The sequence below is a fragment of the Streptomyces sp. NPDC053542 genome, from assembly GCF_044544685.1.
Classification (GTDB): Bacteria; Actinomycetota; Actinomycetes; order Streptomycetales; family Streptomycetaceae; genus Streptomyces.
Genome location: NZ_JBITXL010000004.1, coordinates 158,961 through 206,208 on the forward strand (window position 1 = coordinate 158,961; position 47,248 = coordinate 206,208).

40 protein-coding genes and 1 riboswitch are annotated in these 47,248 nt (G+C 73.8%); of the genes, 20 read left to right on the plus strand and 20 right to left on the minus strand.

The window, feature by feature from the left end:
* Positions 1-205: 205 nt before the first annotated feature.
* From ACIGXO_RS12415 to ACIGXO_RS12425, 3 genes are read right to left on the minus strand one after another with little or no spacing between them, the layout of a single operon-like run.
* Complete coding sequence (locus tag ACIGXO_RS12415) at positions 206-1,156, minus strand: 3-oxoacyl-ACP reductase (protein ID WP_399784283.1); 951 nt, start codon at positions 1,154-1,156, stop codon at positions 206-208.
* A 16-nt stretch (positions 1,157-1,172) separates the two neighbouring features.
* Positions 1,173-2,249 (minus strand): Zn-dependent alcohol dehydrogenase, encoded by a 1,077-nt coding sequence (locus ACIGXO_RS12420; protein ID WP_399784286.1) that lies wholly within the window; start codon positions 2,247-2,249, stop codon positions 1,173-1,175.
* 14 nt (positions 2,250-2,263) lie between these two features.
* Complete coding sequence (locus tag ACIGXO_RS12425; protein ID WP_399784288.1) at positions 2,264-3,154, minus strand: MaoC/PaaZ C-terminal domain-containing protein; 891 nt, start codon at positions 3,152-3,154, stop codon at positions 2,264-2,266.
* A gap of 372 nt (positions 3,155-3,526) precedes the next feature.
* Here ACIGXO_RS12425 and ACIGXO_RS12430 point away from each other — a divergent pair, with 372 nt between their 5' ends.
* The 4 genes from ACIGXO_RS12430 (at position 3,527) to ACIGXO_RS12445 (ending at position 7,239) form a co-directional block, all read left to right on the plus strand.
* On the plus strand, positions 3,527-4,525 hold the full coding sequence (locus ACIGXO_RS12430; protein WP_399784290.1) for an ABC transporter ATP-binding protein: 999 nt from the start codon (positions 3,527-3,529) through the stop codon (positions 4,523-4,525).
* Positions 4,525-5,253: an ABC transporter permease gene (locus ACIGXO_RS12435; protein WP_399784293.1), complete on the plus strand. Its 729-nt coding sequence runs from the start codon at positions 4,525-4,527 to the stop codon at positions 5,251-5,253. Before ACIGXO_RS12430 ends, ACIGXO_RS12435 begins: the two co-directional genes overlap by 1 nt.
* A gap of 118 nt (positions 5,254-5,371) precedes the next feature.
* Entirely contained in the window at positions 5,372-6,637 is a 1,266-nt protein-coding gene (locus tag ACIGXO_RS12440; RefSeq protein WP_399784296.1) for a sensor histidine kinase, read from the plus strand.
* Positions 6,634-7,239 carry a response regulator gene (locus ACIGXO_RS12445; RefSeq protein WP_399784299.1) on the plus strand — a complete coding sequence of 202 codons (606 nt, stop codon included), beginning with the start codon at positions 6,634-6,636 and terminating at the stop codon, positions 7,237-7,239. Before ACIGXO_RS12440 ends, ACIGXO_RS12445 begins: the two co-directional genes overlap by 4 nt.
* 94 nt (positions 7,240-7,333) lie before the next feature.
* Here the strand turns inward: ACIGXO_RS12445 and gcvH are convergent, their stop codons facing one another.
* From gcvH to ACIGXO_RS12470, 5 genes are all read right to left on the minus strand, one after another.
* Positions 7,334-7,723, minus strand: coding sequence for a glycine cleavage system protein GcvH (gene gcvH, locus ACIGXO_RS12450; RefSeq protein ID WP_399784302.1), 390 nt, complete (start codon positions 7,721-7,723; stop codon positions 7,334-7,336).
* Positions 7,724-7,796: 73 nt separating this feature from the next.
* Complete coding sequence (locus ACIGXO_RS12455; RefSeq protein WP_399784306.1) at positions 7,797-8,594, minus strand: SDR family NAD(P)-dependent oxidoreductase; 798 nt, start codon at positions 8,592-8,594, stop codon at positions 7,797-7,799.
* Between the two features lie 123 nt (positions 8,595-8,717).
* Positions 8,718-10,172, minus strand: coding sequence for an MFS transporter (locus ACIGXO_RS12460; protein WP_399784310.1), 1,455 nt, complete (start codon positions 10,170-10,172; stop codon positions 8,718-8,720).
* Positions 10,173-10,297: 125 nt separating this feature from the next.
* Positions 10,298-11,518, minus strand: coding sequence for a lipid-transfer protein (locus ACIGXO_RS12465; RefSeq protein ID WP_399784312.1), 1,221 nt, complete (start codon positions 11,516-11,518; stop codon positions 10,298-10,300).
* Between the two features lie 17 nt (positions 11,519-11,535).
* Positions 11,536-13,809, minus strand: coding sequence for an acyl-CoA dehydrogenase (locus ACIGXO_RS12470; protein ID WP_399784315.1), 2,274 nt, complete (start codon positions 13,807-13,809; stop codon positions 11,536-11,538).
* Positions 13,810-13,927: 118 nt separating this feature from the next.
* Between ACIGXO_RS12470 and ACIGXO_RS12475 the strand changes: the two genes are divergently transcribed.
* The 5 genes from ACIGXO_RS12475 (at position 13,928) to ACIGXO_RS12495 (ending at position 18,831) form a co-directional block, all read left to right on the plus strand.
* Positions 13,928-14,623: a hypothetical protein gene (locus ACIGXO_RS12475; RefSeq protein WP_399784318.1), complete on the plus strand. Its 696-nt coding sequence runs from the start codon at positions 13,928-13,930 to the stop codon at positions 14,621-14,623.
* 237 nt (positions 14,624-14,860) lie between these two features.
* Entirely contained in the window at positions 14,861-15,523 is a 663-nt protein-coding gene (locus ACIGXO_RS12480) for a class I SAM-dependent methyltransferase (protein WP_399784321.1), read from the plus strand.
* A 138-nt stretch (positions 15,524-15,661) separates the two neighbouring features.
* On the plus strand, positions 15,662-16,657 hold the full coding sequence (locus ACIGXO_RS12485) for an N-acetylmuramoyl-L-alanine amidase (RefSeq protein ID WP_399784323.1): 996 nt from the start codon (positions 15,662-15,664) through the stop codon (positions 16,655-16,657).
* 185 nt (positions 16,658-16,842) lie between these two features.
* Entirely contained in the window at positions 16,843-17,670 is an 828-nt protein-coding gene (locus ACIGXO_RS12490) for a hypothetical protein (protein ID WP_399784325.1), read from the plus strand.
* A gap of 150 nt (positions 17,671-17,820) precedes the next feature.
* On the plus strand, positions 17,821-18,831 hold the full coding sequence (locus ACIGXO_RS12495) for an LLM class F420-dependent oxidoreductase (RefSeq protein WP_399784328.1): 1,011 nt from the start codon (positions 17,821-17,823) through the stop codon (positions 18,829-18,831).
* A 10-nt stretch (positions 18,832-18,841) separates the two neighbouring features.
* On the opposite strand, the gene ACIGXO_RS12500 is transcribed toward ACIGXO_RS12495, so the two are convergent.
* The 4 genes from ACIGXO_RS12500 to ACIGXO_RS12515 all read right to left on the minus strand — a co-directional run bounded on the left by ACIGXO_RS12500 (position 18,842) and on the right by ACIGXO_RS12515 (position 22,949).
* Complete coding sequence (locus ACIGXO_RS12500; RefSeq protein WP_399784331.1) at positions 18,842-19,636, minus strand: maleylpyruvate isomerase family mycothiol-dependent enzyme; 795 nt, start codon at positions 19,634-19,636, stop codon at positions 18,842-18,844.
* Between the two features lie 55 nt (positions 19,637-19,691).
* Positions 19,692-20,762 (minus strand): prenyltransferase, encoded by a 1,071-nt coding sequence (locus ACIGXO_RS12505; RefSeq protein WP_399784333.1) that lies wholly within the window; start codon positions 20,760-20,762, stop codon positions 19,692-19,694.
* Positions 20,759-21,526, minus strand: a complete 768-nt coding sequence (locus tag ACIGXO_RS12510) for a class I SAM-dependent methyltransferase (protein WP_399784336.1) — start codon at positions 21,524-21,526, stop codon at positions 20,759-20,761. Before ACIGXO_RS12510 ends, ACIGXO_RS12505 begins: the two co-directional genes overlap by 4 nt.
* 67 nt (positions 21,527-21,593) lie before the next feature.
* On the minus strand, positions 21,594-22,949 hold the full coding sequence (locus ACIGXO_RS12515) for a glycosyltransferase family 4 protein (RefSeq protein WP_399784339.1): 1,356 nt from the start codon (positions 22,947-22,949) through the stop codon (positions 21,594-21,596).
* A gap of 237 nt (positions 22,950-23,186) precedes the next feature.
* Here ACIGXO_RS12515 and ACIGXO_RS12520 point away from each other — a divergent pair, with 237 nt between their 5' ends.
* The gene (locus tag ACIGXO_RS12520; RefSeq protein WP_399784341.1) at positions 23,187-23,810 is read left to right on the plus strand and encodes a TetR family transcriptional regulator; all 624 of its coding nucleotides are present in this window, start codon (positions 23,187-23,189) and stop codon (positions 23,808-23,810) included.
* A gap of 571 nt (positions 23,811-24,381) precedes the next feature.
* Entirely contained in the window at positions 24,382-25,017 is a 636-nt protein-coding gene (locus ACIGXO_RS12525) for a DNA-binding response regulator (RefSeq protein ID WP_399784344.1), read from the plus strand.
* Between the two features lie 42 nt (positions 25,018-25,059).
* Here the strand turns inward: ACIGXO_RS12525 and ACIGXO_RS12530 are convergent, their stop codons facing one another.
* The 6 genes from ACIGXO_RS12530 to ACIGXO_RS12555 all read right to left on the minus strand — a co-directional run bounded on the left by ACIGXO_RS12530 (position 25,060) and on the right by ACIGXO_RS12555 (position 34,737).
* Positions 25,060-27,297, minus strand: a complete 2,238-nt coding sequence (locus ACIGXO_RS12530) for an ATP-binding cassette domain-containing protein (RefSeq protein WP_399784346.1) — start codon at positions 27,295-27,297, stop codon at positions 25,060-25,062.
* A 92-nt stretch (positions 27,298-27,389) separates the two neighbouring features.
* Positions 27,390-29,789 (minus strand): ATP-binding cassette domain-containing protein, encoded by a 2,400-nt coding sequence (locus ACIGXO_RS12535; RefSeq protein WP_399784349.1) that lies wholly within the window; start codon positions 29,787-29,789, stop codon positions 27,390-27,392.
* A gap of 312 nt (positions 29,790-30,101) precedes the next feature.
* Entirely contained in the window at positions 30,102-30,221 is a 120-nt protein-coding gene (locus ACIGXO_RS12540; protein ID WP_399784352.1) for a SapB/AmfS family lanthipeptide, read from the minus strand.
* Between the two features lie 34 nt (positions 30,222-30,255).
* Positions 30,256-32,892 carry a class III lanthionine synthetase LanKC gene (gene lanKC / locus ACIGXO_RS12545; protein WP_399784355.1) on the minus strand — a complete coding sequence of 879 codons (2,637 nt, stop codon included), beginning with the start codon at positions 32,890-32,892 and terminating at the stop codon, positions 30,256-30,258.
* A gap of 155 nt (positions 32,893-33,047) precedes the next feature.
* Entirely contained in the window at positions 33,048-33,281 is a 234-nt protein-coding gene (locus ACIGXO_RS12550; protein ID WP_399784358.1) for a ferredoxin, read from the minus strand.
* A gap of 4 nt (positions 33,282-33,285) precedes the next feature.
* Positions 33,286-34,737 carry an aldehyde dehydrogenase gene (locus ACIGXO_RS12555; protein WP_399784361.1) on the minus strand — a complete coding sequence of 484 codons (1,452 nt, stop codon included), beginning with the start codon at positions 34,735-34,737 and terminating at the stop codon, positions 33,286-33,288.
* Positions 34,738-34,894: 157 nt separating this feature from the next.
* On the opposite strand from ACIGXO_RS12555, the gene ACIGXO_RS12560 reads away from it, so the two are divergent.
* The 8 genes from ACIGXO_RS12560 (at position 34,895) to ACIGXO_RS12595 (ending at position 43,650) form a co-directional block, all read left to right on the plus strand.
* Entirely contained in the window at positions 34,895-35,971 is a 1,077-nt protein-coding gene (locus ACIGXO_RS12560) for an MBL fold metallo-hydrolase (protein ID WP_399784364.1), read from the plus strand.
* Between the two features lie 58 nt (positions 35,972-36,029).
* Positions 36,030-36,170, plus strand: a riboswitch (cobalamin riboswitch).
* A gap of 176 nt (positions 36,171-36,346) precedes the next feature.
* Positions 36,347-37,606: a prenyltransferase/squalene oxidase repeat-containing protein gene (locus ACIGXO_RS12565; protein ID WP_399784367.1), complete on the plus strand. Its 1,260-nt coding sequence runs from the start codon at positions 36,347-36,349 to the stop codon at positions 37,604-37,606.
* Positions 37,603-38,307, plus strand: coding sequence for an SCO2322 family protein (locus ACIGXO_RS12570; RefSeq protein ID WP_399784370.1), 705 nt, complete (start codon positions 37,603-37,605; stop codon positions 38,305-38,307). Before ACIGXO_RS12565 ends, ACIGXO_RS12570 begins: the two co-directional genes overlap by 4 nt.
* Complete coding sequence (locus ACIGXO_RS12575) at positions 38,304-39,593, plus strand: energy-coupling factor transporter transmembrane component T (protein WP_399784372.1); 1,290 nt, start codon at positions 38,304-38,306, stop codon at positions 39,591-39,593. Before ACIGXO_RS12570 ends, ACIGXO_RS12575 begins: the two co-directional genes overlap by 4 nt.
* Complete coding sequence (locus ACIGXO_RS12580; protein WP_399784375.1) at positions 39,590-41,272, plus strand: ABC transporter ATP-binding protein; 1,683 nt, start codon at positions 39,590-39,592, stop codon at positions 41,270-41,272. Before ACIGXO_RS12575 ends, ACIGXO_RS12580 begins: the two co-directional genes overlap by 4 nt.
* Entirely contained in the window at positions 41,269-42,159 is an 891-nt protein-coding gene (locus tag ACIGXO_RS12585) for an ECF transporter S component (protein WP_399784378.1), read from the plus strand. The genes ACIGXO_RS12580 and ACIGXO_RS12585 overlap by 4 nt, the downstream gene beginning before the upstream one ends.
* 73 nt (positions 42,160-42,232) lie before the next feature.
* Positions 42,233-42,826 carry a CGNR zinc finger domain-containing protein gene (locus ACIGXO_RS12590; RefSeq protein WP_399784381.1) on the plus strand — a complete coding sequence of 198 codons (594 nt, stop codon included), beginning with the start codon at positions 42,233-42,235 and terminating at the stop codon, positions 42,824-42,826.
* Between the two features lie 356 nt (positions 42,827-43,182).
* Positions 43,183-43,650 (plus strand): transglycosylase SLT domain-containing protein, encoded by a 468-nt coding sequence (locus ACIGXO_RS12595; RefSeq protein ID WP_399784384.1) that lies wholly within the window; start codon positions 43,183-43,185, stop codon positions 43,648-43,650.
* Between the two features lie 47 nt (positions 43,651-43,697).
* Here ACIGXO_RS12595 and ACIGXO_RS12600 read toward each other — a convergent pair whose 3' ends face one another.
* Both ACIGXO_RS12600 and ACIGXO_RS12605 read right to left on the minus strand, forming a co-directional pair.
* Positions 43,698-44,222: a DinB family protein gene (locus ACIGXO_RS12600; RefSeq protein WP_399784387.1), complete on the minus strand. Its 525-nt coding sequence runs from the start codon at positions 44,220-44,222 to the stop codon at positions 43,698-43,700.
* A gap of 182 nt (positions 44,223-44,404) precedes the next feature.
* Positions 44,405-45,574, minus strand: a complete 1,170-nt coding sequence (locus tag ACIGXO_RS12605; RefSeq protein WP_399784390.1) for a steroid 3-ketoacyl-CoA thiolase — start codon at positions 45,572-45,574, stop codon at positions 44,405-44,407.
* A gap of 267 nt (positions 45,575-45,841) precedes the next feature.
* On the opposite strand from ACIGXO_RS12605, the gene ACIGXO_RS12610 reads away from it, so the two are divergent.
* Positions 45,842-47,074 carry a cytochrome P450 gene (locus ACIGXO_RS12610; protein WP_399784393.1) on the plus strand — a complete coding sequence of 411 codons (1,233 nt, stop codon included), beginning with the start codon at positions 45,842-45,844 and terminating at the stop codon, positions 47,072-47,074.
* The last annotated feature ends 174 nt before the right edge of the window (positions 47,075-47,248 follow it).

Genomic DNA, 47,248 nt, shown 5'->3' on the forward strand with positions numbered 1-47,248 from the left:
CGAAGGCGCACCCCGGACACACGACGGCCTTGGCCGCCACGAGAGACGTCTCTCGTGGCGGCCACGGCCGTCGTGTGTCCGGGGTGCGCCTTCGGGACCTGCGGGGCTCAGCCCTTCATGGTGAGCGCGGCCCTTCTTTGCGGGCGCTGCCCTTCGTTGCGCGGCTCTGCTCTTCGTTGCGGGGCGCTGCCCTTCGTTGCGCGGTTCAGCCCTTCTTGAGGGCCAGGATCTCCGTCGCCGCGAAGTTCTCCTGCGGGGCGCGGCCCTCGAAGTACGGCGTGAGCGCCGCGTCCAGCTCCTCGTACGTGAAGACGTCCTTGGCCGTGTCGAACTGCGCGGCCACCCGGGGCCGGTCGACGAGCGCGACCATGCCGCCGTGCACGACGAAGACCTGTCCGTTGACGCGTGCCGCCGCGGGCCCCGCGAGATACCCCACCAGGGGCGACACATGCTCGGGTGCCAGCGCGTCCAGCTCGCCCTCACCCGGTACCGCGAAGGCGGCGAAGACGTCCTCGGTCATACGGGTGCGGGCCCGCGGGCAGATCGCGTTCGCCGTCACGCCGTACTTGCCCAGGGCCGCCGCGGTCGACGTGGTGAGCCCCACGATGCCGCCCTTGGCCGCCGCGTAGTTGGGCTGGCCCGCCGAGCCCGCGAGGAACGCCTCGGACGAGGTGTTGACGATCCGCCCGTACACCGGCCCGCCGGCCGCCTTGGAGCGCTCGCGCCAGTACGCGGCGGCGAAATGGGTCGTATTGAAATGGCCCTTGAGATGAACGCGGATGACCGAGTCCCACTCGTCCTCGCTCATCGAGAAGACCATACGGTCCCGCAGAATGCCCGCATTGTTCACGAGGATGTCCAGCGTGCCATAGGTGTCCACGGCCAGCCGGACCAGGCCGCGGGCCGTGTCGTGGTCGGCCACGTCCCCGAGGTGGGCCGTGGCCTGCCCGCCGGCCGCCCTGATCTCGGCGGCGACCTGCTCGGCGGGCGCCGCCGACGCCTCGCCCGAGCCGTCCCTGCCCGGCTGCCCGTAGTCGTTGACGACGACGCTCGCGCCGAGCCGCGCCAGTTCCAGCGCCTCGGCCCGGCCCAGGCCGCGGCCCGCTCCGGTGACGATCGCCGTCCTGCCCCGCAGCGTCCTCGGTTCCCCGGTCATCGGCTCCCCCTCGCCCTCACAGCTCGATGCAGGTGCGCAGGGACGTCCCCGTACGCATCTGGTCCAGCGCGTCATTGATGTCCGCGAGCGGCACCCGGTGGGTGATCAGCCCTTCCAGGTCGATCCGGCCGGCCCGCCACAGGGCGATGGCGCGCTCGTACGAACGGACCACGTCCCCGCCCCCGTACAGCGAGGGCAGGATCTTCTTCTCGTCGAAGAACAGCTCGAACATATTGACCTGGAAGAAGTCGTCCATCGCGCCCGCGCCGACGACGCACAGCGTGCCGCCGCGCCGGGTCGTCTCGTACGCGGTGCGGGCCGTCGCGGACTTGCCGACGACCTCGAAGACGTAGTCGAAGCCCTCGCCCGCGGTGATCCGCTGCTTGGCGTCGGCGAGTTCCCCGGGGGCCACCGCCTCGGTCGCTCCGAAGCGCAGCGCGGCCTCGCGCCGCGACTCCACGGGGTCCACGGCGACGATCTGCGCCGCGCCGCAGGCCCGCGCGCCCTGGATCGCGGAGATTCCGACGCCGCCGCACCCGATGACCGCGACCGACGAACCGGCCGCCACTTGCGCGGTGTTGATCGCCGCGCCGAGCCCGGTGGTCACCCCGCAGCCGATCAGCGCGGCGATGTCGTACGGCACGTCGTCGGGTATCGGTACCGCGCAGTTGGCGCCGACGACGACCTCCTCGGCGAAGGTCCCGGTGCCCGCGAACCCGAAGACGTCCCCGTCGCCCCGCTTGAAGTTGGGCGTACCGGCGTTCATGAACCCGGTGAGGCACAGCTGGGTCTGGCCGCGCTTGCAGGACGGGCACGCGCCGCACGCGGGCAGCCAGCACATCAGGACGCGGTCGCCCGGCGCGAGCCCGGTGACGCCGTCCCCCACGTCCAGGATCTCGCCCGCCCCCTCGTGCCCGGGGATGAAGGGCGCGGGCTGCGGCAGCACCCCGTTCATCGCGGAGAGGTCGGAGTGGCAGAGCCCGGTGGCCCTGATCCGCATCCTGACCTTGCCGGGGCCGAAGCCCACCGCCTCGACGTCGTCCAGTACCTCGAGCTTGTCCTGCCCTGTCTCGTGCTGTACGGCTGCGCGCATCTGCGGCTCCTCCTCTAGGGCGTGTCCTGGCTGTGCTCCACCACCGTGTCCGCCAGCACCGGTGCGTCCTCCCGGTCGGCGGCCGTCACCACGACCTGAATGCGGTCCTGCGCGGTCCGCCACATCCGGATCCGCAGCGTCTCCCCCGGGAAGACGACGCCCGCGAACCGCGTCGCGTACGACCGGACGCGCGCCACGTCGCCGCCCAGCAGCGTGTCGACGACCGCCTTGAGCGTCACGCCGTACGAGCAGAGCCCGTGCAGGATCGGCTTGTCGAAGCCCGCGAGCTTGGCGAACTCGGGGTCGGCGTGCAGCGGGTTCCAGTCGCCGGAGAGCCGGTACAGCAGCGCCTGGTCGGCCCTGATCAGCCGGGTCACCGTGCGGTCCGGCGCCCGTTCGGGCACGTCCAGGCGGTCGGAGGGCCCGCGCTCGCCGCCCCAGCCGCCCTCGCCCCGGACGAAGATCTGGGTGTCGCTGGTCCACAGCGGCCCGTCCGCGTCGGCGGTCTCCGAACGCAGCACGATGACCGCGGCCTTGCCCTTGTCGTACACGGCGGGGATGGTCGCGGTCTGCCGGGCGGCACCTCGCAGCGGGATCGGCCGGTGCAGGGTGATCTTCTGGGCGCCGTGCAGGACGGCCGCGAGGTCCACGTCGATGCCCGGTGCCGAGAGCCCGCCGACCACGGCCATGCCGGCGCCCGCGACGGTGGCGAAGCTGGGCAGCACGTGCAGCCGGCTCTCCAGGGTGTAGCGCAGCTCGTCGGGGTCGGTGGCGGCGCCGGGCCGCTCCTCGGTGGCCGCGCCCGCGCCGATACCGAGGTGGTAGAGCTGGATGTCCTTGTGGTCCCAGGCGATGTCGGAGGTACGCGGCTCGGCGGCGATGGCCTTGGCGGCGTCGATGGGCATGGGGCGGGGCTCCTTCGCCGTGCGGTGCGGGTGGCGGGCCGGGAGTCGGCAAGACCCCGGCCGGCCGTCCGCACCGTCGGCCGGCCGGGGTCGTCAGCGATCGGCGACGCGGGGCGCGCGGCGCGGCCGGCACGGCCGGCGCTGCACTAGAACGCGTTCTACCGATGGGGCATGTATAGCCCATCCCGGGCGGACCCGGAAGACCCCTGACGGATCGTCAGTTCCCTGGAGCCGCAAGCCCGGTCACCCCACCCATGACATTTGTCCTTTCCGGTCGAAGACATTCCCTTCTACCGAGGTCGGACCGGTCTCCGTAGATTCATGAGCGTGACGACGACAACGGGGAAAACGGGGAGAACGGGGACGGCGGGAATGACGGGAGCGAGGGGGACGACGGGGAGCGTGCGAGAGGGCACCGCGGTGGCGTTCTCGGGCGTGGTGAAGACATACGGCGAGGTGCGGGCCGTGGACGGGCTGGACCTCACGGTCCGCCGCGGCGAGACCGTCGCCCTGCTCGGGCGCAACGGCGCGGGGAAATCGACCACCATCAGCATGCTGCTCGGGCTGCTGCCGCCCACGTCGGGCGAGGTGCGGCTGTTCGGCGGCACACCGGAGCGGGCGGTACGCGAGGGGCGGATCGGCGCGATGCTGCAGGACGGCCGGCCGATACCGCGGGTGACGGTGCGGGAGCTGGTCACCTTCGTGGCGGCCACCTATCCCAAACCGATGGCGGTGCCCGAGACGTTGGCGCTGGCCGGCCTGGAGGCGCTCGCCGGGCAGCGGGTGGACAAGCTCTCCGGGGGCCAGGCGCAGCGGGTCCGCTTCGCGGTGGCGCTGGCGGGCGATCCGGAGCTGGTCGTGCTGGACGAGCCGACCACGGCGCTGGACGTCGAGGGGCGCCGCGACTTCTGGCGGGCCATGCGGGCGTACGCGCGCCGCGGCAACACCGTGGTGTTCTCCACGCATTACCTGACCGAGGCGGACGAGAACGCCGACCGGATCGTGGTGGTCGACCGCGGCCGGGTGGTGGCCGACGGCACCGGCGAGGCCATCAAGCGCACCGTCGGCGGCGCGCTGGTCTCCTTCGACCTGGCGGGCACGCCCACCGACGGCCTGGCCGGACTGCCGGGCGTCACGTCGCTGGAGATACGGGGCGACCGGGCGCTGCTGCGGTCGGCGGACTCCGACGCGACGGTGCGCGCGCTGGCCCGGCTGGACCTCATAAGGGGCCTTCAGGTGGCCCCGGCCAGCCTCGAGGACGCGTTCCTCTCCCTTACTTCCTCCCGCACGGACGCCGGGGACGGCGGCCCGGCGGTCAGCGGTACCGGTGCCCTGGAAGGCGCCGCGGCGGTCGGCGAAGGAGCCCGGTGATGATCGACTACATCCGTCTGGAAGTCCGCAGAACGCTGCGCGACAAGGGCTTCGTCATCTTCGGCATCGGGATGCCGGTGCTGATGTACCTCCTCCTCACCAACCTCGTCGGGGACACGGGCAAGGACGCCGGCGCCTGGAAGGTCACCGCCATGGTCGGCATGGCGTCGTACGGCGCGCTGGGCGCGGCGCTCGGCACCGGCAACGGCGTCGCCGAGGACAAGAAGCTCGGCTGGCTGCGGCAGCTGCGGATCACGCCGCTGTCCCCGGCCCGGGTGGTGGTGGGCCGCGGGCTGAGCGCCTCGGTGACCGTACTGCCCGCGATCGTCGTGGTGCTGCTGCTGGGCGCGCTGGTCAACGGCGTACAGCTGTCGGCCGCGCAGTGGGCCGGGCTGGTGGTGCTGCTGTGGCTGGGCACCACACCGTTCACCCTGCTCGGCCTGGGCAATGGCTACCGCCTCTCGACGCAGGCCGCGGGCATGGTGAACGCCGGCTCCATGATGGTGCTGGCGATCATCGGCGGGCTGTGGTTCCCGGCCGCGGTGTTCCCCGGCTGGCTGCAGGAAATATCCCGCTGGACCCCGTCGAACCGCTTCGCGGACCTGGGCTGGAGCGTCACCGCGGGGCACGGCCCGTCGGCGGGCACGATCCTCGTGCTGGTGGCCTGGCTGGCAGTCTTCGGCGCTTACGCGGTGTACGCGTACCGGCGTGCGGCGCGGACGGCGTGACGCGATGAGGCGGTCCGCGGCGCCCGGTGGGAACCGGGAGAGGGAGCGGCGCCCTCTCCTCGGGTGGCTGCCGTGGAAGGCACGGCCCGGGAGGACGACGGCGACGGTCGAGGGCGCGATGGGCGAGAAGGACTGCGGGATGCCGCTCTGGGGGACGTGGGGTCCGACGACCCCGATCGGTGCCCCGCAGCGGAAGGGTCCGACCTCCGCCACGTTCATGCCCTGGCTGGTCATGGGCGTGGGCGCGCTGTCCAACACCCTCCAGGGCAGGACGGGCAATCCCTGGCTCGCGGGCGCGGGCCTGCTCGTCTTCAACTCCCTCTATGTGGCGGTGGTGCGGGCCGCCTTCGACGTCCGGGCGCGCGCGGCGGCGTGGCCGTACTGGCTGCTGGGCACGCTGGCGGCGGTGACATACGCGCTGGCCATCGGCTACGGCGGTTCGTGGATGCTGTTCTTCCCGCTGATGTCGCTGGCGGGCGGGACGCTGCTGCGGGGCAGGCCGCTGTTCGTCTTCCTCTTCGTCGCCAGCGCGTCGGCGGGGGCGATCGCCGGGCGGGGCAACGGCGACCCGTGGGACTCGGCGACCATCGGGTACGGCACATTCGTCTCCGGCATGGTCACGGCGGCCATCCTCGGCCTCTTCGCGGCCAACCGCCAACTGCACGCCACGCAGGGCGAGCTGGCCCGTACGGCCGTGGAGAAGGAGCGGCTGCGGTTCTCGCGCGACCTGCACGACCTGCTGGGGCACACGCTCTCGGTGGTCGTGGTGAAGGCGGAGGCGGTGCGCCGGCTGGCGCCGCGGGACGTGGACGCGGCGCTGGCCCAGGCCGCGGACATCGAGGCGGTGGGCCGGCAGGCGCTCACCGAGATCCGCGAGGCGGTCACCGGCTATCGCCAGGGCAGCCTGACCACCGAGCTGGACCGGGCCCGTTCGGCGCTGGAGGCGGGCGGCATCGAGCCGGTCGTGCGGCAGTCGGGGCCGCCGCTGTCCCCGCAGGCCGGCGCGCTGCTGGGCTGGGTCGTACGGGAGGGCGTCACCAACGCCGTACGGCACAGCGGCGCCACCCGCTGCGAGATAGAGGTGCGGGTCGACGGCGGCCGGGCCCGGCTGACGATCACCGACGACGGCCGGGGCCCCGCGAGCTCCCACTCGCCCGCCGGGGGCGGGGGCGCGGGGCTGACCCGTCTCGCCGAGGACGGGGGCACGGGACTGGCCGGACTCACCGGGGGCGGAGGCACAGGGCTGACCGGGCTCGCCGAGCGGCTGGCCGCGGCCGGCGGGACGCTGGACGCGGGGGCCGACGGGCGGCGCGGTTTCCGGCTGGTGGCGGAGCTGCCCGAGGACGCGGACGTACTGCCGGAGGTGGAGGGGGTGTCCAGGTGATCAGGGTCCTGCTGGCCGAGGACCAGGGGATGATGCGCGGCGCGCTGGCGCTGCTGCTGAACCTGGAGCCGGACATGGAGGTGGTGGCGCAGGTGCCGGCCGGCGACGAGATCGTCGACGCGGCGCTGGAGACCTCCCCGGACATCGCGCTGCTGGACATCGAGCTGCCCGGGCGCAGCGGCCTGGACGCCGCGGCGGATCTGCGCGAGGCGCTGCCGGACTGCAAGGTGCTGATCGTGACGACGTTCGGGCGGCCGGGGTATCTGCGCCGGGCGATGGAGGCCGGGGCGTGCGGTTTCCTGGTCAAGGACGGGCCGGTGGAGGAGTTGGCCGCGGCGATCCGGCGGGTGCTGACCGGGGAGCGGGTGATCGACCCGGGGCTGGCGGCGGCCGCGCTGAGCGCCGGACCGAATCCGCTGACGCCGCGCGAGCGGGAGGTGCTGACCGCCGCGGTGGACGGCGCGACGGTGGCCGACATCGCGGGCAAGCTGCACCTCTCGCAGGCGACCGTGCGCAACTACCTCTCGGCGGCGATCGGCAAGACCGGCACGCGCAACCGCATGGAGGCGGTACGGGCGGCGCGACGCAACGGCTGGCTGTAAGAGCGGCGGAGGAGCCTCGGTACGGCCGGTGGCCACCCAGAGCCGGTGGTGACCGGGCCGGTGGCCGCCCCGCCCCGCTCGGGCGGCCGGTGGCTCAGCGGGGAGTCCCCTCGCGCACGTACTCCTCGTACTGTGCGGCGGTGAGCAGGGCGTTCGTGCTGTCGGTGACCTGGATCCGGAGCAGCCAGCCGTCGCCGTAGGGGTCGGTGTTGATCTGTTCCGGCTCGTCGTTGAGCGAGGTGTTGACCGTCAGTACGGTGCCGCCGACCGGCAGATAGACCTCGCTGACGGCCTTGACCGACTCCACGGAGCCGAAGGGTTCATCGGCGTCGAACCGCTCGCCTTCCTTGGGCAGTTCGACGTAGACGATGTCGCCGAGCTGCCGCTGGGCGTGGTCCGTGAGGCCGATCGTGGCCCGGTCACCGTCCAGCCGGAGCCACTCGTGGTCCTTGCTGTACGACAGGTCCTCGGGAAAGTTCGCCATGCGGATGACGGTGGCACTGCCGCGAGCGGGCCGACAAGGCGGAAACCGGGCTCACAGACGCCGCAGGCGGGCCTCAAGTACGCAGGTAGGACGCGCCGTTGACGTCCAGTACCGTGCCCGAGCTCCACTGGGCCTCCGGGGAGGCCAGCCAGCGGACGGCCGCCGCGATCTCGGCCGGCTCGGCCACCCGGCCGAACGGGCTCTGCGCGCGGATCGCGGCGCCCTGTTCGCCGGCCAGCCGGTGACCGACGCGTTCGGTGTCGATGAAGCCGGGCGCGACGGACGCCACCGCGATGCCGTACGGCGCGAGCGCGACCGCGAGGGACTGGCCGAGCGCGTGCACCGCGGCCTTGGTCGCGCCGTACGCGGGATGGTCCGGCTCGCCGCGGAAGGCGCCGCGCGAGCCGACGTTGACGATCCGTCCGCCGCCGCCCTGCGCGATCATGCGCTGGGCCGCGCCGTGGCTGAGGTGCGCGGTGCCGAGCAGGTTGACCGCGACGTGCTGCTGCCAGGCGGCGGTCCAGTCGGAGTAGGAGGTGGTGGCGGGCGGGTGCGGGGTGTTGACCGCGGCGTTGTTGACCAGGACGTCGATGCCGCCGAGCGCCGCGTCGGCCGCGTCGATCAGGCCGGCGGCGCCCTGCGGGTCGGCGATGTCCGCGTGGAGCAGTACGTGGCCCTCGCCGGGCAGCGTGGCGAGGGTGTCCTCTGCGTCCGCCCGGCGCGTGCCGTAGTGCACGGCGACCCGGTCACCGTTCTCGGCGAAGGCGTGTGCCAGGGCCCGGCCCAGGCCGCGCGAGGCGCCGCTGACCAGCACGCGGCGGCCGTTGGCGGGAAACGGCGGGGGAACAGGGGCAGCAGCGGTGTCAGCCATGCCCGCATCCTGCCAGCCCCGCCCGCACCCCTTCGCGGCGAGCCGCCGCCCGCACCCCGGCGGACCGGACACAGCAGGCCGAGGCCCCGACGGACCGGGCGCAGCGGGGCCTGGCCCGGCGCTTCAGGCGGCGTGCGGCGCAGCGTCCTTCTCGCGCCCCGGCAAGGAGAACAGCATCAGTAGCACGCCGGCCAGCAGGACCACGGCGCCGACCCGGAAGGCGAGCGCGTAGCCGTCGGCGAGCGCCACCCGGCCGCTGCCCACCACCCCGGCCGCGACCGTGGAGAGTACCGACAGGCCGAGCGCGCCGCCCATCTGCCGCGAGGTGTTGATCAGTCCGGAGACGAGTCCGGCGTCGCCCGCCGCCGCGCCCGACGTGCAGATCGCGGCGATCGGGGTGGCCGACAGGCCCGCGCCGAGCGCCATCGTGACGCCCGGGCCCAGGATCGTGCCGAGGTACGTGCCGTCCGCGTCCATCGTGGACTGCCAGGCCATGCCGACGGCCGCGAGCAGCACACCCGCCACGGCCACGGTCTTCGCGCCGAGCCGGGGCAGCGCCATCAGCCGGGGCGCCGCCTTGGAGCCGATCACGATCGAGAGCGAGTGCGGGAGGAAGGAGAGGCCGGCCTGGAGCGCGGTGTAGCCGAGGACGTTCTGCGTGTAGAGCGAGAGGAAGTACCACATGGAGAACATGCCGGCGCCCACGACCACCATCGCCGAGGTCGTCGCCCACACCGACCGCGGCCGGAAGACGCCCAGCGGCATCAGCGGTGCCGCGGAGCGGGCCTCGACCGCCACGAACGCGCCGAGCACGACGAGCCCGGCGAGCAGCGGCAGCAGCGCGCCCGCGGCCGTCCAGCCGCGCTCGCCGGTCTGCACGATGCCGTACGCGACGAGCGCGAGCCCGCCGGTGACCAGCAGCGCGCCGGGTATGTCCAGTCGCCGGCGGCCCTCCTGCCGGCTCTCGCTCAGACAGAGCGCGGCGCCGACCAGTACCAGCGCGCCGATCGGCACATTGATCAGCAGCACCCAGCGCCAGGACAGGAACTGCGTGAGCAGCCCGCCGACCAGACCGCCCGCGGCGCCGCCGCCCGCACCGACCGCGGTCCAGGTGGCCACGGCCCGGGTGCGGGCCGGGCCCTGCGGGAAGGAGGTGGTGAGGATGGTGAGGGTGGCCGGGGCGAGCACGGCGGCGCCGACGCCCTGCACCGTACGGGCGGCGATCAGCTGCCAGGGCTCCTGGGCGAGCCCGCCGCCCAGACTGGCGGCGGTGAACAGCCCGAGCCCGATGAGGAAGACCCGCTTGCGTCCGAAGAGATCAGCGGCGCGCCCGCCGAGCATCAGGAAGCCGGCGAAGGTGATCACGTACGCGTTGACCACCCACTGCAGCCCCAGCTCGCTCAGCCCGAGCGAGGCCCGCATCGACGGCATCGCGACATTCACCACGGAGACGTCGAGCACCACGAGGAACTGCCCCGCGCAGACCGAGAGCATCACCGCCCAGGCAGGCGGCGCCTTGCGGGCGGTCGTTCCGGACGGCTGCTGATCAGTGGTCGTGAGCGGGGGCATGAGGGCCATCGTGTCATCCGACAGATGCCTGGGGCATCGGATTATCGGCCCAGCGGCCCCGGGCCGGAGGACCTAAGACCGCCCGGCCACAGGTCCTGCCCCCACTCCCGCCCAGGTAAAGGCGCACCCCGCGGCTACGCCCTCCGCAGCACCGTCACCACCGCCGCCCCGCCCAGCCCGATGTTGTGCGCCAGGCCCACCCGCGCGCCCGGGACCTGGCGGGGGCCCGCTTCGCCACGGAGTTGCCAGGTCAGTTCGGCGGTCTGGGCGAGGCCGGTGGCGCCGAGGGGGTGGCCCTTGGAGATCAGGCCGCCGGAGGGGTTCACGACCCAGCGGCCGCCGTACGTCGTCGCACCGTCCGCGACGAGCTTGCCCGACTCGCCGTCCGCGCACATGCCCAGCGCCTCGTAGGTCAGCAGTTCGTTGACGGAGAAGCAGTCGTGCAGCTCGATCACGTCGACGTCCTCGATACCGAGGCCGCTCGCCTCGTACGCCTGCCGGGCCGCGGCGCGCGACATCGGTTTGCCGACGACGTCGATGCAGGAACCGGAGGAGAAGGAGTCCTCGGTGTCCGTGGTCATCGCCTGGGCGGCAATCTCCACCGCACGGTCCGCCAGGCCGTGTTCGCGCACGAAGCGCTCGGAGGCGATCACGGCCGCGGCCGCGCCGTCGGAGGTCGGCGAGCACTGGAGCTTGGTGAGCGGGCGGTGGATGGTCCTGGCGGCGAGTATCTCCTCGACCGTGTAGACGTCCTGGAACTGGGCGTACGGATTGTCCGCCGAGTGGCGGTGGTTCTTGGCGGCGACGGCGGCCAGCTGCTCGGCGGTCGTCCCGTACTTCTCCATGTGCTCGCGGACCGCGTTGCCGAAGATCTGGGCGGTGGGCGGGGTCATCTCGAATCCGTGGGCGGCGGCCATGACGCCGTAGTGCCGGGCGACGGGAGAGGTGGCGCCGAGTCCATTAGCGGCTCCGCCGCGGGCACCACCGTCCGCGCCGCCGCCCAGCGCGCCGCGCTTCATCTTCTCGAAGCCGAGCGCCAGGACACAGTCGTTGAGGCCGGACTCGACGAACTGGCGGGCCAGCATCAGGGCCGTCGCGCCGGTCGCGCAGTTGTTGTTGACGTTGTAGACGGGGACGCCGGTCAGGCCCAGTTCGTACGCGGCGCGCTGGCCCGCGGTGGATGCCTGGTAGCAGTAGCCGACCGGGACCTGTTCGATCTTCTCGTACGGAATACCGGCGTCGGCCAGCGCGGCCGAGCCCGCCTCCCCCACCATGTCCCAGTACTGCCACTCGCGCGTCTCGGGCTTCTCGAACTTCGTCATCCCGACGCCGACGATGTACGCCTTGCCAGTCATACGTGCCCTCCTGGGAGTCAGATGAGGGGGCGCGGCTCGGGGTCCCTGGGGAGGCCGAGCAGCCGCTCCGCGACGACGTTGAGCTGTACCTGGGTGGTGCCGCCCGCGATGGTCAGGCAGCGGGACATCAGGAAGCCGTGCAGCGCCCGCTCCCCCGCGCCCTCCGCCACCGCGCCCGCCGGACCGAGGAGTTCGAGCGCCAGCTCGGCGACGGCCTGCTGGTGGCGGGTCTGCACGAGCTTGCGGATGCTGGCTCCCGCGCCCGGTTCCAGGCCGTCGACCTGCTGGAGGGTGGTGCGCAGCCCGATGCAGCCGAGCGCGTGCGCCTCGGCGGCGAGCGCGCCGACGCGGTCCCGCAGGGCCCCGCCCGCATCCGCCCCGCCCGCATCCGCCCCGCCCGCATGCGCCCGGTCCGCGTCCGCCCCGTCCGCGTCCGGCTCACCCACCCGCGCGATCAGCGCCTCCAGCCCGGTGTCGAAGGTCAGCTGGTCGGCCATGTGCACGCGTTCGTTGCCGAGCGTGTGCCGGGCGACCCGCCAGCCGTCCCCGGCCTCCCCGACCACGGCGTCCGCGGGCAGCAGCACGTCGTCGAAGTACACCTCGTTGAAGAGGGCATCCCCGGTGATCTCCGTCAGCGGCCGGACATCGATGCCCGGTGTCTCCATGTCGACAACGAAGAAGGTCAGGCCCTTGTGCTTGGGCGCGTCCGGGTCGGTACGGGCCAGCAGGATGCCGTACCGCGCCCACTGCGCCGCCGACGTCCACACCTTCTGACCGTTGATCCGCCAGCCGCCGTCCTCGGTCCGCTCGGCCCTGGTCCGCAGCGACGCCAGGTCGGACCCGGCCTCCGGCTCGGAGAACAGCTGGCACCACAGCTGCTCGCCCCGGAGCGTGGGCAGCAGGTACCGCTCCTGCTGCTCCGGCGTGCCGTAGGTGATCAGCGAGGGCACCACCCAGGTGGCGATGCCCAGGTCGCTCACCTTCACCCCGGCCGCCCGCAGCTCCTCCTGCACGGCGAGCTGCTGGAGCGGCCCGGCGCCGAGGCCGTACGGCTCGGGGAGGTGCGGCGCGGCGTAACCGGTGGGTGCGAGCGCCCGGCGCGCGGCGGCCGGGTCGAGCCCCTTGACGTCGGCGATCACCGCGCGTGCCGCGGCCCGGTACGGCTCCGCCTCGGCGGGCAGTTCCAGTCCCAGTGCGCGCCGGGCGCCGGCCGCGCCGTACCGGGCCGCGCGCTGCCGGTGCCCGGCCGGGCCGCCCAGCAGCTGCCGGGCCACGGTCGCCCGGCGCAGGTACAGGTGCGCGTCGTGCTCCCAGGTGAAGCCGATGCCGCCGAGTATCTGGATGCAGTCCTTGGTACAGGTGAACGCGGCCTCCAGGGCGGTCGCGGTGGCCAGCGCGGACACCAGGCCGCGCACGTCCGGCGCCTCGTCCATGGCCCGGGCCGCGTCCCAGGTCAGAGCCCGCGCCTGTTCGAGCCGTACGAGCATCTCCGCGCACAGGTGCTTGACCGCCTGGAACTGCCCGATGGGCCGCCCGAACTGTTCGCGCACGGCGGCGTACTCGGCGGCGGTGTGCAGCGCCCAGGCGGCGGTGCCGCACGCTTCGGCCGCGAAGAGCGTCCCGCTCAGGTCCCGTACGAGCGCCGCGTCGACGGCTACCAGGCGGTCGGCGGGGATCCGCGCGCCGGACGCGGTGACCTCGGCGGCGGGGCGCGTGGGATCGGCGCCGCGCGGCACGCGGACGGTCAGCCCGGCCGTCCCGGCGTCGACGGCCAGCCAGACCGTGCCGGTGGCGGTCCCGGCGGCGAGCAGCAGCAGATCGGCGTCCCCGCCGCCGAGTACGGGCGGGGCCGTGCCGTCCAGGACGTACCCCTCGGGCCCCTCGGTTCCCTTGGTCCCGCCGACCGCCGCCATTCCGCCGGGCTCCAGCGCGACGGCGGCGATGCGCTCGCCCGTGGCCACGGCCCGCACCAGGTCCGCCCGCCCACCGCGGTGCAGCAGCTCGGCGGCCAGGGCGCTGGGGAGGTACGGGCCCGGCAGCCCGGCCCGGCCCGTCTCCTCCAGGACGACGGCCAGGTCCAGCAGCTCGCCACCGCCCCCGCCGTACTCCTCCGGAAGCTGCGGGCCGAGCAGGCCCTGGGCGGCCAGCGCGTCCCAGTGGGCGGGCCGCCCGCCGGCCCCACCGCCCTCGTCGACGAGCTTGCGCCGCGCCTCCGGCGGCACGGCGCGCGCCGCCCAGCCCCGCACCGCGTCCGCCAACTCCCGCTGCTCCTGCGTGATCCCGATGCCCATGCGGGGCAGGCTAGAACACGTTCCAATCTGACGGAAGGTCAGATACGCGATCGATGCGGCCCGTTGTCATTTCGGCTGGTCAGGGCCGTTGTCAGTGGTGGTCCGTAGACTTCTTCACATGGCCCAAGAACAGCTGCCCGCAGCTCCCGCCCCGGACGCCGCCGTCTTCCCCTTCGGAAAGCAGCGGAACCGCAGCACGCTCCGCGGCGGGATCTGGGCCCTCCTCCTCGCCGTCGCGCTGCCGCTCGCCTGCGTGGCGTATGAGTACGGCGTCGGCGCGTGGATCTTCGCGGTGCTCTGGTTCCTCGTGTTCGGCGCGGTCGGGGCGGGGACGATCTGGGCCGGGTGGGTGGACCGGCACGCCTATCTGGCCTTCGACGCGACGGGCGTCTGGTGGCTGCACGACCGGAAGGAGCGGGTGAACGGCGTCATACCGTGGGCCTCGCTGGAGGCGGCCGAGCTGATCCGGTGCCCGCAGCGCCCGGAGCCGCGGGGGCAGACGCGGAAGACGGCCCCCGGGCAGAAGGGCACGGGGAGCCGGCCGGGGCCCCGCCTGATGAGCCTCGAACTGTTCCCCACCGGCGGGGTGGACGCGGACGATCCGGTGCTGGCCCCGCTCATCGCCCGGGACCAGGACCCGGCGCGCCCGCCGCACGTGCCCGAGCAGCGCTACCGCATAGGCATACCGGTGTTCGCCACCCGTCACTACGGCTCCGCGCTGGTCGCCGCCGCTCGCAGCCACGCGGGCGGGCTCTGGTCCGGCGAGTACGAGCGTCCCGCGGGCCACCTCCGCGTCCAGGACCTGATCAGCTGACCCACCGAAAGGAGGGCCCGGAAGGGAGGGCCCGCCTCAGGGAGGTCCCGCCTCAGGGAGGACCCACCGAAGGTAGGCCCCGCCGAAGCCAGGACCCGCCGGAGCCGGGACCCACCGAAGGCAGGACCCGCCGGAGCCGGGACCCGTCGCGAAACGGCAGGTGAGGCCCGCCGCTGGGGTCTCCGTCGGCGTACGGCAGCATGGGCACCTACTTCCGAGTACGCCCAGGAGGCACCCATGGCCGCCGCTGCCGCCGTCGCACCCCAGCCGGACATCCTTGCCGCGTTCGAGGCGGCCAAGGGGTTCATGCCCGTCGACGAGGGGCTCGCGCTGTACGCGGCGGCCGTCGAGGCGGGCGGGCTCGGGCTGCCGCTGATCGAGATCGGGACGTACTGCGGGCGGTCCACGCTGCTGCTGGCCGACGCGGCGCGCGCCGCCGGGGTCACCGCCGTCACCGTGGACCACCACCGCGGCAGCGAGGAGCAGCAGCCGGGCTGGGAGTACCACGACACGGAGGTTGTCGACCCCGAGGTCGGGCGGATGGACACGCTGCCCGCCTTCCGCCGCACGCTGCACGCGGCCGGGCTGGAGGAGCACGTCCTCGCGCTCGTCGGCCGCTCCCCGCAGGCCGCGGCCCTGTGGCGGGCCCCGGCGGGCCTGGTCTTCATCGACGGCGGGCACACCGACGAGCACGCCACGGCGGACTACGAGGGCTGGGCGCCGCACGTCGCCCCGGGCGGCCTGCTGGTGATCCACGACGTCTTCCCCGACCCGGTGGACGAGTGGACGGGCCAGGCCCCGTACCGCATCTACCTGCGCGCCCTGGAGTCCGGCGCCTTCACGGAGGTCTCGGCCCACCGCTCACTCCGCGTCCTGCGCCGCACGGGCAACGGCATCTGAGGACGGACGGAATCCGAGGACGGGCGGGATCCGGGGACGGGCGGGATCCGAAGGACACGTACCTGGAGGACACGCATCTGAGGGACGCGCGCCCCGCGGGAACACCGGCTTCCGGGCGCCGGACGTTACGATCGCGCTGTGTCGAACGGCAGTACTCCCCCCACCTCCCGCCGCCCTGCCCGCGCCCTGCTGGCCGTGCCGGCGGTACTGGCAGCCCTCTGCTGCGCCGGCTGCGGCGCCGCCGGCCAGGGCACGGCGTCCCCCGCCAGGCCGGGCCCGGAGCGGCCCGCGGCCGCCGGATCACACACCCCCGCCGGCCGGCCGGCCGGACAAGGCGAGGATGACGGGGACAAGCCCCACGGGGACCCGAGCGACAGGGACAAGCCCCACGGGGACCAGACCCACGGGGACCAGAGCGACCGCGACAAGGGTGGCCGCGACAAGGAGGGCCGCCGGCGCGGTCCGCTCCAGGGCAAGGTCGTCCTGATCGATCCCGGGCACAACCCGACCAACCGCGACCACACCGCGGAGATCGCGCGCCAGGTCGACGTCGGGAACGCGCGCAAGGAGTGCGACACCACCGGTACCTCCACCAACGCCGGGTATTCCGAAGCGTCCTTCACGCTCGACGTGGCGCGCCGCGCCCGCACGCTGCTGCGGAAGGAAGGCATCAAGGTCGTCTTCACCCAGGACGGCGACCGCCCGTACGGCCCGTGCGTGGACGAGCGTGCCGAGATCGGCAACGCGGCGCACGCCGACGCCGCGCTCTCGATCCACGCGGACGGCGCCGGGGCCGGCAACCGCGGCTTCCATGTGATCCGCCCCGGCGTGGTGCACAGCGGCGGCGCGGACACCCGGAAGATCACCGGCCCCTCGCGCGACCTCGCCGACCACCTCGTGGGCCGCTTCGTCGCGGCGACCGGCAGCGCGCCGGCCAACTACATCGGTGCCGGCAAGGGGTTGGACACCCGTACCGACCTGGGCGGGCTCAACCTCTCCCGGGTGCCGAAGGTCTTCCTGGAGTGCGGCAACATGCGCGACGCGCAGGACGCCGCGCGCCTCACCGACCCCGCCTGGCGCCAGAAGGCGGCCGTCGGCATCACCGAAGGCATCACGGGCTTCCTCAAGGGCTGAGAGCCGCCGCCCACAGGTGCCGACCGCGCCCCATATACGGACGTTCCATGCCCGATATACGGACGAGACGACCCAGCGGATCCGACGGTAGGTTCCCCCTTACGATGGGGCCACCCCCGCGCCTCGCACCGTGCGCAACCGGTGACAGCACGACCCATGACGAAACACGGCAAAGGACTTCTTACGTGAACATCCGATCCCTCACACGAGGCGACGGCGTGGTGATCGGAGCAGCGGTGTTGCTGTTCATCGCCTCGTTCCTCGATTACTCCGGCGGCTTGGAGAGCTTCAACGCCTGGGACATGCTTCCGGTCGTCATGAGCATCTATCTGGCGGGTGTCATCGGTGCGGCCCTGATCGTGCTCCACCGCATGACGCCGCAGCCTCGCAAGATCGCCGGCCTCGAGCTGGGACAGTTCGGTGTCGCGATCACCATCTTCGCCGCGTGGACCGCGTTCTGGACGATCATCGGTGTCGGCAGCGCGGGCCCCGGCATCATCATCGGCTTCATCGCCGCGCTGATCCTCGCGGGTGCGGCCGTCGCCTCGCCGCTCGTCCCGGCGCTGCAGGGCCAGCTCATCACCGCCCCCGCCACCACTCCCTCCGCGTACCCCACGGGCGCCAACGCCGCCTACGGCTATCCGGGCGCGCAGCAGGTGCCGGGCCAGGGCTACGGATACCCGGGCGCGCAGCAGCAGGGCGGCCAGCCCTCGTACGGCGGCCAGCCGCAGCCGGCCCAGGGCGGCCAGCCCGTGCAGGGCGGCCAGGCCGCGCAGCCGCAGACGGCCGACCAGCAGACCGCCGCGCCGGCCGAAGCTTTCGCGCCGTTCTGGTTCGCTGTTCCGGTCGCCCGCCCGCTGTACGGCGAGGACGGCAGCACGGCGCCGATCGCCGAACTGGCCCCCGGCACCTGGTACCTCGCGGTCGAGCAGCGCGGTCAGGCGCTGATCGCGCAGACCCAGGACGGCCGCCGCGGCGTCCTCCAGGACACCACCGGCATCCAGCGCGGCTGACGCCACCCGCGCTCCCGGCCCCTCGCCCCCTTGCGGGCGGGGGGCCGTTGCCTTCCCCGCCGCGCCCCCGTACAGTCACCGCACCGACCTGACGGTACGTCAGGAGCAGAAGTGGCACGTCAGAAGTGAAGTGTGTCTGGAGGGATCGGCATGCGGCTCGGACTGGCGCTCGGCTACTGGGGCCGCGGCCCCGACCCCCGCCACCTCGAACTCGCCCGCGAGGCGGAGGCGTTGGGGTACGACTCGGTGTGGACGGCGGAGTCCTGGGGCTCGGACGCGTTCACCGCCCTCACCTGGATCGCCGCCCACACCTCGCGGATCGGGCTGGGCACGGGCATCGCGCAGATGGCGGCCCGCACGCCCACCGCCACCGCGATGCACGCGCTCACCCTGGACCACCTCAGCGGCGGCCGGATGATGCTGGGCCTGGGCCTGTCCGGTCCGCAGGTCGTGGAGGGCTGGTACGGCAGGCCGTTCCCGAAGAGCCCGCTGACCGCGACCCGGGAGTACGTCGACGTGGTGCGCCAAGTGCTGCGCCGCGAGGGGCCGGTCACGCTGGACGGCCGCTTCCACACCCATCCGTACCGCGGCCCGGACGGCACCGGCCTCGGCAAGCCGCTCAAGCCGATCACCCACCCGCTCCGCGCGGACCTGCCGGTGTTCCTCGCCGCTGAGGGGCCGAAGAACATCGCCCAGACCGCCCGCATCGCCGACGGCTGGCTGCCGCTGTACTGGTCACCGGAGCGCACCGAGGTCTACCGGGCGTCGCTCGCGGACGCACCGCCCTCCTTCCGCATCGCCCCCATGGCCCGCGCCACCGTCTGCGACGACGTCGCCGAGGGCCTGCTGCCGGTCAAGGCGATGCTCGGCTTCTACATCGGCGGCATGGGGCACGCCACCAGGAACTTCCACGCGGACCTGATGGCGCGCATGGGGTACGAGGAGGCGGCCCGCCGGATTCAGGACCTCTTCCGGCAGGGCCGCAGGGAGGACGCCGTCCTGGCCGTCCCCGACGCCTTCGCCGACGAGATCTCCCTCGTCGGACCGCGTCAGCGCATCGCCGAGCGGCTGGAGTCGTGGCGCGCGGGCCCGGTCACCGACCTCCTCGTGACGGCCCCGGACCCGCACACCCTGCGCGTACTCGCCGAACTCAACTCCTAGAGCTCAACTCCTAGCCGAAGCTCACCAGGCCGAGCCACTCGTCGAACAGGTCGCGGTCGCCCTGGACCGTGACCGTCGGGGTGTCCGCGGGCAGGCGCCGGTAGAAGACCAGCAGTACGTCCGTCAGTGGGCCGCTGAGCGTGGCGGCGGCCCGCTCGTCCTGGCCGCCGTGCCGCCAGGCGATCCGGTCGCCGGTCAGGTCGATCACCCAGCGGGTGCCGGCCGGTCCGGTGTCCGTGGCGTGCAGGCACACCGTGCGCCCCGGGCCCAGCAGCCCCGCGAGCTCCGGCCGCCGCTCCATCGTCTGCGGCAGGCTCCCGATCTCCAGCCACTCCTCCAGGGTGTCGGCGGCGACCTCCGGAGCCAGCGCGTAGGGCACGCCGGCCGCGAGCGCGGCGTCCGCGCGGTGGATCACGGTCTCGTGCACCGCGCGCCGTACCCAGAAGTCCGTGCTCTGCTCGTCGGCCCAGCTCCACACCGGGGTGCCCGGTCCGGCCGCCGCCAGCTCGGAGGCCGCCAGCGCCGCGCTCTCCCGCAGCCAGGAGCCGAGCGCCGCCGGCTCGCCGTCCCCGGGCCCCTCGGCCTGCGGTACCTCCTCCGGGGGCACGGGGGCCTGCGCCCGGGTCCGTACGTTCGCCGCCATCCAGCGCAGTGCGCCGCCGAGATGGCGGGTCAGGTCCCCGACCGTCCAGTCCGGGCAGGTGGGCACGGTCCCCTTCAGGTCCGCCCCCTGCAGTGCCTCCCGGAACAACCGGGCCTGCAGCGTGATCTCTTCGCAGTACCTCTCGTACCCAAGGCGCGTCATACCCGCACACTAGTGCGCTTCTTGGGCCCTTGCCCCGAATTTCGGGGCAAGGGGATCACCCGCAGCAGTCCGGGACCAGGCCCGTCGGGAGCCGCTCGCCGCCGAAGACCGCCGTGGTGGCCTCGTCGCCGCCGAGCGCGGCCACCGCCAGCAGCAGCGAGCCCGCCGTCCACGAGGTCAGCTCGCGCGGCCAGACCACCTCGTCGTCGAAGACATAGCCGGTCCAGTACATGCCGTCCTCGGCGCGCAGGTGCCGGATCGAGCGGAGGATGTCCACCGCGCGGTCGGACTCGCCCATCGCCCAGAGGGCCAGCGCGAGTTCGGCGCTCTCGCCGCCGGTGACCCACGGGTTCGGCAGCACACAGCGCACGCCGAGACCGGGCACGACGAAGTCGTCCCACTGGGACTCGATGCGCTCCTTCGCGGCCTGGCCGCGTACCGCGCCGCCGAGCACCGGGTAGTACCAGTCCATCGAGTAGCGGGACTTGTCGAGGAAGCGCTCGGGGTGGTGGGTGATCGCGTGCCCGAGGGCGCCCACCGCCAGTTCCCAGTCGGGCTGGGGCTCGTCCCGCTGGTCGGCGATGGCGAGGGCGCAGCGCAGCGCCTGGTAGATGGAGGAGGAGCCGGTGAGCAGCGCGTCGTTGACGGGCGTGCCGTCGTCCTCGCGCTTCCAGCCGATCTCGCCGCCGGGCTGCTGCAGGGCGAGGACGAACTCGATCGCGGCGTACACGGCGGGCCACATGCGGTCGAGGAAGGTGTCGTCGCCGGTGGAGAGGTAGTGGTGCCAGACGCCGACGGCGATGTACGCGACGAAGTTGGTCTCGCGCCCGCGGTCGGTGGGCTCGGCCGCATCCCCGTCCGCATACGCGGCGTACCAGGAGCCGTCGCGGAGCTGGTGCTCGGCGAGCCACAGGTACGCCGCTTCCGCACGCTCGTGCTCGCCGGCCGCGTCCAGCGCCATCGCGGCCTCGGTGTGGTCCCAGGGGTCGAGGTGGTGGCCGCGGAACCACGGGATGGCGCCGTCCGCGCGCTGGGTCGCGAGGATGCCGGCGACGGTGCGGGCGGCCTGCTCCGCGGTGAGCACTCCGGGCAGGACGAGTCGTTCGGTGCGCCCGGGGCTCGTCACAGGGCGGCTCGCGCGGGCTCGTCGTGCGTGGCGGCGGCGTGCGCCTTCGGCTCGTGCGGCTTGGTGGCGTACGCGACGAAGCTCTTGCCGATGAGCGGGTTCAGCGCGTTCTCGGCGACTCTCGTGGCCAGCGGCTTCTTCATGATGTCCCAGACCAGGAGCTTGTGGTACGCCTTGACCGGCAGCGCCTTGTCGTTGTCCACGCCGAACGCGCACTTGAGCCACCAGTACGGGGAGTGCAGCGCGTGCGCGTGGTGCGTGCCGTACGGGCGCAGGCCCGCTTCGCGCATCTTGCCGAGCAGTTCGTCGGCCTTGTAGATGCGGATGTGGCCGCCCTCGACCTCGTGGTACGCGTCGCTCAGCGCCCAGCAGACCTTCTCGGGGCCGTAGCGCGGGACGGTGACGGCGATCCGGCCGCCGGGCTTGAGGACCCGGACCATCTCGGCGAGCACGCCCTTGTCGTCGGGGATGTGCTCCATGACCTCGGAGATGATCACGACGTCGAAGGAGTCGTCGGGGAAGGGCAGCGCGAGCGCGTCGCCCTCCATGGCGGTGGCGGTGGCGCCCGCCGGGGCCTCGCCGGCCTCCTCCATGGCGGCGAACCACTTGGCGACCTCGCGGATCTCCTCGGCGTTCTGGTCGAGGGCCACGACGTGCGCGCCGCGCCGGTAGCACTCGAAGGCGTGCCGGCCCGCGCCGCACCCCAGATCGAGTACGCGGTCACCCGGTGCGAGCGGGAATCGGGAAAAGTCGACGGTCAGCACGGCCTCTCAGCTTTCGTCCTGGGGTGTTCCCGGCCGCGGAGGCCGGCCGGGAGCGGTGTTCGTCAGGTCAGGGTGCGGCCGCGGGGGCGGCCGCCGGCGTGGTGGGGGCCGCGGCGGGCCGGTGGGCGGCGCGGGCCGCGATGGCCTCGCGGTAGCGCTCGGCGGTGCCGATGGCCGCCTGCCGCCAGGTGAAGCGGGCGAGGACCCGGGCGCGGCCCGCGGTACCGAGCCGGCGGCGCAGCTCCGCGTCGCCGAGCAGCCGGTTCAGGCCCGCGGCGAGCGCGCCCGCGTCGCCCGGCGGCACCGCGAGACAGGTCTCGCCGTCGGGCCCGGCGACCTCGGGGATGGCGCCGCCGGTGGTGGCCAGCAGCGGCGTACCGGTGGCCATGGCCTCGGCGGCGGGGAGGGAGAAGCCTTCGTAGAGGGAGGGCACGCAGGCCACCTGGGCGCCGCGGACCAGGTCGACCAGCTCGGCGTCGCTGATGCCCTTGACGAACTCGATGGCGTTGCCGAGCCCGTACCGCTCGATGGCGGCGGCCACCGGCCCGTCGTCGGCGCGCTTGCCGACCACGACGAGGTGCGCCTCCGGGTTCTCCGTACGGACCTTGGCGAGCGCCTCGACGAGGTGGATCAGGCCCTTGAGCGGCACGTCCGCGCTGGAGGTCGTGACGATGCGGCCGGGGACCTCGGGGACCGAGGGGTCCGGCGAGAAGAGGTCGGTGTCGGCGCCGATGTGCACGACGTGGATGCGGTCCTGACGGACGCCCAGGTGGTCGGTGATCTCCTGGGCGGAGGAGCCGGAGACGGTGAGGACGGACGGCAGCCGGCGCGCGACGCGCTTCTGCATGCGCGTGAAGCCGTACCAGCGGCGGACCGAGGCGCGCCGCTTCCAGCCCTCGGCTGCGGCCAGGTCCAGCTGCCGGTCGACGGTGATGGGGTGGTGGATCGTGGTGACCAGTGGCGCGCCGAGGTCGCCGAGCAGGCCGTAGCCGAGCGTCTGGTTGTCGTGGATCACGTCGAAGTCGCCGCGGCGCGCGGCCAGATGGCGGCGGGCCCGCAGGGAGAAGGTGAGCGGCTCGGGGAAGCCGCCGGTCCACATCGTGCCGACCTCGAGGGCGTCGATCCAGTCCCGGTACTCGCCGCGCTTCGGCGTGCGGAACGGGTCCGGCTGCCGGTACAGGTCCAGGCTGGGCAGCTCGGTCAGCGGGACGCCCCCGTCGAGCACGGGATAGGGCTGCGCGCCGATGACCTCCACGGAGTGGCCGAGCCCGGCCAGTTCGCGCGAGAGGTGGCGTACGTAGACGCCCTGGCCGCCGCAGAACGGGTTCCCTTTGTACGTGAGCAGGGCGATCCGCAGGGGCCGGTCGCCGGTGGCGGCCTCGGCGGGGCGAGCGGCGGCTGCCTGGACGGCCTCAGCGGACACTCTCGGCCCCTCTCTCACTGGACTTTCGCCGGAGCGTAACCGCTGGCGCTAATCTAGAACAAGTTACAGAACCGATCGGTTACCGACGAGTTCACCAGGCTCGAATCTACCGGTCGGGGCATCGGCGAAAAGAGCCGCACCAGGTGATTCGCGCCACGACCCACCCCCTGCCATGCTGAGCCGATCAGCAGATCGACAACCCCCGCAGCACGGACGGACCGCCACGGAATGGGACACATGACTTCCGAACACCGGCCGGCGCTTCCCGCCACCCCTCCACTGACCGAGCGCCAGGAAGCGCGCCGCCGCCGCATCCTGCACGCCAGCGCACAGCTGGCCGTGCGCGGCGGCTTCGACGCCGTGCAGATGCGCGAGGTCGCGGAGTTGTCGAACGTCGCCCTGGGCACGCTGTACCGCTACTTCCCCTCGAAGATCCATCTGCTGGTGGCGACCATGCAGGACCAGCTGCAGCACATGCACGCGACGTTGCGCAAACGGCCGCCGACGGAGAGTGACCCCGGGGCGCGGGTGGCCCAGACGCTGATGCGGGCGTTCCGCGCGATGCAGCGCGAACCGCACCTGGCGGACGCGATGGTGCGCGCGCTCACCTTCGCCGACCGGTCGGTGAGCCCCGAGGTGGACACCGTCTCCCGGCTGACGACGGCGATCATCCTGGACGCCATGGGGCTGGAATCCGCCGCCACCCCGGAGCAGCTCTCGGCCGTGCGGGTGATCGAGCACACCTGGCACTCGGCGCTCATCACCTGGCTCTCGGGACGGGCTTCGATTGCGCAAGTGAAGATCGACATTGAGACCGTCTGCCGGCTCATCGAGCTGACCGGCCCGTCGCGCCCGGAATAGCCCGCTTCCGCGCCGGAATTCCCTTTCGCGGCCCCGGTCCGGCGCCCGTTCGGTGCCGGTTTGGTGCCGTCACGGAGTGCATACATGCATCTTGCCGTGCATCCGTGCGCCCCCTTGCCCCCTCTTGGCCTGATCTGCGGCCCCACGGCGCGCCCTTTACAGGTATGAATTCGGGGTGGTTGCCAAATAAGGCCGGTACACGGGGGTCTGGAGGGGGACTGCAGTGATCCGGGTGCTGCTGGTGCACGACGTCTGCCTGTTCCGATGGGCGTTGGCTGAGGTGCTCAGCAGGGAAAACGACATAGAGGTGGCGGTGTCCACGCCGGAAGGCGCGGCGGGCCGGGTGCGCACGCTGCAGCCGGACGTCTGTGTGGTGGATGTGGACTCCGCGATGCCGATCGGAGTGAGTACGTTGCGAAAGCTATCGGACAGCAGTGCCGCGCCCGCGGCACATGCCGACGGTACTTCCGCGAGAGAGGAAGCGGGATGGAGTGACGGTGCGTATCGGAGTACCGACGGGTACCGGAGCGGTTGGGCGCCGAGAGCGGCGGCCGGGGCGCACGGCTCCGTGGTGAGCGGCGTCGGCGCCGCCACGAGAGGTGTCCCCGCGGGCGGTACGCAGACGAGGACGGAGGCGCACGGCAGTGCCGCCCACTCCGTCCCGGGCCGCGCCGCGCCCGCGCGCGGTCCCATGGCGCACATCCCGCAGCAGGTCAACAGATGCCGGGAGCACCCGGTGAGCGGCGCGGCGGAGGCCGTGCCGTGCGGCGGCGGAGATTCCGGGACCGGCGGCGGCCGGGAGGGCGCGGCCGGGCCTGCCAAGGGGCCTGCCCTGCTGGTCCTCGGCTCGGCCCACCGGCCGGGCCCGCTGCGCCGGGCCTTCGAGGCCGACGCGCTCGGGTTCGTCGACAAGGAGGGCTCCCCCGGGCAGCTGGCCGTCGGCATCCGGCAGGTCGCCGCGGGCCGGCGCTTCGTCGACGGCTCGCTGGGCTTCGGCTTCCTGCAGGCCGCCGAAATGCCGCTCACCCAGCGGGAGCTGAGCGTCCTGACGCTCGCCGCCGAGGGCGCCTCGGTCGCGGAGATCGCCGGCACGCTGCACCTGTCCAACGGAACGGTGCGCAACTACATGTCGGCGATCACCCGCAAGACGGGCGCCCGCAACAGGGTCGACGCCATCCGCATCTCCCAGGGCGAGGGCTGGGTGTGACCCCGGCCCACGCACCGGGAGGGCGTGCCGGCCGCGCCCCGCTCACGGCGCGAGGGCCGGCTCCGCATCGGCATCCGCCCATTCCCCCACGAGGTCGCGGTAGAGCGCGGAGCGCCGCAGCAGGTCGCGGTGGCGTCCGCACAGGGCGTACGTACCGTCCATCACCAGGACGCGGTCCGCACGGAGCGCCGAACTGATGCGGTGCGCGACGACGATCAGCGAGCCGCCCGGCCGGGCGGCGAAGGCCCGCTCTGCGCGGGCTTCCGCCGTCGCGTCCAGATGGCAGCCCGCCTCGTCGAGGATGGCGAGCGGCGCCGGCGCGAGATGGGCGCGGGCGAGGGCGATCAGCTGGCGCTCGCCGGCGGAGAGCGTGCCGGGCGTGACCCGCGCGCCGAACCCGCCCAGCCGCCGTACCAGGTCCGCCGCGCCGACCGCCACGGCCGAGGCGCGCAGGGCCGTGTCCGGCACCTCCTCGGGGCGCGGGCAGAGGTACAGCATGTTCTCCCGGAGCGTCCCGGAGAACGCATAAGCCTGCTGGGGTACGAGAACGCGCCTGGACCCCGCGCCGTTCCCGCCCAGCCGGATCTCTCCCCGGTCGGGGACCAGTACCCCCGCGAGCAGCGCCGCGAGCGTCGACTTCCCGATGCCGCTCGGCCCGACGACGGCCAGGTGCCCGCCGACCGGAAGGGTCAGCTCCAGCCCCTGCACCACGGGCGTCGCATGCTCCCCGTACGCGAAGGACACACCCCGCGCATCCAGGGCCAGCCCGCTGCCGGCGGGCGGCGTCGCCCACGCGGGCAGCGGTACGGGAGCCTCGGCCGGCGCGTTGTCGGCGCAATCCCCGGCGTACGCGCCCGCGCCCTGCGCGGACCGGCCGCCCAGCGCACGCCCCGGCACCGGGATGCCCCCGGGAAGCGTCAGCCGCTTGGGCGGCAGCGCGTGCCGCGGCCGCTTGGCGTGCCGCGCCCCGCCGCCACGGCCCGCCGCGGACGCCGACGCCGACCCCGACGCGGACATCGCAGAGGTGACCGGAGCCGCCGGGGAACCCACGGGCAGCGCCGGCAGTTCGGGCACGGCGGGCAGCGCGAGCCGTCCGGAGGCACCGTCGGAACCGGGGAGAGCGGGCCTCCCCGGAGCCCCGGCGGGACCGGGCAGCGCGGGCCCGGCGGGCACGGTGGGCTCGGGCGCCGTCCCGGCGCCTGCCGCTTCCGTGCCCGCCGGACCCGGCGCGTCCGTCGTGGAGCCCGCGGCGTCCGCGGCGCTCCCGACGCCCCATCCGGCCCCCATCAGGCGGCGCAGGACGACGCCCAGCCGGGTGCCGGACGTGCCCAGGCCGTGCATCAGGGCCTGCAACGCGGGCAGCATCGACTGCGTGAGGTAGGCCAGCGCGCCGACCAGCGCGCCCGGCGTCACCCCGTTCTCCAGCAGCCACGGCGCGGTGACCAGCAGCAGGACCACCGGCAGCCGCCCGCCCACGCCGAGCGCCACGTCCCGGCACACGCCCCAGCGCGCGAGCGTGCGCGACGCACGCCACTCCGCGTCGAAGCGCTCCCCCACCTCGCGCGCCACCCGCTCCTCGGCACCGCCGGCCGTCACGTCGCGCAGCCCGCCGACCGCCACGCCCACACCGTGCGCGATGGCCTCGTCGGCCGCCAGGTACGTCTCCTGACCGCGCGCCACCGGACGCAGCGTCACCGCGAAGAGGGCGAGGCCGAGGACGAGCGGCGGCAGGACGACGAGCAGCAGTACCGGAGCGAGCGAGCAGAGGCCGGCCAGCGCACCTGCGGCGGTGAAGACGAACCCCCGCGACACCATCACCAGCCCGCCGAAGGTGTCGCGGGCGATCTCCACCTGGTGCGCGGCGCGGGAGACCGCGCTGTCGTCGGCCTCCCGCAGCGCGCGGGTGACGACCCGTCGGAGCAGCTCGTCGCGGAGCGGCTCCACCAGGTCGGCGACGGAGCGGTAGACCCGGCCCGTGCCGTACGAGCCGGCCGCGACGGCCAGCGCGGCCGCGGCCAGCCAGCCCAGACCCACGGCGACCCGGTCCGCGAGGAACCCGTCGTCGATCGCCCGGGCCAGCGCGAAGCCGAGCAGGAACGTCTGGGCGGCCTCGGCCACGGACCAGGCGGCCAGTCGCGCCACGACGACGCGCCGGCGCCCCAGGAACCGCCGGGCCGCGTCCCGCAGCCGCGGCTGCCCCTCAGGAGCGGCCCCGCCCCGAAGCCGAGGCTCCTCCTCGATGGCGGCCCACTCCCGCACTCTTCCGTCGCTCCCGCTCATGCCGTTCCCGCTCCCGTTCCCGCCGGTCACCGTCGTCCGTTCGCCTGCCGCCGCGGGCCGCTCCCCCTGAGCGGCCCGCGCCCCCTCCGGCCTCACTCGGCACCCCGCCGGGCCCCGGCGGCCTCCTCGGAGGGGGCCCCGGCTGCCGGCCCGCCCTCCGCACGGGCCGGCAGCTCACCGCGGACGAGCAGGTCGGCCAGGGCGCGCCGGCGGCGCTGCGTGACGGGCATCCCCTGCGGTACCGGAATCCGCTCCGGCACGCCCCCGCGCTCTCCCGGCGCGAACCCGTCCTGCGCGGCGCCCGCAAGCTGCCCCGCGCCCTGGCCGTGGGCCCAGCTGGGGACGCTCCCGGCGGGCGACGGCAGCCGCGGCGCCGCCACGGGCGTCAGCCCCTCCGGCTGTCCCTCCGCGGGGCGTTCCCCCTCGGCCCGTTCCCCCTCGGCCCGCGCCCGCTCCGGCCGCGTCCCCTCCTGGCGCGTCCCCTCCGGCGGCGTCCCCTCCTGGCGCGGCCCGTGGCCGATCGCCCGCCGCGGCCGCGCGGCACCCGCTCCGGCCGGCCGTTCCCCCGCCGCCGACGACCTCGCCGGCAGCCCACCCGCCACGGCCGGCTCCCGCACCGGCAGCTTCCCCACGGCCGGCTGCCCCGCCGGCCGCTCCCGCCAGATCGCCGGAACGTCCACCGGACCGTCCGCCGGCCCGTCGGCCCCGCGGTCCCCCGCCCCCGGTGCCGCCTCCTCGTCCGCGCCGAAGAGGGCCCGGTAACGCGGGTCCTCCCAGAGCGTTTCGTGCGGCGCCAGCGCCCGGATGAAGCCCGCGTCCAGCCAGGCGACCAGGTCGGCGCGGGCCGCGGTGGCGGCCCGGTGCGCGATGATCAGGCGGGTGCCGGCGCGCACGTCGCGCAGCAGCGCGCGGCCGACGCGGAGTTCGGTGACCGTGTCGAGGCTGGACGTCGCGTCGTCGAGGATCAGCAGCCGCTCGGCGTGCGCGAACGCGCGGGCCAGCCCCAGGCGTTGCACCTCCCCGCCGGACAGCGGCACGTCGGCGCAGGGCGTGGCGTACCCCTCGGGCAGCCGCCGGATGAAGGACGCGGCGCCCGCCGCGTGGGCCGCCGCCTCCACGTCGCCCGGTCCCGGCTCGTACACCCCGTACGCCACGGTGTCGTGGACCGTGTCGCCCAGCAGCGCGGGCCGTTCGAAGGCGTAGCCGATCGAGCGGCGCAGCGCGTAGTGGCTGAGGCGGCGCAGCGGCTCGCCGTCCAGCAGGACCTCGCCCTCGTCCGGTTCGATCAGCCGCCCGGCGACCGCGGCGAGCAGGGACTTGCCGGTGCCGGAGCTGCCGACGATCGCCATCGTGCAGCCGCCGGGCACGCTCAGGTTGAGCTCGTCCAGGACTCTGTGTCCGGCCTTCCGCACGGTGATGCCGCGCAGTTCGAGCGCCCCCGCGCACGTCCCGGCGCCCGCCTCCGTACGCGCGCCTGCCTCCGTCTGCGCGTCCGCGTCCTCCGGCACGGCCTCCCCCGCCGCCTCCTGGTCGCCGTACTCGATGGCGGGCAGGTCCTGGAGCTCGGTGAGCCGGCGGGCCGCGGCGCGGCTGTGCACCAGGCCGTTGAGGTGGCCGACGAGCATGCCGACGCCGGCCGCGAGCACGGCGTACCGGGAGGCGGCGAGCAGGTCGCCGACGCTGAGGGCGCCGCTGAGCAGCCGCAGCCCGCCGACGGCGAGCACGGCGATCTGCAGCAGCGGGACCAGCGCGGCGGCCTGGGCGGTGGAGCGGCCGCGCACCCGCCACATGCGGTGGCCCTGGCGGGAGAGGGCCGGCAGCGGCGTGAGGATGCGGGCCGCCTCGCGCTCGTGGCTGCCGGCGGCCGCGATGGTGCGGGCGCCGCCGACCGCTTCGAGGAGGCGCCCCGCGATGTCGCCCTGGATCCGCTGGTACTGCGCCACGCAGTCCCCGGTGTCGCGGACGAAGGCGCGCATCAGCAGCGCCAGCAGCGGCAGTCCGATGACGAAGGCGGCCGCGGTCCACAGGTCGAGCAGGGCCAGCGCCACCAGCGCGCCGACCGGGGTGAGCGCCGTCGCCGCGGTGGCGGCGAGCGCGGTGGGCGCGGTGCCGGCCGTGCCGGCGTTGCCGACGAGGCGCGACACCAGGTCGCCGGGCTCGTACCGTTCGGTCGCCGTGGGACCGGCGGCCAGTACGCCGCGCAGCGCCCGGCGCCGCAGCCAGGCGGTGGCGCGGGCGTCCGTCGTGCCGGTGAGCAGCCCGTCCAGCGCGCCGATGAGGACGACCAGGGCGGTGAGTCCGGCGCAGGCGGACAGCCAGGGCCACGGCGCGGGGCCGCCGTCGAGCAGCAGGTCGAGCGTGTGGCCGAGGGTGGCCGGGAGGGCGAGACCGACCGCGGCGCCGCCGGTGGTGAGCAGCAGGACTGCCGAGGCCCGGGGGGCGCTGTGGCGCAGCGCGCCGAGCAGCAGCCGGTCGGCGGGTTTGGCGGTCACGGGTTCTTCCTCCCAGAAGGGGTCTTGCGGACGGGGGCTCGCGGACGGGGCGTGCGGTGAGCTGTACCTGACAGGCGAAGAAGCGGAGGGGTGAGGATGGTGTGCGTGCGGCTCCCCCAGGAGCCGCACGCACACCGGTTCGTCCCGGCGTCGGCCACCGGAGCAGGCCGGACGGTGCGGGCGGTGTGCCGTGCCGGACCGGACCGGACCTCACGATCCGGGCCGGGCACGGTCACCTCCCGTACCGCGGTCGGCCTGTATCACCTCCCGGTCACGCGGTCGACGCGTACCGGGACGAACCTGATCAGGGGGTCAGCAGAGGAGGAGGCTCAGGGCGCTGTCTTCGACCTCGCACGCCAGCAGGCTGACGGTGCTGTCCGGATCACCCTCGTGCTCCGGAGCCTCCAGCATCTGCAGATCGAGCAGTGCCACGTCTCGCGTCCTCTCGTGTCGTGTCATGTCGTCGTCATCCGATCCGCAGCCCGTCCGGCTCCGGCAGCGGCGGGAGGAACGGCAGTTGCACCGGTTCCTCGTGCAGGGCCGAGCCCAGGGCCAGCAGGCAGCCGGCCGTGCCCGTGGACAGGTCCATGGAGAGCCGCATCATCTGGTCGCCGGGGAAGGCCAGTTCGCCGCGGTAGGGCATGGCGTACCAGCTCAGGTCGGCGATCTGCGCGGCGAGCGCGGCCTCGACGTCGGGGTCGGGCGTCGTCGTGCGGGCCAGGTGCAGCACCATGCCGGCGCGGCCCCGGAAGAGGCCGGGCTGCGCGTAGAAGCGGGCCTGGGTGGCCGGCAGGATCGCGGCCCGCGCCTCCTCGAACTCCGGGTCGGCGCGGTGCGTCAGGTAGTCGTCGAGCACCATCGCGATGCCCGCCGAGCCCGCGCCGAGGTACGGCATGGTGCGCCAGCCCTCGTCGACCAGCAGCGTGCCGCGTTCGTTGCGGACGCACCGGGCGAGGTCGCTGCGCAGCGCCTGCGCGGCGAGATCGAGCAGCCCGGGGTCGCCGGTGCCTTCGTACAGCCGCAGGAAGAGGAGCGCGGGGCCGCTCGCGCCGCGCAGCAGCCCGGCCCGGTTCGCGCAGCTCTCCAGCCGGTCGGCGGCGTGGCCCGCCGCCTCCAGCGCCCGGTCGCGCAGCTCGCGTTCGCCGCGCCGGCGCGCCAGGTGGTCCAGGGTGAGGCCGATGCCCGCCAGGCCCCCGTACAGGTCGGGCGCGAGCCGGTACCACTTCTCGGCGAGCACCCGCTCGATCAGCTCGTCGGCCCGTTCGCGGTGGCCGAGCCGGTCCAGTACGTAGGCGACGCCGGCGAGTCCGTCGTAGCACCCGAGGGGGGTGCCGAGGGGAGGCGGAGCGGTCTGCCGCAGTAACCACTCCTCGCCCTCCTCGAACCCCTCGGCACCCGTCTCGTGGAGCGCGTACAGGACACCGGCCGCCCCGTGGGCGATGCCGAGTCCGCCGCCGTCGGCGAACTGGGCGATGTCGCCGGGGAACAGGCGGTCCGTGCGCTCGGGCGTGGCCGAGGCGAGGATGCCCCGGACCATGGACTCGCGGCTGCGCGGCCAGTCGGCCGGGTCGCAGACGTACGGTTCGCGGGTGTCGACCGCGACGAGGTGGCGGGCCTGCGCGGGACGCCGGATGCGCGGCCTGGCGGGCCGGTGCGCGCAGATCGTCCGCACGGCCTCCTCCAGGAATCCGGCGGGCACGCACGGGAATTCGCGGACGACGATCTCGGCCAGGTCCGCCGCCTTGTCCCGCTCGATGGCCAGCAGCGTGGTCATCGGCAGGAAGAGCGCGAGGCGCAGGCAGGCCAGCGCGTACCGGTCGACGTCGTAGCCGGTGAGGTCGCGCGGGGCGACGAAGCCGGGGTGCGCGAGGGACTGCCGGGTCGTGTCGTCGGCGTCGGTGGCGGCCTCGAAGTCCAGCAGGGTGACGCTCATTTCGTCGGGCGCGACCATGATGTTGAACATGTGCAGGTCGTTGTGGACCAGGCCGCGGCGGTGCACCGCGGTGACGGCCTGCTCGACGGCGTTGTACATGCCCAGCGCCCACTCGGTGTACGAGGTGAGCGCCTCCGGGTCGGGGTCGGCGGTGAGCAGCGGGTGGCGCTCGGCGAAGAACGAGTTCAGCGGCTTGCCGGGGATGTGCTCCAGGACCAGGAAGCGGTGGTCGCCGACGGTGACGAAGTCGCGCACCTCGGGGGCCACGCCGAGGCCCGACAGCCGGTGCAGCGCGGCGCGTTCGCGCTCCAGCCGGGTGACCGCGTCGGCGCGGTCGGCGGCGAGGCCGGCATGCGGCCTCGCCTCCTTGAGGACCACCCTCTCTCCGGTGCTCCGGTCCCGGCCGACGTAGACGCCGCCCCCGTTGGAGAAGTGCAGCGCCGACTCGACGGCGTACGGCAGGTCGGCGACGGTCGTGGCGTTGCGCGCCGCGAGCTGCGGGGCCAGGAAGCCGGGCAGCTGCACCCACTCCGGCGGCCGGAAGGCGGGCTCGCGGCGGTCCGGGACCAGCCGCCCGTCGGGGTTCTCGATGGCGGGCACGAGCGCCCCGGTGCCGTCGACGCAGTACCGCCGGGCGAAGCCGCCGTACCGCACGTACAGCGGCCCGTCGTTCCACCGCAGGTCGCTCAGGATGTACGGGCCCGGCTCGCCGTCCAGCAGCGAACCCAGCTCCTCCAGAACGCGGTGGCATTCCGCTTCGTCCAGCGGGTAAATGGTGGCGAATTTGCCGCTGGCGGCCCGGTCCGCGTACTTGGAATTCCGCAGGTGCAGCGGGCGCGGACCGGGGACGAATTTGAAGGGAATGGCCCGGGCCACGCAGTAGTCCCAGACCTTGGACGCTATCTTCTCCGCATTGTCCGGGCAGGCCGACACATGTATCTTCCACCCCTGCTTCGGCCTGCCCGGACGCGGGTTCCCCTCGCTGTCCACGGGATTGACGTGGAGCCAGTCCCCGGAGAGGAAACAACGCCACCCTTCGGGGACCGCGCGCTGCGCCGCTTCGTACACCGCACTGTCGTCGGCTGCGGCGCTTTCCCCGACGGACAAACGGTCCGGGGTTTCATAGAAATACCTGTCAGCCAGGCAGTACACCTCGTACCGCTTGTCCATCGTCTCCCCCCTCGGCGGCGTGGAATAGAGATTTCCACGCGACGGGAGGGAGGGACAGTCACAGACGTCATGAGGTCACCGTGAGGAACGCACAAGTAACTCTAAGTACGAACCAGCAGGTCGCACGCCTGTTCGATGGGGCTCGGGCCGGGGCGCTACTCCTCCGGCGGGAAGACTGATTCCCCGGAGTCCGCCTCCGTAATCAGGATCGCCTCGACCGGACATCCCTCGGCGGCCGCCAGCACGGCTTCCTGGGCGTCCGAGACGCCCGCCACCGGGTGCGACTGCCGCGCGGAGTCCAGCCGGAAGTCCCCGGGCGCCGTGCTCGCGCACAGCCCCGAGCCGATGCAGACCCCGCGGTCCACCTCCACCTGCCAGCGGTCACCCATGCGCTCACGCCCCCGCCGGCAGGTGGATCATCTTGTGCTCCAGATACGCGCCGTACCCCTCGGGGCCGAACTCCCGCCCGATGCCGCTGTTCTTGTAGCCGCCGAACGGCCCGAGCATGTCCAGGCTGAAGGTGTTCACGGAGTACGTGCCGGTGCGCACCCGGCGCGCCACCTCGATCCCGCGCTCGGTGTCGGCGGTCCACACCGAGCCCGACAGCCCGTAGTCGGAGTCGTTCGCGATCCGTACGGCCTCCGCCTCGTCCTCGTACGGCAGCAGGCAGATCACCGGGCCGAAGATCTCCTCGCGGGCGATCCGCATGCCGGAGGTGACCTCGCCGAAGAGGGTCGGCTCGACGTACCAGCCGGTCTTCTGGTCCGCCGGGCGGCCGCCGCCGGCCAGCACCTTGGCGCCCTCCTGCTGCCCGGACGCGATGTACTCCAGCGAACGGCGCCGCTGCCGCTCGGCGACCAGCGGGCCGACCTCGGTGGCCGGGTCCAGCGGGTCGCCGACCTTCAGGGCCGTGGCCGCCGCGGCGAACCGCTCGGCGATCTCGTCGTAGTGCGAGCGCGGCGCGAGGATGCGGGTCTGCGCCACGCACGCCTGCCCGTTGATCATCCACGCGAAGGGCGTGATCCCGGCGACCGCCGCATCCAGGTCCGCGTCCGGCAGGATCACCGCGGCCGACTTGCCGCCCAACTCCAGTGTCACGCGCGTGAGATGGCGCGCGGCCACCTCCATGACGCGCTTGCCGGCCGCGACCGACCCGGTGAAGGACACCTTGTCCACGCCCGGATGCCCGACCAGGTACTCGCTCACCTCGCGGTCGGCCGGGAGGATGGAGAGCGCACCCTCGGGCAGCCCCGCCTCGGTGGCGATCTCCGCGAGGAGGTACGCGTCGAGCGGCGTCTCCGGCGACACCTTCAGCACCACCGAGCACCCGGCCAGCAGCGCGGGGGCGAGCTTGGCGGCGGCGGTGAACTGCGGGACGTTCCACGGCACCACGGCCGCGACCACCCCGACCGGCTCGCGGCGGATCAGCAGCGGCCCGAGGGCGCCCTGCCGCCGCTCCTCGTACGCGAAGTCGCGGGCGACCGTGATCGCCGCGTCCCACGCCATCATCGCGGCCAGCGACTGCACCATGACGCCCGCGGTGTACGGGGTGCCGTTCTGCGCGCTGATGAGCCGCGCGAACTCCTCGCTCCGCACGGCGAACGCGTCCTTGATGCGCGTGATGACCGCGATCCGGTCGGCGAGCGGCGTGTCCGCCCAGACGCCGGAGTCGAAGGACGCGCGGGCGGCCGTGACGGCGCGGTCCACGTCGGCCCGCGAGGCGTGCGGCACCCGGCCGATGACCTGCTCGGTGTGCGGGGAGATGACCTCGATGGTGTCCTCGCCGGCCGGATCGACCAGCTCACCGCCTATGTAGAGCTGTCCGTGCTCGATCAGATCGGCCATCGACTCCGCCTCCTGCGGTCGCGTTACCCGATGCGCTGTCCGACGCATCGCCTGGCGCATTGCCTGGCGCATTAACTGACGCCGCATCAGAACTGATACCAGTTCTAGTTATGCTGAACAATGCACGCGACGGCGTGCGGGCCGAGAGGGGCGTGGCATGCCGCATGTGATCGACCACCGGGGCGGGGTCCGGAGCATCGCCGTCCCGATACCGGACAACCCGCTCGGACACACCCTCGTCCACGTCCTGGAGACGGACCGCGGCCCGGTGCTGATCGACACCGGCTGGGACGACCCGGCGTCCTGGGACGCGCTCACCGCCGGGCTCACCGCCTGCGGCACCGACGTCACCGAACTCCACGGCGTGCTCGTCACCCACCACCACCCCGACCACCACGGTCTGTCGGCGCGGGTCCGGGAGGCGTCCGGCGCGTGGATCGCGATGCACGCCGCCGACACGGAGGTCGTCCGCCGCACCCGTGAGGCCGAGCCGGGGACCTGGCTGACGTACCTCATCGGCAAACTGGCCGCGGCGGGCGCGCCCGAGGAGCACCTCGCGCCGCTCTACGCGGCCCGCGCCGAGGGGCGCACACGCGGGCTCCCCGAGAAACCTCCCGCGCTCCCGGATCGCGAGATCGTCCCCGGCGAGCTGCTGGACCTCGCGGGGCGGCGGCTGCGCGCCGTCTGGACGCCGGGCCACACACCGGGCCATGTCTGCCTGCACCTGGAGGAGGCGCACCCGGCGGCGCACCCCGGCAACGGGCGCCTCTTCTCCGGCGACCACCTGCTGCCGGGCATCAGCCCGCACGTCGGCCTGTACGAGGACCCGGACGACCCGCATTATGCCGACCCTTCCCCAAGCTCTCGGCTTCGCTCGAGCAGGGGAGACCCCATTGGCGACTACCTGGACTCCCTGGAGCGGATCGCGCGGCTCGGCGTCGCCGAGGTACTGCCCGCGCACCAGCACGCGTTCACCGGCGCCGCCGAGCGGGCGGCGGAGCTCCTCGCGCACCACGAGGAACGGCTCGGTGGCCTGCGTGCCCTGCTCGCCGCCCCGCTCACGCCGTGGCAGCTCGCCGAGACCATGACGTGGAACCGCCCGTGGGCGGAGATCCCGTACGGCTCGCGCACCATCGCCGTCTCCGAAGCCGAGGCGCATCTGCGGCGCCTGGTGAAGACGGGGCTGGCGGAGCCGGTGCCGGGCTCGGACCCGGTGACGTACCGGGCGGTGTGAGGGACTTCCCATCCGGCGGCGACGGTGTACGTGCCGGAGACCGGTCGCTACCCGCCGGTTAAAGTGGTCCGGACAAGTTCATTCGTGCCCGACCGGGGGAAGCCGGTGGAAAACCGGCGCTGACCCGCAGCCGTGAGCGCTGGCGCGCACCCGTGCGCCGGAGCGAGCCGGAACGCCCGGCGGGGCACACCCAAGGCTCCCGCGTACCGTACGGCCGCCCTTCAGCGGCCGCCCGGCGCGCGGCACCGTCGAGGTATACGGAGCTGAGCCCGGTGCCACCGCGCCCGCGCGCCGCGCGGCCGTGGTGCGGCGGAGTGCGGCTGCGTGACCTCCCACCTCGCGCACCCCGCGAACCGACCGAGAGGCACCGACCCCATGGCCATCACGGCCCGCTCCCTCGCCGCCCCGGCGCGCCGCTGCGCCGCGGCCCTGGCCGCCGCCGTGCTGTGCGCGGCCGCTGCCCCGGCCGCGTTCGCCGCCGACCCCGCGCCCGCCGCGTCCCCGAAGCTCCCGAAGGGCCTGTACGGCAGCACGGACCCGAAGTACGACGGCGTCTGGCGGCAGTCGCTGGCGCTGCTGGCGCAGGACACCGCGGGCGTGCGCCCGGCGGACTCGGCGGTGGACTGGCTCGCCGGACAGCAGTGCGCCGACGGCGCGTTCACCGCGTACCGCGCCGACCCGGAGCAGCCCTGCGACGCGAAGACGATGCGGGACACCAACCAGACGGCCGCCGCCGTGCAGGCGCTGGCCGCGGTCGGCGGGCACGCGGACGCGGTGCGCGAGGGCGTCTCCTGGCTGAAGTCCGCGCAGAACGACGACGGCGGCTGGGGCTCCGCCGCCGACGCCCCGAGCGACGCCAACTCCACCTCGGTGGTGATCGGCGCGCTGGCCGCCACGGGCACGAAGCCGGCATCGGTGACCTCCAAGAAGGGCGGCAGGACCCCGTACGAGGGGCTGCTCGCCTTCCGTCTCGGCTGCGACGCCGAGAAGAAGGACCGCGGCGCGTTCGCCTTCCAGGCCAAGGACGGGAAGCTCGCCGCCAATGAGGACGCGACGGCAGCGGCTGTACTGGGCGCGCTGGGCAAGGGCTTCGTGGTCGAGCCGGGCGCGCACTCCGTGAAGGCCGCGTCCTGCGAGGAGGCGGCGAAGGACCCGCACGCGGCCGCCGGCGGCGCCGCCGACCAGCTCGGCTCCGTCCTGGACGCGCACGGCCACCACCTGATGTCCGCGATGCCCGGCGCCGAGTCGCAGCCGGACGTCGGCAACACCGCCGACGCCGTCGTCGCGCTGGCCGCCGCGGGGCGCGCCGACGCGGCGAAGCAGTCGCTGGGCTGGCTGCGCGGGCACTCGGCGGCCTGGGCGAAGCAGAGCGGCCCGGCCGCGTACGCGCAGCTGATCCTCGCCGCGCACGCCACCGGCGGCGACCCGCGCGACTTCGGCGGCACGGACCTGGTCTCGAAGCTGAACGCGACCGGCCCGAAGCCCGCATCCGCCGTCTCGGACCAGCAGGCCGAGAAGGATCAGAAGCAGGACGAGGGCGGCGTCTCCGTGTGGTGGGTCGTGCTCGTCGGCCTGGCGGCGGGCGCCGGCATCGGCTTCCTGCTGAGCGGCCGCAGGAAGCAGAACCAGCTGTGAGCAGCGCCGTTCGTCTCGCGCGCGGCCTCGGTGCGCTGGTCCTGGCCGGTACGGCCACGGGCCTGGCCGCCGCGCCCGCGCACGCCGAGGAGTACCGCTACTGGTCCTTCTGGACGGCGGACGCGGCGGCCCACGGGGGCGGCGGCTGGACGTACGCCACCGAGGGGCCGTCGACGGCGCGCCCCGCCGACGGCGCCGTGGCCGGCTTCCGCTTCACCGTCAGCGCCGATTCCGCGCGCGCCGCGAAGCCGCGCGCGGCCGCCGATTTCGACGCGGTCTGCGGCGGTACGAAGGCGGCGGACGGCCGCAAGCGGGTCGCCGTCGTCCTCGACTTCGGCACCGCGGCGGACGCCCCGAAGGGCGAGACGCCGCCCGCGGCCCGTACGGAGTGCGTGCGGGTGCCCGAGGACGCGAGCGCGGGCGACGCGCTGGCCGCGGTCGCGGCGCCGCTGCGGTACGACTCCAGTGCGCTGCTGTGCGCGATATCGGGCTATCCGGAGACGGGGTGTGCGGAGCAGGCGGGCGGGTCGTCGGGCGGGGCGTCGGACCGCTCGCCCGGGTCCGGCGGGTCCGCGGCGCCCGAGGGCGGCGCGTCCGGCTCCGGTGCCGGCGGGCCCTCCGCCGGCCTGATCGGCGGCATCGCCGCGGTCGCCGTCCTCGGCGCCGCCGCGGTGTGGCAGGCCCGGCGCCGGCGCGGATGAGCGGCGGCCGGGGAACCGTGACGAGCGACGTGACGGGCGCACGGCCGGGCCGCCGCGCCCCCGACCGGCCAGGCGCCGCCGCCCGGCTGCGCGCTCCCCTCGCCACACGGGGGCGCGCGCTGCACGCCGGCGCGTGGTGGCTGTGGGCACTGGGCCTCGCGACGGCCGCGTCCCGCACCACCAACCCGCTCCTTCTCGGCCTGCTCATCGGCGTCGCCGGATACGTGGTCGCGGCCCGGCGCTCCGACGCGCCCTGGGCCCGGTCCTACGGCGCGTTCGTCAAGCTCGGCCTGGTCGTGCTCGCCATCCGGCTGGTCTTCGCCTTTGTGCTCGGCTCGCCCGTCCCCGGTACGCACATCCTGGTCACGCTCCCCGAAGTGCCGCTGCCCGACTGGGCGCGCGGCGTGCGGATCGGCGGCCGGGTCACCGCCGAGGGCATGCTCTTCGCCCTGTACGACGGGCTGAAGCTGGCCACGCTGCTGATCTGCGTGGGCGCCGCCAACGCGCTCGCCAACCCGGCCCGGCTGCTGAAGTCCCTGCCCGGCGCGCTCTACGAGGCGGGCGTGGCCGTCGTCGTGGCGATGACCTTCGCCCCGAACCTGGTCGCGGACGTCCAGCGGCTGCGCGCGGCACGCCGGCTGCGCGGCCGCGCCGACCGCGGCGTCAAGGCCCTGCTCCAGGTCGGACTGCCGGTACTGGAAGGCGCGTTGGAGCGTTCGGTGGCGCTCGCCGCGGCGATGGACGCCCGCGGGTACGGCCGTACCGCGCAGGTACCGCGCGCCGTCCGGCACACCACCACGGCGCTCACGCTCGGCGGCCTCCTCGGCATCTGCGCCGGTACCTACGGACTGCTCGCGGCCCAGGGCGCCGGGTACGGGCTGCCGGTGCTGGCGGCCGGGCTCGCCGCCGCGCTCACCGGACTGTGGCTGGGCGGCCGCCGCTCGGTCCGCACCCGCTACCGGCCCGACCGCTGGGGCGTACGCGCCTGGCTGGTCGCGGGCTCCGGCGTGGCGGTGGCCGCACTGATGATCTGGGCGGGCTCCTACGCGCCCGCGGCCCTGCACCCGCCGGCCGTACCGCTGACGGCGCCGGAGCTCCCGCTCTGGCCCGCGCTCTCGGTGCTGGCCGGACTGATCCCGGCATTCGTCGCTCCGGTACCGGCGAACTCGCCCGCGAAGCCCGCGAAGCCCGAGAAGGCCGCGAAGCCCGAGACGCAGCGCCCGCAGAGGCCGAAGGACCCGCAGGACCCGAAGGACCCGCAGAACCTGAAGGAGAGGACGACGTGATCCGGTTCGAGCAGGTGTCGGTCACCTACGGGGACGCGGGCGCACCCGCCGTCCAAGGAGTCGACCTGACCGTCCCCGAGGGCGAACTCTGCCTGCTGGTGGGCCCGTCCGGCGTCGGCAAATCGACCGTACTGAACGCCGTCTCCGGCCTCGTACCGCACTTCACCGGCGGCACCCTGCACGGCCGGGTCACCGTCGACGGCCGCGACACCCGCACCCACCGGCCGCGCGAACTGGCCGACGTGGTCGGCACGGTGGGCCAGGACCCGCTCTCCCACTTCGTCACCGACACCGTCGAGGACGAGCTGGCGTACGGCATGGAATCGCTCGGCCTCGCGCCCGACGTGATGCGCCGCCGCGTCGAGGAGACCCTCGACCTCCTCGGCCTCGCGGGGCTGCGCGACCGGCCCATCAGCACCCTCTCCGGCGGCCAGCAGCAGCGCGTCGCCATCGGGTCCGTCCTCACCACGCACCCCAAGGTGCTCGTCCTGGACGAGCCGACCTCCGCGCTGGACCCGGCCGCCGCCGAGGAGGTACTGGCCGTGCTCCAGCGCCTGGTCCACGACCTCGGCACGACGGTCCTGCTGGCCGAACACCGGCTGGAACGCGTCGTCCAGTACGCGGACCAAGTCATCCTGCTGCCCGCGCCCGGCGCCGCGCCCGTCATCGGCGAGCCCGCCGAGATCATGGCCGTCTCCCCGGTCCACCCGCCGGTCGTCGCCCTCGGCCGGGCGGCGGGCTGGTCACCGCTGCCGCTGACCGTACGGGACGCCCGCCGCAAGGCCGGCGCACTGCGCGAGCGGCTGGCGGGGCGGTCCCCGGCGTCTCCCGCGTCTCCGACTTCTCCCGCGTCTCCAGCTTCTCCGGCTTCTCCGGCGGGGGCGGCCGGCGTGCGGTCACAGCCGTCCGCGCCGGTCGCCGAGGCCACCGGACTCTCCGTACGCCGCGGCCGCATCGACGCCCTGCACCGCGTCGGCCTGTCCGTACACCCCGGCGAGACCGTCGCCCTGATGGGCCGCAACGGCGCGGGCAAATCCACGCTGCTCAACACCCTGGTCGGCATGCACGAACCGGCCGCCGGCTCGGTACACGTGGGTGGCGCAGTGCCGCACCACACCGGGCCGCGCGAGCTGCTGCGCCGGGTCGGGCTGGTACCGCAGGAGCCGCGCGACCTGCTGTACGCGGACACCGTCGGCGCCGAGTGCGCGGCGGCGGACGCCGACGCGGGCGCGGCACCGGGCAGTTGCCGGGCGCTGGTCACCCGGCTGCTGCCGGACGTCGCGGACGGCACTCACCCGCGCGACCTCTCCGAGGGCCAGCGCCTCGCCCTCGCGCTCGCCGTGGTCCTCACCGCGCGGCCCCCGCTGCTCCTCCTCGACGAGCCGACCCGCGGCCTGGACTACGCGGCCAAGGCCCGCCTGGTGGAGGTGTTGCGCACGCTCGCCGCCGAGGGCCACGCGATCGTCCTCGCCACCCACGACGTCGAACTGGCCGCCGAACTCGCCCACCGCGTCGTCATCCTGGCCGACGGCGAGATCGTCGCGGACGGCCCGACCGCCGAGGTCGTGGTCGCCTCCCCGGCCTTCGCCCCGCAGGTCGCCAAGGTCCTCGCGCCGCTCCCCTGGCTCACCGTCCCCCAGGTCACCCACGCCCTGGCCGAACTGGAGCACACGGCATGAGTACACGGCCGGCACGGACGGGCAGGAGGGTGCGGGCCGTGCGGGCTTCCGGTTCCGGTACGGCGCAGCGGCAGGTGCGGGCCGTGCGGCTCGGCCCGCGGTCGGTGGCAGCGCTCGTACTGGTCTCCGTCCTCGGCGTGATGGCCTTCGGCTGGCCGCTGCTGGCGGACTCCGCGTCCGGCCTCGCGCACTCCAAGGACGCGCCCTGGCTCTTCGCCGCCCTGCTCCCCCTCCTCCTCGCCGTGGTCGTGGCGACCATCGCGGACGTCGGCCTGGACGCCAAGGCGATCGCGATGCTCGGCGTACTCGCCGCGGCCGGCGCCGCACTGCGCCCCCTCGGCGCGGGCACGGCCGGCATCGAGCCGATGTTCTTCCTGATGGTGCTGTCGGGCCGGGTGCTGGGACCGGGCTTCGGCTTCGTGCTCGGCGCGGTCTCGATGTTCGCCTCCGCGCTCCTCACCGGCGGTGTCGGCCCGTGGATGCCGTTCCAGATGCTGTCGATGGGCTGGGTGTCGATGGGCGCGGGCCTGCTCCCGGGCCCCGACCGGCTCCGCGGCCGCCGCGAGGTGCTGCTGCTCGCGGTCTACGGCACATTCGCCTCCCTCCTCTACGGCCTGATCATGAACCTCCAGGGCTGGCCGTACATCGCGGGCCTCGCCTCCGGCGTCTCCTTCGTCCCCGGCGACCCGCTCCCCGACAACCTCGCCCGCTTCGCCGCGTACTGCCTGGCCACCTCCCTCGGCTGGGACCTCCCCCGCGCGGTACTCACGATCGTCCTCACCCTCACCCTCGGCCCCACCGTCCTGAAGGCCCTCCGCCGCGCCACCCGCCGCGCGGCCTTCGACACCCCGGTGGCCTTCGCCCCGCAGCCGACGCGTTCCGAGTGAAGGGGTGTTCCGCCGCCCCTGCAGAGCTAATGGATATGCTCGACGTTATCCCCTTACATGGCCGGAGTAGGACGTGAAACTTCCTCTTTCCGATTACGCACTCGGGGCGGGCGTCGCGACCGACCTGGTCAACACCTCCGCCCTGGTCCGCCGGAGCACCGGCGAGGTGCTCGTCGACCCGGCCGCGCTCGGCCGCTTCCTCGACGAGCACCGCATCCCGGTGGACGCCGCGGACGCCGCGGCCCCGGGCAGCCGACCGAGCGAAGCGGACCTGGAGCAGGTCCTCGCGCTCCGCCGGGAGGTGCGGGCGCTCCTGGAGTTCGACAGCGAGGACCGGCTCGCCGAAGGCGCGAACGCGCTGGTCAGCCGGGCGGGCACGGGGCCGCTCCTGGCCCGGGACCCGGACGGCCACTGGCAGTGGTACGTCACCACCGGACCGCGCACCCCGCTCGCCGACGAGCTGGCGGCACTGATCGGCACCGGCCTGCTGGGCGTGGTGCGCACCCTGTCCCACGACCGCGTCCGCCACTGCGCCTCGCCCGTGTGCGACGGGATGTTCGTCGACACGAGCAAGGCGGGCCGGCGCCGGTACTGCATGCCCGACCTGTGCGGCAACCGCCTCAACGTCGCCAGGCACCGCGCCCGCCGCCTCGCGGACACGACGTAGTCGGGCGACGCCTGAGGGCACCCCCCTCCGCCACTTCCCCCCGGGGGGCCTCCCCCCCGCCCCCTCCCCTCCCACCCCGCTCTCCTTGTGAAGCCACGCACAAGGACCTTGGTCACATACGAGGCCCGGTAGCAGGAGCCGGCACGGGCCTCGCCCCGGTTTCGCCCGCCGGGCCCACGGCCCGGTACGAAGCGGCTACGTAACAGCGGCGCTTGCCCGCACCCCGAGCCACCTCCCACGGTGAAGTGGTCGCCGGGTTCGCAAACCTCACCGCTGCCCGGCGACGCAGCTCGCCTCGCGACTCGTCTCGCCCACGGCGACTCCTCCCCCGTACCCCGTCGGAAGGTCCTTCCTCCGTGCTGTCCCCCGTGTCCTCGCCCGCCGGCCGCACCGCTTCCCCCACCGTCTCCCGCAAGCGGGCCGCAGGCGCCGCCGCCGTCGGTGCCGTGGCCCTCGGCGCCGCCGCGGCCGCCTTCGGCGCGTCCCCCGCGCACGCCGCCGACCGGGCCGGCGCGGCCGAAGCACCGGCCGGCGCGGCCCAGGCGCAGGCCGCGGCGCACCAGCAGATCCCGGACGCGCGGCAGTTCCAGTGCTTCAGCAACATCGTGGAGCGCGAGAGCGGCTGGAACCCGCAGGCCACCAACGCCTCCTCCGGCGCGTACGGCCTCGTCCAGGCGCTGCCCGGCTCGAAGATGGCCTCGGCCGGCGCGGACTGGAAGACCAACCCCGCCACCCAGGTCAAGTGGGGCCTGAACTACATGAACGAGCGCTACGGCAGCCCCTGCGGCGCCTGGTCCTTCTGGCAGTCCCACAACTGGTACTGAGTTCTCGTTCTCAACCGGCTCCCCCCTCCCGACGGCGCGCCCGGGTCCTAGACCCCGGTCGCGCCGTCGAGGCGTTCGCGGAGCAGGTCCGCGTGGCCGTTGTGCCGGGCGTACTCGGCGATGAGGTGCACCAGGATGCGGCGGAGCGCGATGGGCCGGCCGCTCGCCGCATGCGTGCCCGTCGCGTCCAGGGAGGGCGCGGCGGCGACGAGCTTGCGGGAGTGCGCGCACTCGGCGCGCCAGAACGCCAGCTCTTCCTCGACGTCCCCCTCCAGCATCTCGAAGTCCTGGTCGGGATGGTCGTCGGAGTAGTAAGGGAAGTCGTCCCGCTCGCCCGCGAACTGCACGCGCAGCCACCAGTGCTCGACACCGGCGAGATGCCGGATCAGGCCCTGCAGGCTCAGCCCGGACGGCGGAACGCTCTTCTCGGAGAGGCGCTCGGGCGGCACCCCGGCGCACTTCAGCTCGAAGGTCCTGCGATGCCAGTCCAGGAACGAGGTGAGGATCTCGCGCTCGTCCCCGACGAGGGGCGGTGCCGGGCGCTCCTCCTCCCCCGCCCAGACCGGCGGCAAGTTCTCCGTAGGGATCTTCGGTGGCCCTGTCGGCCCTGCGGCATCTGTCAGTTCTGCCGAATTCGTCGGTTCCGTCGAATCTGTCATCATGCCAGGAGTGTGACAGGCGCCACTGACAATGGCCGCCGGGCCGCGAGCGCGGCCACCCCGCACCGCCGCCCGGCTCCGCCGCCGGCCGATCGTCACAGCCGCTGAATGATCGTCCCCGTCGCCAGCGCACCGCCCGCGCACATCGTGATCAGGGCGAATTCCTTGTCGGCGCGCTCCAGTTCGTGCAGTGCGGTGGCGATGAGGCGGGCCCCGGTCGCGCCCACCGGGTGGCCGAGCGCGATCGCTCCGCCGTTGACGTTCACCTTCTCCAGGTCCTGTTCGAAGACCTGCGCCCAGGACAGGACGACGGACGCGAACGCCTCGTTGATCTCGACGAGGTCGATGCCCTTGAGGGACATCCCGGCCTTACCGAGGACCGCCCGGGTCGCGTCGACCGGCCCGTCCAGGTGGAAGTGCGGGTCGGCGCCGACCAGCGCCTGGGCGACGATGCGCGCCCGGGGCTTCAGCTTGAGCGCCCGGGCCATCCGCTTGGACGCCCACATCACCGCGGCGGCGCCGTCGGAGATCTGTGAGGAGTTGCCCGCCGTGTGGACGGCCGTGGGCATGACCGGCTTGAGCGAGCCGAGCGCCTCCATGCTCGTGTCGCGCAGCCCTTCATCGTGGTCGACCAGCCGCCACATGCCCTGCCCGGCCGCCTGCTCCTCCTCGGTGGTGGGCACCTGGACCGCGTACGTCTCGCGTTTGAAGCGCTCCTCGGCCCATGCCCGCGCGGCCCGTTCCTGCGAGATCAGCCCGAGCGCGTCGACGTTCTCCCGGGTCAGGCCGCGCTTGCGGGCGATGCGTTCGGCCGCCTCGAACTGGTTGGGCAGGTCGACGTGCCACTCGTCGGGGAAGGGCTTGCCGGGGCCGTGCTTGGAGCCGCTGCCGAGCGGGACGCGGGACATCGCCTCGACGCCGCAGCCGATGCCCACGTCGATGACGCCGGCCGCGATCATGTTGGCGACCATGTGGTTGGCCTGCTGGGAGGAGCCGCACTGGCAGTCCACGGTGGTCGCGGCGGTCTCGTACGGCAGCCCCACGGCCAGCCAGGCGTTCCGGGCCGGGTTCATGGACTGCTCGCCGGCGTGGGTGACCGTCCCGCCGACGATCTGCTCGACGCAGTCCGGCTGGATGGCTGTTCTCGCCAGGAGTTCGCGGTACGTCTCGCCCAGTAGGTAGGCGGGGTGGAGATTGGCGAGCGCTCCCCCGCGCTTGCCGATCGGCGTGCGGACGGCTTCGACGATGACGGGTTCAGCGGCCATGACTCGTCCTCTCCTGGCTGTCCGGGCGGCCCGGCACCCGGACAGAACTAGTACGCGTTCTAGTTCTGCCGCCCAGTCTCACGAGCCACACGCGCCCGCGCAAGGGTGCTGCGTCGGCCGTACTCGCAAGCATTTCCCGCGTGAGCCTTGCCACTTGTAGAACTCGTTACTACCTTCGCGGCAGATTCTGATGGCTCGTCAGCACAAGCGCGTGAGCCCGTCAGAACGAGCAGGCAAGCCGGACCCAACCCGGACCTGGAGTCGCCGATGCCCTGCCCCGCGCTGCCCGACGGGTTCGACTTCACCGATCCCGACGTCTACCAGGAACGCGTACCCCTCCCCGAATTCGCCCGGCTGCGGCGGACCGCGCCCGTGTGGTGGAACGCCCAGCCGCACAACATCGCCGGCTTCGAGGACGACGGCTACTGGGTGGTGACCCGGCACGCGGACGTCAAGGAGGTCTCCACCCGGCCGGACGTCTTCTCGACGAACCGCAACACCGCGATCATCCGCTTCAACGAGTCGATGACCCGCGACCAGATCGACGTCCAGAAGCTCATCATGATCAACATGGACCCGCCCGAGCACACCCGGGTCCGCCAGATCGTCCAGCGCGGCTTCACCCCGCGCTCCATCCGCGCGCTGGAGGACGCGCTGCGCGAGCGCGCCACCCGGATCGTCGCGGAGGCGAAGAAGAACGGCCGCGGCGACTTCGTCACCGACATCGCCTGTGAGCTGCCGCTGCAGGCCATCGCCGAGCTGATCGGCGTCCCCCAGGAGGACCGTTCCCGCATCTTCGACTGGTCGAACAAGATGATCGCGTACGACGATCCCGAGCTGGCGATCACCGAAGAGGTCGGCACCAACGCCGCCATGGAGCTGATCTCGTACGCGATGAACCTCGCGGCGGCGCGCAAGGAGTGCCCGGCGAAGGACATCGTCAGCCGGCTGGTGGCGGCGGAGGACGAGGGCAACCTCGGCAGCGACGAATTCGGCTTCTTCGTGCTGCTGCTGGCCGTGGCGGGCAACGAGACCACCCGCAACGCGATCACGCACGGCATGCACGCCTTCCTCACCCACCCCGAGCAGTGGGAGCTGTACAAGAGGGAGCGGCCGTCGACCACCGCCGAGGAGATCGTGCGCTGGGCGACCCCGGTGGTCTCCTTCCAGCGCACCGCCACCCAGGACACCGAGCTGGGCGGGGCGCACATCAAGGAGGGCCAGCGGGTCGGCATCTTCTACGCGTCCGCCAACAACGACCCCGAGGTGTTCGACCGGCCCGAGGTCTTCGACATCACCCGCGACCCCAATCCGCACCTGGGCTTCGGTGGCGGCGGCCCGCACTTCTGCCTCGGCAAGTCCCTCGCGGTGCTGGAGATCGACCTGATCTTCCGCGCCATCGCCGACGCCCTGCCGGACATCGCGCTGACCGGCGACCCCCGGCGGCTGCGCTCGGCGTGGCTCAACGGCGTCAAGGAGCTGCGGGTCAGTTACGGGTGACTCCCGCACCCTGCCAGTACGAGCAACTCCCGTTCGCCGTAAGGGCGGTGGGGGGCCGCGCGGGGGGGGGGCCCCCCCCCCCCGGTTTGGGGGAAACAAAAAACCCCCCCCCCAAGCAACCCCCAACGCAGCCGCATACATAAAAAAAAAAACCCCCCAAAACCACGCGGGAAA

Excerpts from the sequence above, each read along its gene's own strand:
- ACIGXO_RS12415 (WP_399784283.1), bottom strand. The coding sequence starts at position 1,156 with ATGACCGGGGAACCGAGGACGCTGCGGGGCAGGACGGCGATCGTCACC.
- ACIGXO_RS12420 (WP_399784286.1), bottom strand. The coding sequence starts at position 2,249 with ATGCGCGCAGCCGTACAGCACGAGACAGGGCAGGACAAGCTCGAGGTA.
- ACIGXO_RS12425 (WP_399784288.1), bottom strand. The coding sequence starts at position 3,154 with ATGCCCATCGACGCCGCCAAGGCCATCGCCGCCGAGCCGCGTACCTCC.
- ACIGXO_RS12430 (WP_399784290.1), top strand. The coding sequence starts at position 3,527 with ATGACGGGAGCGAGGGGGACGACGGGGAGCGTGCGAGAGGGCACCGCG.
- ACIGXO_RS12435 (WP_399784293.1), top strand. The coding sequence starts at position 4,525 with ATGATCGACTACATCCGTCTGGAAGTCCGCAGAACGCTGCGCGACAAG.
- ACIGXO_RS12440 (WP_399784296.1), top strand. The coding sequence starts at position 5,372 with ATGGGCGAGAAGGACTGCGGGATGCCGCTCTGGGGGACGTGGGGTCCG.
- gcvH (WP_399784302.1), bottom strand. The coding sequence starts at position 7,723 with ATGGCGAACTTTCCCGAGGACCTGTCGTACAGCAAGGACCACGAGTGG.
- ACIGXO_RS12455 (WP_399784306.1), bottom strand. The coding sequence starts at position 8,594 with ATGGCTGACACCGCTGCTGCCCCTGTTCCCCCGCCGTTTCCCGCCAAC.
- ACIGXO_RS12460 (WP_399784310.1), bottom strand. The coding sequence starts at position 10,172 with ATGGCCCTCATGCCCCCGCTCACGACCACTGATCAGCAGCCGTCCGGA.
- ACIGXO_RS12465 (WP_399784312.1), bottom strand. The coding sequence starts at position 11,518 with ATGACTGGCAAGGCGTACATCGTCGGCGTCGGGATGACGAAGTTCGAG.
- ACIGXO_RS12470 (WP_399784315.1), bottom strand. The coding sequence starts at position 13,809 with ATGGGCATCGGGATCACGCAGGAGCAGCGGGAGTTGGCGGACGCGGTG.
- ACIGXO_RS12475 (WP_399784318.1), top strand. The coding sequence starts at position 13,928 with ATGGCCCAAGAACAGCTGCCCGCAGCTCCCGCCCCGGACGCCGCCGTC.
- ACIGXO_RS12480 (WP_399784321.1), top strand. The coding sequence starts at position 14,861 with ATGGCCGCCGCTGCCGCCGTCGCACCCCAGCCGGACATCCTTGCCGCG.
- ACIGXO_RS12495 (WP_399784328.1), top strand. The coding sequence starts at position 17,821 with ATGCGGCTCGGACTGGCGCTCGGCTACTGGGGCCGCGGCCCCGACCCC.
- ACIGXO_RS12500 (WP_399784331.1), bottom strand. The coding sequence starts at position 19,636 with ATGACGCGCCTTGGGTACGAGAGGTACTGCGAAGAGATCACGCTGCAG.
- ACIGXO_RS12520 (WP_399784341.1), top strand. The coding sequence starts at position 23,187 with ATGACTTCCGAACACCGGCCGGCGCTTCCCGCCACCCCTCCACTGACC.
- ACIGXO_RS12530 (WP_399784346.1), bottom strand. The coding sequence starts at position 27,297 with ATGAGCGGGAGCGACGGAAGAGTGCGGGAGTGGGCCGCCATCGAGGAG.
- lanKC (WP_399784355.1), bottom strand. The coding sequence starts at position 32,892 with ATGGACAAGCGGTACGAGGTGTACTGCCTGGCTGACAGGTATTTCTAT.
- ACIGXO_RS12550 (WP_399784358.1), bottom strand. The coding sequence starts at position 33,281 with ATGGGTGACCGCTGGCAGGTGGAGGTGGACCGCGGGGTCTGCATCGGC.
- ACIGXO_RS12555 (WP_399784361.1), bottom strand. The coding sequence starts at position 34,737 with ATGGCCGATCTGATCGAGCACGGACAGCTCTACATAGGCGGTGAGCTG.
- ACIGXO_RS12560 (WP_399784364.1), top strand. The coding sequence starts at position 34,895 with ATGCCGCATGTGATCGACCACCGGGGCGGGGTCCGGAGCATCGCCGTC.
- ACIGXO_RS12565 (WP_399784367.1), top strand. The coding sequence starts at position 36,347 with ATGGCCATCACGGCCCGCTCCCTCGCCGCCCCGGCGCGCCGCTGCGCC.
- ACIGXO_RS12575 (WP_399784372.1), top strand. The coding sequence starts at position 38,304 with ATGAGCGGCGGCCGGGGAACCGTGACGAGCGACGTGACGGGCGCACGG.
- ACIGXO_RS12585 (WP_399784378.1), top strand. The coding sequence starts at position 41,269 with ATGAGTACACGGCCGGCACGGACGGGCAGGAGGGTGCGGGCCGTGCGG.
- ACIGXO_RS12605 (WP_399784390.1), bottom strand. The coding sequence starts at position 45,574 with ATGGCCGCTGAACCCGTCATCGTCGAAGCCGTCCGCACGCCGATCGGC.
- ACIGXO_RS12610 (WP_399784393.1), top strand. The coding sequence starts at position 45,842 with ATGCCCTGCCCCGCGCTGCCCGACGGGTTCGACTTCACCGATCCCGAC.